Source organism: Pseudomonas sp. FEMGT703P, from assembly GCF_002786345.1.
Taxonomy (GTDB): domain Bacteria; phylum Pseudomonadota; class Gammaproteobacteria; order Pseudomonadales; family Pseudomonadaceae; genus Aquipseudomonas; species Aquipseudomonas peli.
In genome coordinates this window covers 282876-340546 of record NZ_PGCM01000012.1, presented here as the reverse complement: position 1 = coordinate 340546, position 57671 = coordinate 282876, and the positions used below count along the sequence as shown (strand labels likewise).

The 57671-nt window shown below is 59.0% G+C and carries 51 protein-coding genes, 1 other RNA gene and 2 pseudogenes (2 of these 54 cut by a window edge); 30 read left to right on the top strand and 24 right to left on the bottom strand.

Translation table 11 applies throughout. The features are described from left to right. Positions 1-347, bottom strand: the beginning of a protein-coding gene (locus CUR33_RS19230) for an FCD domain-containing protein (RefSeq protein WP_090255295.1). It extends 424 nt beyond the left edge of the window; 347 of the gene's 771 nt are visible here — the first part of the coding sequence; the start codon lies at positions 345-347; the stop codon falls past the left edge of the window. Positions 348-672: 325 nt separating this feature from the next. Here CUR33_RS19230 and CUR33_RS19225 point away from each other — a divergent pair, with 325 nt between their 5' ends. The 4 genes from CUR33_RS19225 to CUR33_RS19210 all read left to right on the top strand — a co-directional run bounded on the left by CUR33_RS19225 (position 673) and on the right by CUR33_RS19210 (position 6740). Next, the gene (locus CUR33_RS19225) at positions 673-2367 is read left to right on the top strand and encodes an L-lactate permease (protein WP_289240621.1); all 1695 of its coding nucleotides are present in this window, start codon (positions 673-675) and stop codon (positions 2365-2367) included. 78 nt (positions 2368-2445) lie between these two features. Then, entirely contained in the window at positions 2446-3600 is a 1155-nt protein-coding gene (gene lldD / locus CUR33_RS19220) for an FMN-dependent L-lactate dehydrogenase LldD (RefSeq protein WP_289240620.1), read from the top strand. A gap of 14 nt (positions 3601-3614) precedes the next feature. Beyond that, positions 3615-6422, top strand: coding sequence for an FAD-binding and (Fe-S)-binding domain-containing protein (locus tag CUR33_RS19215; protein WP_289240619.1), 2808 nt, complete (start codon positions 3615-3617; stop codon positions 6420-6422). Positions 6423-6494: 72 nt separating this feature from the next. Further along, a complete protein-coding gene (locus CUR33_RS19210; RefSeq protein ID WP_160088799.1) occupies positions 6495-6740 on the top strand; it encodes a hypothetical protein in 246 nt (81 codons plus the stop codon). Between the two features lie 44 nt (positions 6741-6784). Here the strand turns inward: CUR33_RS19210 and CUR33_RS19205 are convergent, their stop codons facing one another. Continuing rightward, positions 6785-9700, bottom strand: coding sequence for a hybrid sensor histidine kinase/response regulator (locus tag CUR33_RS19205; RefSeq protein WP_289240618.1), 2916 nt, complete (start codon positions 9698-9700; stop codon positions 6785-6787). Positions 9701-9847: 147 nt separating this feature from the next. Here CUR33_RS19205 and ssrA point away from each other — a divergent pair. Then, positions 9848-10239, top strand: a transfer-messenger RNA (tmRNA) gene (gene ssrA, locus CUR33_RS19200). A 287-nt stretch (positions 10240-10526) separates the two neighbouring features. Here ssrA and CUR33_RS19195 read toward each other — a convergent pair. From CUR33_RS19195 to CUR33_RS19160, 8 genes are all read right to left on the bottom strand, one after another. After that, positions 10527-11414, bottom strand: coding sequence for an autotransporter outer membrane beta-barrel domain-containing protein (locus tag CUR33_RS19195; protein ID WP_289240617.1), 888 nt, complete (start codon positions 11412-11414; stop codon positions 10527-10529). Positions 11415-12283: 869 nt separating this feature from the next. Further along, positions 12284-13285 (bottom strand): phage integrase, encoded by a 1002-nt coding sequence (locus CUR33_RS19190; RefSeq protein WP_289240616.1) that lies wholly within the window; start codon positions 13283-13285, stop codon positions 12284-12286. Beyond that, positions 13282-14565: a hypothetical protein gene (locus CUR33_RS19185; RefSeq protein WP_289240615.1), complete on the bottom strand. Its 1284-nt coding sequence runs from the start codon at positions 14563-14565 to the stop codon at positions 13282-13284. Before CUR33_RS19185 ends, CUR33_RS19190 begins: the two co-directional genes overlap by 4 nt. 459 nt (positions 14566-15024) lie before the next feature. After that, entirely contained in the window at positions 15025-15417 is a 393-nt protein-coding gene (locus CUR33_RS19180; RefSeq protein ID WP_289240614.1) for a hypothetical protein, read from the bottom strand. Continuing rightward, positions 15410-15685 (bottom strand): hypothetical protein, encoded by a 276-nt coding sequence (locus CUR33_RS19175; RefSeq protein ID WP_289240613.1) that lies wholly within the window; start codon positions 15683-15685, stop codon positions 15410-15412. Before CUR33_RS19175 ends, CUR33_RS19180 begins: the two co-directional genes overlap by 8 nt. Continuing rightward, entirely contained in the window at positions 15678-15890 is a 213-nt protein-coding gene (locus CUR33_RS19170) for a hypothetical protein (RefSeq protein ID WP_289240612.1), read from the bottom strand. Before CUR33_RS19170 ends, CUR33_RS19175 begins: the two co-directional genes overlap by 8 nt. Then, complete coding sequence (locus CUR33_RS19165; RefSeq protein WP_289240611.1) at positions 15887-16051, bottom strand: Arc family DNA-binding protein; 165 nt, start codon at positions 16049-16051, stop codon at positions 15887-15889. The genes CUR33_RS19170 and CUR33_RS19165 overlap by 4 nt, the downstream gene beginning before the upstream one ends. A gap of 5 nt (positions 16052-16056) precedes the next feature. Further along, the gene (locus CUR33_RS19160; protein WP_289240610.1) at positions 16057-16266 is read right to left on the bottom strand and encodes a DNA-binding protein; all 210 of its coding nucleotides are present in this window, start codon (positions 16264-16266) and stop codon (positions 16057-16059) included. A 230-nt stretch (positions 16267-16496) separates the two neighbouring features. Here CUR33_RS19160 and CUR33_RS20620 point away from each other — a divergent pair, with 230 nt between their 5' ends. Both CUR33_RS20620 and CUR33_RS19150 read left to right on the top strand, forming a co-directional pair. Then, positions 16497-16652, top strand: coding sequence for a hypothetical protein (locus CUR33_RS20620; protein WP_354000955.1), 156 nt, complete (start codon positions 16497-16499; stop codon positions 16650-16652). A gap of 119 nt (positions 16653-16771) precedes the next feature. Further along, the gene (locus CUR33_RS19150) at positions 16772-18763 is read left to right on the top strand and encodes an ATP-binding protein (protein ID WP_289240608.1); all 1992 of its coding nucleotides are present in this window, start codon (positions 16772-16774) and stop codon (positions 18761-18763) included. A 299-nt stretch (positions 18764-19062) separates the two neighbouring features. Here CUR33_RS19150 and CUR33_RS19145 read toward each other — a convergent pair whose 3' ends face one another. The 3 genes from CUR33_RS19145 to CUR33_RS19135 are packed head-to-tail and all read right to left on the bottom strand — an operon-like array spanning position 19063 to position 20701. Next, entirely contained in the window at positions 19063-19602 is a 540-nt protein-coding gene (locus CUR33_RS19145; protein ID WP_289240607.1) for a 2OG-Fe(II) oxygenase, read from the bottom strand. Between the two features lie 4 nt (positions 19603-19606). Further along, positions 19607-20209: a 2OG-Fe(II) oxygenase gene (locus CUR33_RS19140; RefSeq protein ID WP_289240606.1), complete on the bottom strand. Its 603-nt coding sequence runs from the start codon at positions 20207-20209 to the stop codon at positions 19607-19609. After that, positions 20210-20701: a hypothetical protein gene (locus CUR33_RS19135; RefSeq protein WP_289240605.1), complete on the bottom strand. Its 492-nt coding sequence runs from the start codon at positions 20699-20701 to the stop codon at positions 20210-20212. 759 nt (positions 20702-21460) lie between these two features. On the opposite strand from CUR33_RS19135, the gene CUR33_RS19130 reads away from it, so the two are divergent. Both CUR33_RS19130 and CUR33_RS19125 read left to right on the top strand, forming a co-directional pair. Further along, complete coding sequence (locus CUR33_RS19130; protein ID WP_289240604.1) at positions 21461-23125, top strand: VRR-NUC domain-containing protein; 1665 nt, start codon at positions 21461-21463, stop codon at positions 23123-23125. Further along, a complete protein-coding gene (locus tag CUR33_RS19125; RefSeq protein WP_289240603.1) occupies positions 23122-25416 on the top strand; it encodes an ATP-dependent DNA helicase in 2295 nt (764 codons plus the stop codon). The genes CUR33_RS19130 and CUR33_RS19125 overlap by 4 nt, the downstream gene beginning before the upstream one ends. A gap of 13 nt (positions 25417-25429) precedes the next feature. Here the strand turns inward: CUR33_RS19125 and mnmH are convergent, their stop codons facing one another. Both mnmH and selD read right to left on the bottom strand, forming a co-directional pair. Then, on the bottom strand, positions 25430-26530 hold the full coding sequence (gene mnmH, locus CUR33_RS19120) for a tRNA 2-selenouridine(34) synthase MnmH (RefSeq protein WP_289240602.1): 1101 nt from the start codon (positions 26528-26530) through the stop codon (positions 25430-25432). Beyond that, complete coding sequence (selD, locus tag CUR33_RS19115; protein WP_289240601.1) at positions 26530-27564, bottom strand: selenide, water dikinase SelD; 1035 nt, start codon at positions 27562-27564, stop codon at positions 26530-26532. Before selD ends, mnmH begins: the two co-directional genes overlap by 1 nt. A gap of 251 nt (positions 27565-27815) precedes the next feature. On the opposite strand from selD, the gene CUR33_RS19110 reads away from it, so the two are divergent. The 5 genes from CUR33_RS19110 (at position 27816) to CUR33_RS19090 (ending at position 31800) form a co-directional block, all read left to right on the top strand. Further along, positions 27816-28667 (top strand): putative selenate ABC transporter substrate-binding protein, encoded by an 852-nt coding sequence (locus CUR33_RS19110; RefSeq protein ID WP_289240600.1) that lies wholly within the window; start codon positions 27816-27818, stop codon positions 28665-28667. Then, positions 28664-29461 carry a phosphonate ABC transporter ATP-binding protein gene (locus tag CUR33_RS19105; protein WP_289240599.1) on the top strand — a complete coding sequence of 266 codons (798 nt, stop codon included), beginning with the start codon at positions 28664-28666 and terminating at the stop codon, positions 29459-29461. The genes CUR33_RS19110 and CUR33_RS19105 overlap by 4 nt, the downstream gene beginning before the upstream one ends. After that, entirely contained in the window at positions 29455-30282 is an 828-nt protein-coding gene (locus CUR33_RS19100; RefSeq protein WP_289240598.1) for a PhnE/PtxC family ABC transporter permease, read from the top strand. Before CUR33_RS19105 ends, CUR33_RS19100 begins: the two co-directional genes overlap by 7 nt. After that, positions 30279-31046: a phosphonate ABC transporter, permease protein PhnE gene (phnE, locus tag CUR33_RS19095; RefSeq protein ID WP_289240597.1), complete on the top strand. Its 768-nt coding sequence runs from the start codon at positions 30279-30281 to the stop codon at positions 31044-31046. The genes CUR33_RS19100 and phnE overlap by 4 nt, the downstream gene beginning before the upstream one ends. Before the next feature lie 136 nt (positions 31047-31182). Beyond that, positions 31183-31800, top strand: a complete 618-nt coding sequence (locus CUR33_RS19090; RefSeq protein ID WP_289240596.1) for an eCIS core domain-containing protein — start codon at positions 31183-31185, stop codon at positions 31798-31800. Positions 31801-32156: 356 nt separating this feature from the next. On the opposite strand, the gene putA is transcribed toward CUR33_RS19090, so the two are convergent. Further along, positions 32157-36098 (bottom strand): trifunctional transcriptional regulator/proline dehydrogenase/L-glutamate gamma-semialdehyde dehydrogenase, encoded by a 3942-nt coding sequence (gene putA, locus CUR33_RS19085; protein WP_289240595.1) that lies wholly within the window; start codon positions 36096-36098, stop codon positions 32157-32159. A gap of 547 nt (positions 36099-36645) precedes the next feature. Between putA and CUR33_RS19080 the strand changes: the two genes are divergently transcribed. Further along, positions 36646-36933, top strand: coding sequence for a hypothetical protein (locus CUR33_RS19080; RefSeq protein WP_167147634.1), 288 nt, complete (start codon positions 36646-36648; stop codon positions 36931-36933). A 162-nt stretch (positions 36934-37095) separates the two neighbouring features. Here the strand turns inward: CUR33_RS19080 and CUR33_RS19075 are convergent, their stop codons facing one another. From CUR33_RS19075 to CUR33_RS19055, 5 genes are all read right to left on the bottom strand, one after another. Then, on the bottom strand, positions 37096-38355 hold the full coding sequence (locus tag CUR33_RS19075; RefSeq protein ID WP_160088970.1) for a cyanophycinase: 1260 nt from the start codon (positions 38353-38355) through the stop codon (positions 37096-37098). A gap of 108 nt (positions 38356-38463) precedes the next feature. Beyond that, positions 38464-39207, bottom strand: a complete 744-nt coding sequence (locus CUR33_RS19070) for a transporter substrate-binding domain-containing protein (RefSeq protein WP_289240594.1) — start codon at positions 39205-39207, stop codon at positions 38464-38466. Positions 39208-39396: 189 nt separating this feature from the next. After that, positions 39397-40680, bottom strand: a complete 1284-nt coding sequence (locus tag CUR33_RS19065) for an OprD family porin (RefSeq protein ID WP_282876707.1) — start codon at positions 40678-40680, stop codon at positions 39397-39399. A gap of 79 nt (positions 40681-40759) precedes the next feature. Further along, positions 40760-41083 (bottom strand): hypothetical protein, encoded by a 324-nt coding sequence (locus CUR33_RS19060; RefSeq protein WP_289240593.1) that lies wholly within the window; start codon positions 41081-41083, stop codon positions 40760-40762. 67 nt (positions 41084-41150) lie between these two features. After that, positions 41151-42920, bottom strand: coding sequence for a cyanophycinase (locus tag CUR33_RS19055; protein ID WP_289240592.1), 1770 nt, complete (start codon positions 42918-42920; stop codon positions 41151-41153). A 496-nt stretch (positions 42921-43416) separates the two neighbouring features. Here CUR33_RS19055 and CUR33_RS19050 point away from each other — a divergent pair, with 496 nt between their 5' ends. From CUR33_RS19050 to CUR33_RS19000, 11 genes are all read left to right on the top strand, one after another. After that, entirely contained in the window at positions 43417-44193 is a 777-nt protein-coding gene (locus CUR33_RS19050) for an ABC transporter substrate-binding protein (RefSeq protein ID WP_289240591.1), read from the top strand. 92 nt (positions 44194-44285) lie between these two features. Beyond that, positions 44286-44975 carry an ABC transporter permease gene (locus tag CUR33_RS19045; protein ID WP_289240590.1) on the top strand — a complete coding sequence of 230 codons (690 nt, stop codon included), beginning with the start codon at positions 44286-44288 and terminating at the stop codon, positions 44973-44975. A gap of 15 nt (positions 44976-44990) precedes the next feature. Next, on the top strand, positions 44991-45686 hold the full coding sequence (locus tag CUR33_RS19040) for an ABC transporter permease (RefSeq protein ID WP_289240589.1): 696 nt from the start codon (positions 44991-44993) through the stop codon (positions 45684-45686). A gap of 8 nt (positions 45687-45694) precedes the next feature. Next, positions 45695-46807, top strand: coding sequence for a succinylglutamate desuccinylase/aspartoacylase family protein (locus tag CUR33_RS19035; protein WP_289240588.1), 1113 nt, complete (start codon positions 45695-45697; stop codon positions 46805-46807). Positions 46808-46827: 20 nt separating this feature from the next. Beyond that, positions 46828-47595: an ABC transporter ATP-binding protein gene (locus CUR33_RS19030; protein WP_160088988.1), complete on the top strand. Its 768-nt coding sequence runs from the start codon at positions 46828-46830 to the stop codon at positions 47593-47595. Between the two features lie 132 nt (positions 47596-47727). Then, on the top strand, positions 47728-48675 hold the full coding sequence (locus CUR33_RS19025) for a MurR/RpiR family transcriptional regulator (RefSeq protein WP_282876714.1): 948 nt from the start codon (positions 47728-47730) through the stop codon (positions 48673-48675). A 222-nt stretch (positions 48676-48897) separates the two neighbouring features. After that, the gene (locus CUR33_RS19020; protein ID WP_160088992.1) at positions 48898-49692 is read left to right on the top strand and encodes an outer membrane protein OmpK; all 795 of its coding nucleotides are present in this window, start codon (positions 48898-48900) and stop codon (positions 49690-49692) included. 151 nt (positions 49693-49843) lie between these two features. Continuing rightward, positions 49844-50338: an LEA type 2 family protein gene (locus CUR33_RS19015; RefSeq protein ID WP_289240587.1), complete on the top strand. Its 495-nt coding sequence runs from the start codon at positions 49844-49846 to the stop codon at positions 50336-50338. A gap of 50 nt (positions 50339-50388) precedes the next feature. Then, on the top strand, positions 50389-50730 hold the full coding sequence (locus tag CUR33_RS19010) for a zinc ribbon domain-containing protein YjdM (RefSeq protein ID WP_289240586.1): 342 nt from the start codon (positions 50389-50391) through the stop codon (positions 50728-50730). A 107-nt stretch (positions 50731-50837) separates the two neighbouring features. After that, a complete protein-coding gene (locus tag CUR33_RS19005) occupies positions 50838-51560 on the top strand; it encodes a substrate-binding periplasmic protein (RefSeq protein WP_289240585.1) in 723 nt (240 codons plus the stop codon). A 27-nt stretch (positions 51561-51587) separates the two neighbouring features. Then, entirely contained in the window at positions 51588-51782 is a 195-nt protein-coding gene (locus tag CUR33_RS19000) for a hypothetical protein (RefSeq protein ID WP_289240584.1), read from the top strand. 4 nt (positions 51783-51786) lie between these two features. Here CUR33_RS19000 and CUR33_RS18995 read toward each other — a convergent pair whose 3' ends face one another. Next, complete coding sequence (locus CUR33_RS18995) at positions 51787-52497, bottom strand: hypothetical protein (RefSeq protein WP_289240648.1); 711 nt, start codon at positions 52495-52497, stop codon at positions 51787-51789. A 316-nt stretch (positions 52498-52813) separates the two neighbouring features. Here CUR33_RS18995 and CUR33_RS18990 point away from each other — a divergent pair, with 316 nt between their 5' ends. The 4 genes and pseudogenes from CUR33_RS18990 to CUR33_RS18975 all read left to right on the top strand — a co-directional run bounded on the left by CUR33_RS18990 (position 52814) and on the right by CUR33_RS18975 (position 56337). After that, positions 52814-53539 (top strand): endonuclease, encoded by a 726-nt coding sequence (locus tag CUR33_RS18990; RefSeq protein WP_289240583.1) that lies wholly within the window; start codon positions 52814-52816, stop codon positions 53537-53539. 79 nt (positions 53540-53618) lie between these two features. Beyond that, complete coding sequence (locus CUR33_RS18985) at positions 53619-54200, top strand: DUF1415 domain-containing protein (protein ID WP_289240582.1); 582 nt, start codon at positions 53619-53621, stop codon at positions 54198-54200. A gap of 321 nt (positions 54201-54521) precedes the next feature. Beyond that, positions 54522-55721: pseudogene (locus tag CUR33_RS18980) on the top strand (type IV pilus assembly protein FimV); the annotation flags it as partial. A gap of 259 nt (positions 55722-55980) precedes the next feature. Next, the gene (locus CUR33_RS18975) at positions 55981-56337 is read left to right on the top strand and encodes a hypothetical protein (RefSeq protein WP_090255373.1); all 357 of its coding nucleotides are present in this window, start codon (positions 55981-55983) and stop codon (positions 56335-56337) included. 56 nt (positions 56338-56393) lie between these two features. On the opposite strand, the gene CUR33_RS20865 is transcribed toward CUR33_RS18975, so the two are convergent. Together CUR33_RS20865 and CUR33_RS20860 are read right to left on the bottom strand one after the other, a co-directional pair. After that, positions 56394-57164, bottom strand: a complete 771-nt coding sequence (locus CUR33_RS20865) for a methyl-accepting chemotaxis protein (protein ID WP_420875475.1) — start codon at positions 57162-57164, stop codon at positions 56394-56396. Positions 57165-57254: 90 nt separating this feature from the next. After that, positions 57255-57671: pseudogene (locus tag CUR33_RS20860) on the bottom strand (HAMP domain-containing protein) (its annotated part continues 690 nt past the right edge of the window); the annotation flags it as partial.

Here is a 57671-nt window from a genome sequence, read left to right as displayed (position 1 = left end):
GCAGCGTAAAACGCGCAGGAACCTTCCAGGGTGTGGCGAAACTCCAGCAGGTCGCGCTGCGCTTCGGGGTTGCTTTCCAGTAGGTGCAACAGTGGATCACTGAAAGTCGAGCCGAGGGTTTCCGCCACATAGTTGCCGCCGCCATGCCGGCTAACCAATAAGCCCTTGGCCGCCAGCTTCTGGATCGCTTCACGCAACGACGGCCGCGACACACCGAACTGCTCGGCCAATACGCGCTCTGCCGGCAAGCGTTCGCCAGCCTTGAGCGTGCCTTCGAGGATCAGGGTTTCCAGCTGGCTAACGATATCGTCCGACAAACGGCGTTGCCGTACCGATCCCACTTCCATAGCCCGCACTCCACTGGTTTGACCACCTGCCATGGGCCTTTGCGGCCCGCTGCCGGCAAGCCTATCGCCGCCATCACAGCCAAGCAAGACGCACCCTTACGACCAAAGTCGTAAGGCAGCTAATTGACAGGCTGGAGGCCGCACTTTTACCCTGACCGCGCAGTCTTGTAAATTGGTATTACCAATTAACCAAACTAAAACAATTCCAAGAATCCAACGAGGTCTCCCCATGCCGGCTCTATTGCTTATACCCGCCGCAACGCTGCATCACGATGCGCACCCGCATTCACCCATGCGCAACGCGCAGCGTTAAGGGGAGACCACCATGTCGACAGGTCTTCTTGCTCTACTGGCGTTCTCGCCCATCCTGCTCGCTGCTGTGCTGCTGATCGGCCTGCGCTGGCCGGCCAAACATGCCATGCCCCTGGTCTACCTGCTGACCGCCGGTGTCGCACTGTACGCCTGGGACATGAGCTTTAACCGCGTGCTGGCCTCTACGGTGCAGGGGCTGCTGATCACCCTCGGTTTGCTGTGGATCATCTTCGGCGCGATTTTGCTGCTTAACACCCTCAAGCACTCCGGCGGTATCACGGCGATTCGCGCCGGCTTTGCCACCATCAGCCCGGATCGGCGCATTCAGGCGATCATCATCGCCTGGCTGTTCGGCTGCTTTATCGAGGGCGCGTCTGGCTTCGGCACGCCTGCGGCCATCGCCGCACCACTGCTGGTGGCCATCGGTTTCCCGGCCATGGCTGCGGTCATGCTCGGCATGCTGGTGCAAAGCACGCCGGTATCCTTCGGCGCAGTGGGTACACCGATCATCGTCGGCATCAACACCGGTCTGGATAGCGCCACCATCGGCGCGCAGCTGGTTGAACAAGGTTCATCCTGGGCGCAGTTTCTGCAGCTGATCACCAGTGAAGTGGCGATCATCCATGCCACGGTCGGCACCGTGATGCCGCTGGTGATGGTGCTGATGCTGACCCGTTTCTTCGGCGCAGAGAAAAGCTGGAAGGTTGGCTTTGAAGTGCTGCCATTCGCGATTTTCGCCGGCCTGGCCTTTACCGTGCCTTATGTGCTGACCGGGGTGTTCCTCGGGCCTGAGTTCCCGTCGCTGGCCGGTGGTCTGATTGGTTTGGCGATTGTCACCAGCGCTGCGCGCATGGGTTTTCTGCTGCCAAAAACCACCTGGGATTTCGCCCCGGCGGACAAATGGCCAGCTGAGTGGTTGGGCACCGTGGAGATGAAGCTCGATGATCTGACTGCCAAACCGATGAGCGCCCTGCGCGCCTGGTTGCCCTATGTGCTGGTCGGTGTGCTGCTGGTGATCAGCCGGGTATTCCCTGAAGTGAGCGCGGCGCTGAAGAGCGTGGCACTGAAATTCCCTGACCTGCTGGGCGAAACCGGTATCGGCGCCAGCTTCGATCCGTTGTACCTGCCCGGCGGGATTCTGGTAGCTGTGGTGATCGCCACCTTCTTCTTCCACGGCATGAAACTGCGCGAGCTGGGCGCGGCGGTGAAGGAGTCGTCCAGCGTGCTGCTGAGCGCCGGCTTTGTGCTGCTGTTTACCGTGCCGATGGTGCGCATCCTGATCAACTCCGGGGTCAACGCCGCGGAGCTGTCGAGCATGCCGATCCTGATGGCGCGCTGGGTGGCTGACAGCGTGGGCGGTATCTATCCGCTGCTGGCGCCGAGCGTGGGTGCCCTGGGCGCCTTTATTGCCGGCTCCAACACCGTCAGCAACATGATGTTCAGCCAGTTCCAGTTCGGCGTGGCCAGCAGCCTGGGCATCTCCAGCGCGCTGGTGGTCGCGGTGCAGGCGATCGGCGCTGCAGCCGGCAATATGGTGGCGATCCACAACGTCGTCGCCGCGTCGGCCACCGTGGGCCTGCTGGGCCGTGAAGGCAGCATCCTGCGCAAAACCGTTTGGCCTACCCTGTACTACGTGCTGTTTACCGGCCTGATCGCGCTGTTTGCGGTGTATGTATTGGGCGTTAGCGACCCACTGATGGCGAGCTGATACACGCCTGAATGCGCGCCGCTTGAGCGGCGCGCATTAGCGTTTCGCTGCAACCCTTTTTCCTGCTTGGGTGATTCCATGATCATTTCTGCCTCCACCGACTACCGCGCCGCCGCGCAACGCCGGCTGCCGCCGTTTCTGTTTCACTACATCGACGGCGGTGCCTATGCCGAGCACACGCTTAAGCGCAACGTCGCCGATCTAGCGGACATTGCCCTGCGCCAGCGCGTGCTGCGCAATATGTCGGAACTGAGCCTGGAAACCCGCCTGTTCAACGAAACCCTGAGCATGCCGGTGGCACTGGCCCCGGTCGGCCTGACCGGCATGTACGCCCGGCGCGGTGAGGTGCAGGCTGCCAAGGCCGCCGCCGCCAAGGGCATTCCCTTTACCCTGTCCACCGTGTCGGTGTGCCCAATTGAAGAAGTCGCGCCGGCCATCGACCGGCCGATGTGGTTTCAGCTGTATGTGCTGAAAGACCGTGGCTTTATGAAAAACGCCCTGGAGCGCGCCAAGGCCGCCGGCGTCACCACCCTGGTTTTTACCGTCGACATGCCGGTGCCCGGCGCGCGCTACCGCGACGCCCACTCTGGCATGAGCGGCACGAACGCCCCCGTGCGCCGCATGCTGCAAGCCATGACCCACCCACGCTGGGCCTGGGATGTCGGCCTGCTGGGTAAGCCGCATGACCTGGGCAATATCTCTGCCTACCGGGGCAACCCCACGGGTCTGGCCGACTACATCGGCTGGCTGGGCAACAACTTCGACCCGTCGATCAGCTGGAAAGACCTGGAATGGATTCGTGAATTCTGGGACGGCCCGATGGTGATCAAGGGCATCCTCGACCCGCAGGACGCCAAGGACGCAGTGAGCTTCGGTGCCGATGGCATCGTAGTCTCCAACCACGGTGGCCGTCAGCTTGATGGCGTGATGTCCAGCGCGCGCGCCCTGCCGGCGATTGCCGATGCAGTAAAAGGCGATCTGGCGATTCTGGCCGACTCCGGCATTCGCACCGGTCTGGACGTGGTGCGCATGATCGCCCTCGGCGCGGACACGGTGATGCTCGGCCGCGCCTTTATCTACGCCCTGGCCGCTGCCGGTGGCGCGGGGGTGAGCAACCTGCTGGACCTGATCGAGAAGGAAATGCGCGTGGCCATGGTGCTGACCGGGGCCAAGTCGATCAGCGAGATCACTGCCGACTCACTGGTGCGCGAACTGCACCACGCCGCGTCCTGACCTCCGGAGCCTGCATGAGCCTGCCTGCCGCCTTTCTCACCGCCGTCGAGCACCTGATCCCAGCCGAACGGCGCTTCGACGACCCGCTGTCGACCCTGGCTTTTGGCACCGATGCCAGCTTCTACCGACTGATTCCCAAACTGGTGGTGCGCGTCGAGGCAGAGCTGGAAGTGGTTGACCTGCTCAAGCTGGCCGGCATGCACCGCGTACCCGTAACCTTCCGCGCCGCCGGCACCAGCCTGTCCGGCCAGGCCATCAGCGACTCGGTGCTGATCGTGCTGGGCGACAACTGGAACGGTCGGGAAGTCCGTGGTCAGGGCAGCCAGATCCGCCTGCAACCGGGCGTAATTGGCGCTCAAGCGAATGCCGTTCTGGCGCCCTTCCAGCGCAAGATTGGCCCTGACCCGGCGTCGATCAACGCCTGCAAAATCGGTGGCATCGTCGCCAACAACGCCAGCGGTATGTGCTGCGGCACGGCGCACAACACCTACCACACCCTGGCTGGCATCCGCCTGGTGCTGGCCGATGGCACGGTGCTGGACACCGAAGATCCGCTCAGCGTCACACGTTTTTTCGCCACCCACGCCGACCTGCTGGCACAGCTGAACGAGCTGGGCAAACAGACCCGCGCGAATAGCGCGCTGGCGGCCAAGATCCGCCACAAGTACCGGTTGAAGAACACCACCGGTCTGTCCTTGAATGCACTGGTGGACTTCGACCAGCCGCTGGATATCCTCAGCCACCTACTGGTCGGCTCAGAAGGCACGCTGGGCTTTATCAGCGCAGTGACCTACAACACCGTGCCCGACCACCCGCACAAAGCCAGCGCCTTGTTGGTGTTCCCCGATGTGGAGAGCTGCTGCCGTGCGGTGACGGTGCTCAAGCAGCAGCCGGTATCCGCCGTTGAACTGCTGGATCGCCGCAGCCTGCGCTCGGTGCAGAACAAGCCCGGCATGCCGGAATGGGTCAAGGGCTTGTCCGACAGCGCCTGCGCGTTGTTGATTGAATCGCGCGCCGCCAGCCAGAGCCTGCTGCATGAACAGCTGCAACTGATCATGGCGTCCATCGCTGACTTCCCGCTGGAAAAGCAGGTGGATTTCAGCGAAGACCCGGCCGTATACAACCTGCTGTGGAAGATCCGCAAAGACACCTTCCCTGCCGTCGGTGCCGTGCGCCAAACCGGCACCACGGTGATCATCGAGGACGTCACCTTCCCCATCGAACAACTCGCCGAAGGCGTCAACCGCCTGCTCGCCCTGTTCGATAAGCACGGCTACGACGAGGCGATCATTTTCGGCCACGCCCTGGAAGGTAACCTGCACTTCGTGTTTACCCAGGCCTTCGAAACGCCCGAGCAGATCGCACGCTACTCGGCCTTTATGGACGACGTGGCGCAGCTGGTGGCCGTGGAGTTCGGCGGATCATTGAAAGCCGAGCACGGCACCGGGCGCAATATGGCGCCCTTTGTCGAGCTGGAGTGGGGCTCTGACGCTTACCAGCTTATGTGGCAGATCAAGCGCCTGTTCGACCCCCGGGGCATTCTCAACCCGGATGTGATCCTCTCCGAGGATCGCGACATCCATCTGAAAAACCTCAAACCGCTGCCGGCCGCCGACGAAATCGTCGACAAGTGCATCGAGTGCGGTTTCTGCGAGCCGGTGTGTCCATCGAAAGGGCTGACCCTGAGCCCACGCCAGCGCATCGTGATCTGGCGCGATATTCAGGCGAAAAAGCGCGCCGGCATCGACACCCGCGAGTTGGAAGCCGCCTACCAGTACCAGGGCATCGACACCTGTGCTGCCACCGGCCTGTGCGCCCAGCGCTGCCCGGTGGGTATTAATACCGGCGATCTGGTGCGTCAACTGCGCGCCCGCGACGCTAACAGCCCACGCAGTGCCGACTGGCTAGCAAATAACTTCCACCGCGCCATGCAAGGCGCGCGAGTGATGCTGCATGTGGCCAACGGCGCGCGCATGCTTATGGGCGCACCGCTGCTTAGCCGCACCTCGGCGGCGCTAAGCAAGGCCAGCCAGGGTCGCGTGCCGCAGTGGACGCTAGCGATGCCGCAACCGGTGCAGCGCCTGCAACTGCCCAAGACGAATGATGATGCGCGGCCACGGGTGGTCTACCTGGCCGCCTGCGTATCCCGTGCCATGGGCCCGGCGGCCAGCGATAGCGAGCAAACGCCATTGCTCGACAAGACCCGCGCACTGCTGGAGAAAGGCGGCTTTCAGGTGGTGTTCCCGGATGAGCTGGACAACCTCTGCTGCGGCCAGCCGTTTGCTTCCAAGGGCTATGCCGAACAAGCCGATCGCAAGAAGCAGGAGCTGATCGACGCACTGCTCAAGGCCAGCCGCGGCGGCCTCGACCCGATCTACTGCGACACCAGCCCCTGCACCCTGAGGCTGATTCAGGACGGCCTAGACGCCAGATTGAAACTGCATGACCCGGTGAAATTTATCCGCGAGCAGTTGCTCGACCGCCTGCACATCACCCCACAGGACAAACCGGTGGCCGTGCATGTCACCTGCAGTACCCAGTACCTGGGCGAGGCACAAGGCTTGATCGATATCGTCCGGCGCTGCACGTCAGAAGTGGTCATCCCAGAAGGCATTCACTGTTGCGGCTTTGCCGGCGATAAGGGCTTCACTACGCCCGAACTGAACGATCACGCCCTGCGCAGCCTGAAGTCAGCCGTCCAGTACTGCGCGGAAGGCATCAGTACCAGTCGCACCTGCGAAATTGGCTTGAGCCAGCACGGCGGCATTGATTACCACGGGCTGGTATACCTGCTGGATAGGGTGAGCAGCGCCAGGGTTTGAGTGACCAGCGGCCCAGTCAATGAGTGAGGGTTTTCTATACTGAATACCCTACCCACTCGCTGGAGCCACGCCATGCGCCGTCTTGCCACTTTCCTTGCTACCGCACTCTTCAGCACCTCGCTCTGGGCCATGCACTGCCCAGCGGATATGGCCAAGATTGATGGCCTGCTGAAAACTGATCCGCCGAGCGATGCCGCAGTACTCGCGCAAGTACAAAAGCTACGCGCCGAAGGCGAAACCCTGCACAAGGCCGGCAATCACGGTGAGTCGGTCAAGGCGCTGGGTGAGGCTTTGCAATTGCTCGAAGCCAGCGAATAGTCCGGGTAGCTCAACGCCTTCGGCAGAACTGCCGAAGGCACTTTTTAGAGCGCCTGCCCCAGAAGACTGAGCGCCACGCGGCGTACCTGAGCCAAGTCAATCGGTTTAGCCAAACAGGCTTGCGCACCGCGCCGACGAGCCTCGGCGAACACCGCCTCATCTGCCGCCGCGCTGATCACCAACACAGGCACCGCCTGCAACCGCGGATTAAGGCGCATGGCATCCAGCACCTGCATGCCGTTGCCATCGGGCAGATCCAGGTCCAGCAACAACAGGGTCGGCGTGCATTGCTCCAGCTCCGCCAGTGCCCGCTGCACCGAGCCAGCGCCACGTACCTCGGCAAATTCACGCAGGGCTTCCTGAACCACCTTGAGGCAGGCAGGGTGATCTTCCACGCACAGCACTTCGGCCAGCTGCCTGGGCTGCTCTGACACAGACTCCTCATCAGCAGCCGGTTGTGCCGCCGGAGCCGCAGCGCCGGGCAGGTCAATCCAGAAGCGACTGCCCACACCGGCACTGCTACTAAAGCCCATTTCACCGGCCATCAAAGCGGCCAGTTCGCGGCACAGCACCAAGCCAATCCCGGTGCCAGGAATACTGGAGTTCTCACGCCCCAGACGCTGGAATGGCTGAAACAGATTGGCTTGCTGCTCGGCAGTCAGCCCTGTGCCGTTGTCCTCAACCCATACCCGCACGCAACTGGAGCGCACCTCATAACCCATGCGGATCAGACCCTGCGGGCTGTTGTACTTGATCGCGTTGGACAGCAGGTTAAGCACCACCTGGCGCACCCGGCGCATATCCGCCTGCACATACAGGCCGGCGTCGGCGTCAGCCAGCACCTGCAGCTGCAACTGACGTTGCTGCACTTCAGGCTGCACCAGCTCAGCGCAACCGTGCAGCAGCGCGCCCACCTCCACAGACTCCAGTTTGAGTTGCTGACGGCGGCTTTCGATGCTCGACAGGTCGAGAATGTCGTCCACCAGCGAGGTCAGGTGCCGACTGGCATTGACGATCTCACGGGCGTAATCGCTCTCCAGCTTGGCTTCGGGCTTGTCCTGCGCCTCCATCTCGATCAACTGACCAAAGCCATAAATCGCATTAAGCGGCGTACGCAACTCATGGCTCATGCTCGACAGAAAGCGACTCTTGGCCTGGCTGGCGGCCTGAGCGTCCAGACTCGCGCGGCGCAGGTCTTCCTGCACCTGTTTAAGGCGGGTGATATCCACATGGGTGCCGGCCACGCGCAGGGCTCGACCCTCGCTGTCACGCTCCAGCACCTTGCCGCGGCTCAGCAGCCAGACGTAATGACCGTGGGCATCGGCGTAGCGGTATTCGGCCTCAAAACGGTCCTCGCCACTGCTGGCGAACAGTTGACGCAGGTGGCGAATACGCTCCAGATCATTGGGGTGCACACGCTGATTGAACTCACTGAAGGTGATGCTCGGCTGCGTGAGACCGAAGCGCTTGAGGAAGCGCTCACTCAGCGTGATGCTCATGCTGTGCGCTTCAACTTCCCAGAGGCTTTCCGTGGTGCTTTCCAGTACCAACTGAAGAATCCGCTGCGCTTCTAATCGCTGCACTTCACTGGCCTGCAGTTGCTCACCCGTCTGCTGCACCGCTGTGGCCATACTCACCAGTTCATCAATCTGACTGGACGGCGCACTGGGCTGGTAATGGCCCTGCCCCAGCTCGCGCATCATCCCGACGACCCCATCCATCGGCTGCACCAGCTGATCACTGAGCCGCCGTGAACGCACCCACATCAGCGCGAAGAACAGCAGATAGAACAGCCCTAAACCGACAATCAGCAGATAACCGATGTGCAGGTAACGCTCCGCCAGGCGATTGGTCTCACTGAAAATATTGGCCTCATCGACCACCAACAGCAGCTGCCAACCCGTTTGCGGAATCTCGCTCCAGGCAATCAGCTGTTTGCGACCACCAAGCTCAACTTCCTGCACATTGCCCTGTCCGGCTGCCATGGCCTTCAGCAACGGCTGCATCTCGGTGCGTTTAGACAAGTTGAAGTCTTCAGGCTTGAGCACTTCACGCCGCACCGCCTCGGCATAGGAGTACTCGGTCAGCTCGCGCAGGCCAAAGTCCTCCTCGCCAGCTCTGGGTAGGGCCATGATATTGTGATCACGGCTGACCAGCATGGCGTAACCGTTCCAAGGCACATCCAGCTCGCCAATCTCACCGAGCATCTGCCCAACCGTGATATCCAGGCCCACAACCCCTTCCAGAAAATCACCGCGGTACACCGGCGCCACGGCCGACATCATCCAGCCCATGCCTGCCGGGTCGAGGTAAACGTCGGTCCAGGCCACCTTGCGCTCAGGGTTGTGCTTGGCGTCAGCCAGGTAATAGAAGTTGTAATCGGGTATCACCATGTCATGGGGATACTGCTCGGGCGTCATAAAGAAGGGGTAAATGCGGTTATAGCTGTCCCAGGTATTGAAATAGGCCGCTGCCACCCGCGGGTTGGCAGCCTGGATTGAACGCATCAACGGGTCGAGCTGCGACAGGCGTAACGCCTTGGCGTGGTCCTGCTTGGCCAGCGGCGTGCTGTTGGCATAAAACGAGGCCGCGCGGCCATCATCGCTGCGGCTGTAGAACACCCCGCTGTCCGTCAGCGCATGCCGCTGACGCTCCAGCGCATCAGGCTCAAACGTGCGGTTATCCAGAGCATTGAGTGCCGCATCACGGAAAATCTGTACCTGCGCTTCAACTGAACGCAAACGGCCATCGATCACCTGACCTTCACGCACCACCGCAGCCGACAGGTCATCCAGTGCGCTCTGCTGCAAATGCTCAATTTGCGCATCGCGAATTGCGGCATTACTCAACAGGTACACCGTGATCAACACCGACTCGACCAGAATCAGCGGTATCAGGGCACTCTGCACAAAAGCGCGCCAGATCCACTGACGCAAAGGGTAACGCGACGCGCGCGGCATACGAGGGTCTCATCCTGAAGGCAAGGCGAATGTGCAGGATGCAATCATAGCCGGCAAGCACCCTAAACGTCCGCCAGGCAATTGCTGGGTCGACGCTGTGGAACCTTTGGCGTAAACTCGCGTCCCAGTACCAGCAACACAAGTTTCGGGGCCGATTAGGATTCGACGCCGGTAGCGAAGCTCTAGGTGCATGCCGACTTGGTAACAGAAGTCGTAAATCCACTGTTGCAACTTTCTATAGTTGCCAATGACGAAAACTACGAGGGCTACGCTCTCGCTGCGTAAGCGGCGCGACTAGTCCTTCTGGTAGCTTCGGCTCCAGCGATCACTAGGGGATGCCTGTAAACCTGAAGTGATTGTCATGCAGAACAGGATCGCCGCGTAGTACGTTGTGGACAAAGCGGCTAAAACTTACACAACTCGTCCAAAGCACCCTGCCCGTCGGGCGGCTGCGGATTAACTCAATAGACACGGCTAAGCATGTAGTACCGAAAGTGGAGAACTGGCGGACGGGGGTTCAAATCCCCCCGGCTCCACCAATTAGAAACACCTTAAACCCCTGATTTTCCTAGAGAAAGTCAGGGGTTTTTGCTTTCGACACCTGTCGACTGTCCCGAAAGTGTCACACCTCAATAAAGAGCTGCTGAATGCGTTCGATGTCCATCGAATAGAAGCCCCTCAATCGGTTGTTAGTCGACTTGTGCAAAGAGCATCTGGGGTACATCGACGAGTCGGCGTAGACGCGTCAACAACCCCGGGCTGAGTAGCTCTGCAGCAACGCAGTTGCGCCTGAAAAGATGGTCCAACTGCGTAGCTTTTACGTGGCTTAGAACTGCAGCTGATACGAGGTGGCCACCCAGAAGTTTGGCATTTCACTCTGGGTCGTACCGTTGAGCATCACCGACAGCTTGCCCGGGCCGGCTTCGCCTTCAACCCCCGCGCCCGCTTTCAGCCAGTCATTGGTCACATCCTCACCCGGCAGGTTGAAGGTGAAGAAGCCATCAACAGCACCGTTAACACCTGCACTGTTCTTATCGAAGCGGTGAGCCGCTTCCAGGTTGGTCACGAAGTTGTAGCCAGAAATGAACGGCAGCGGTGTCTGTGTATTGATACCCAGGCGTGCCTCGGTACGGTCGTCGGTACGGCCATCGAAACGCGCCGGTAAGCCGCCGCCCTCTTCGGTATAGCTTTCCATATGGCTGCTGCTATAGCTCAGATCGACATAGGGGCTGACACCGGTATTGGCTACGCTGAGGGCATTCTGCCAGTCCAGGCGCGCACGCATGCCCCAGGTTTCGGTATCCGGGCTGGCATTGGAGGACTCCAGGGTGCTCATATTGAAATAGCCACGGCGAATATCGGCCTCACCCCAATGGCCATAAGCGCCGAGAGTCGCATACAGACCTTCGACCTGAGTCAACGGAATGATGCCTTCAAGCATCAGGTAACGGCCGTCGCTTTTGACCTCACCGTCGTTGATAAGATCTTGCTTGGCATAAGTCTGGCCAAGGGAGAGGTTGATCTGCGCAAAGCCCAGGTTATGCCCGAAACCGATCTCGGCAAGACCGCTGTTGCCTGATCGATTACCGTGATCGTCGCGCCCCCAGTCACCCGCCGCCCAGAAGGTACTTTTTCCAGGATCGACCAATCGCGCCAACGGCCGGCTATGGGCACCGTTGATCATCATGCTCAGGTTGGAATTCAACGCGTTCACGCCAGACGACGTGGACTCCAGGCTGGCAGCCATGGTTTGCAGGGTGACCAATTGGCTGATAATTGCGTAGTAAAAATTAGAACTCAGGCCAGGACAAGAAGTCGGACAATTAATTGTGTTACTACCATCGAAATAGTCAATGGACACATTAGATCCACTAACTCCGTAGGCAAACAGAATACCGAGCGAACCACTCGATTGATAGAAACCCGCCGACGTTCCTACAAGCCCTGCTAAGCCATTTGACAAGCTCGTATTGCCCCACCAGGGCTGTGACTCTAACAGAGACGAATAGTCGGTATAATTCACGAATTGAGAGCTGATGGAATAGGTGCTTCCGCCATAATTTACGACCACTGTCGGCCGCTCATCAGGCGCAGCCTGTGCCGGGTCAGAATACACATTGGCAAGACAGGCACTGACGACAAGACCGCCCGAAAGCAGTGCTTTGAGATGGCGCATGGAAGAACTCCCCAGTTCATAGTATGAGGGCCAATCTGTAGCCCTACGAATCGGCGGGAGAATAATGCTTGTAATGTCAAAACGCCATAATTAGAGATGATTTTCGCCATACATAAACGACAAAAATGAACGCCAAAAAGGACAGCTCATAGTCCATTTTGTCGAACAGGCATTAATTCCGAATATCCTTTTACTAGTTCAATTGTTTGAGTAGAAACTCTCGCAGTCGCTGACTATCGATTGCACGGCAAATGCCCTCGAGCTGAATCGCCCCTGACTTCCTAGGCACATTCGAATGACTGCACTTGGCCGATGGCCGCCGTTGAAGAGCGACAGCGTTGGGTCGTTCGCTGACAGCCAGAGCTACAAAGCATGAAGCCCAAGCTAGAAATGAAGGGCATGGCAATCTAGTGAGAGTGAAGGATGTGCCCTGCCAACGGACTCAACCTCACCGCCTCTGCCAGATGCTCAGGGGCCAAGTGCGAGTAGCGCATTGTCATAGCCAAACTGGAGTGGCCAAGGATTTTCTGCAGGGTCAGGATGTTGCCGCCCTTCTGTATGAAGTGACTGGCGAAGGTGTGGCGTAGCGCGTGGCTGGCCTGCCCTTTCGGTAGCTGGATTCCTGATCGAACCAGGGCACGACGAAACGAGCTGATTGAGCCAGTGAACAGGCCATGACGCTTCCAGTGTTCCTTTATGAATGTCTCCAGGGCCGGATCAATTGGCACCGTGCGGACACGGCTGGATTTGGTCTTGCTGTAAGTCACCGAACCATTACGCAACCGAGCAGGGATTAACCCTTCTGCCTCAGACCAACGCGCACCAGTGGCAAGGCAAAGCAGAGTGATAGGTTCAACATGCGGGTTATCCGAGTGCTTGCGGATAGCGTCCAGCAGAATGGTTACCTGATCATCTGTAAGCCATGACAATTCACGCTCATCAATGCGGAATGGCTTCACCAGCTCCAATGGGTTGGCGTAGTCGATCTGGCCAAGGCCGCGAAGCTCATTGAACACCGCACGCAGGTAGCCCAACTCATTGTTGAGGGTCTTAGGACTGGTGCCGTTTTCAGAGCGTATACGCCGATCATGGGCGTAAACCGAAGCATCGAGCTTGGCAGCTAACGGGTTACGGAGCCGAACGCATATTGCATCGAGCCTGGCCTTTCGACGTAGACCATCCTTGAGCATGTGGCCGTGCAGGTCATACCAGAGCGTCACCAGCTCCGAAAGTTTGCGCCGATCTGATGCCTTGGGGTTCCAGCCTGCATCCTTGGCTTTGTTGGCCAGAATGAACGTCTCGTAACGCTGGGCTTCACCCTTGGTATCAAAGAGCTTACGGAAGCGTTGACCACGGATCGGCTGAACATCTGCCAACCAACGGCCATCATCGCGCCGTTTGACACTCATACAGCACGACCCCAACGGACGTTGCGCTCTTCCAGCAGCTTTTTGATGTGCTTGTAGATGTCGTGCTCGGTCATGTCCTTGGCGGCGTAATGATCACGAATGACCGGCCAGCATTCCCAAGTTTGCAGCCGATCAAACGCCTTTTTTGCGCCCACTCGCTCCCTTGCCAGCAGGCTTACGAAGTTTCCCAGGAAGAGTTCGACGTTCTTGCCCGAGAAGCCACGGGAGGTCTTGTAGTAGCGCTTGTATTCAGTGTTCTCAAGCAGCGAATCAACTGGTAGGTCCACACGTACGTCCTCGCGAATAAGTGTCCAAATGGGGGCGAAGTAGCCCGGTCGGCTCAACAACTTGAATTGCCCCAGCCCATAGCGCCACAGGCCGTCCAGATGCCCGGAGAAAGCCGCAAACGAGCGGGTGTCGATGGCTTCACCGGTTTTCACATCCAGGGAACCGCTGGCAAATTGCTGGATGATCGAATGGTGATAACGCAGCTCTACGCGCCATACCGGCTGGGCTGGGTCATAGTTCTCGGGGTCGTTGTCGTCGAAGCTGTCGCGACGCTTCCAGACGCTTTCCCAGTAGTCGAGCTTGTCCGTGGCCTTGGCCTGCTCGGTCTTGTTGTAGATACACAGCTGGATGCCACTGGCTGAACCAAACATCGAGGTTTCACCGCGGCCATAGGTGCTGGACTTGGTAGCCCAGTTGATTTCACTGATGCCCGATATGTCGCGTTGAGTCCGGGCTTTGCAGTGCATGCGGGCCACCAGATCGGCGGGAGGCGTCCAGCCCTGCAGGTCTAATGCAAGGTGGACGGCACACTGGTTGATTTCCACATGGGTCATCACCTGGGACGCATAGAAATCCAAGCGATCCTGCAGACGCTCAGGTGACAGGCTGTCGATTGCATGGGGTGACACTTCGATTTTCAGATGGGGGCCGATGTTCTCCAGCTTGGCGTTGAAGTTCTTCACCAGCAGGATGATGCCCAGGTCTGCATTCTGCAGCTTGTACTGATACCCGGAGTCGCGCCCTACCCGTCCCGAGTGCCAACGCTGGCCCGCAAAATCGACCATGACGCCCGGCACTTCAAATAGCGCCATGACCTCCGGGCGGATCAGCCCTTTGTACAGCTGGCGCACGGTATCGACGCCGCAACGGAGCAGGCGAACACCTGACAAGTCGGTGAACGTGACGTTGCCAGGGTCAACAAACAGACGCCCGTGTTTGTCATCCTCTGCAGTCAGAAGATTCAAACGCTGATGATCTTTTACCATTGTCATTTTCTTCACCTAATGCCAGTTATTGCGGAAGTTCTAAAGTCGTTATCTGACGTGTTACAGGGACGTCAGCGAGCGCGCGGCGCACCTGCGCGCTCGTGCCTCGCGTGCACCCGTGCCAGCGCGCTCGCATCCTTTCTCTTGATCCATCCATAGGCTTACCGGCTTTCCTTCCGGCGCTACGGGTGCTACTCGGCCGCTCCAGGGCGATAGGAGGATCAGCAGCAGAATTAGCGCGAGCAGAGGCGGACGAAAGTCGGGGGCGCGCAGTGGGCGTTGCGGCAGGCGGGAACGCTCAGTGCCGAGCGCATAGGTTTGTTGCGGGTGGCGCTGGCGATACAAGACGAAGCACACCAAGGGCGCTGCCCTTGTCATCCCGCTCTTGCCGCCGAGGGCTCGGGAGCATGGGGTGATGAAGCTACCCCATACTCCCGCAGATAGGCTGTTCATAGGCATACCGCGTCAAGGGTACGCTGCGCCCGTGCTTCCGTTCGACGGAACGGTGGAGCTGTTCCGACGAGCCGGGAGCGCGGCCCCTGACACGGCCAACGAAGAGGGTCGGGTCATACGGTCCAGTACGTTGCCGGAACTCTGCCGGTCGCGGTGCCGTATCGCCCGAATGGTTCGGATATCCGTGAAGAACACTTCGTTAGGGTGCGCCTCAGTGTTGCTAACTTCGATAACCAGGAAGTAGCCATGCTTGCAGATGCCTTCCATAGGCAGCACGACACCAACGATGTGCATGCACTGCCAGAACGAGTCCGGCTCCTGTCGCCAACCTTGCTCGATCAGCACGGTTTTGCCGAGGTAGGTCAGAGCGGTGGCGAGATCTACTGGCGAGTTCTGATCAACCATGGCTGCGGCCCTCAATCTGATCGGCAACTCGAATGGACAGAATGTCGTTAAAGGGCACCTCAGACGGTGTGCGACCATCGGGGGGCAGGCTCATGGTCATGAAATACGGAAAGTCCCACACACCGTCCTTGGTCAGTACAAGGCCAACGATATGCATGGAGCACCAGTAAGGCGGCTCGTCTTCATCCATGATGAGTTCCAGCTGTACGGCTTGGCCCACATAGGCCATGGCGGTGGCGGTATCGAACTGAACCGGTGGCTTACGCATGGCTGTAGTCCCCCGCTTTGAACTCCTTTTTGCCCTTGAGCAGATCCGCACGCAGGCGGGCAAGATTGACCATGCGGAAGTCAGCCAGCCGCATGCTGGGGACGGTGCCGTTGTCCACCCAGTCGATTGCCTCTTCGATGGATATGCCGCTCATTTCGGCGAAGGTCTTCACGCTGCACAGATCCAGGCTGTCATCACTGATCATGGGGTTACCTCCGGCTTTGGCTGTTCCTTGGCGAAGCTGGCTTCCAGGCGGATGACCAGTTCAGCGTTCATCGAGCGGCGCGCAGCCTGGGCGGCTTGTTCGATTTGAATGCGCAGCGCTGGCGGCACGCGCAGCTTGAATTGCGGGTCAGTTCGGCTCATGCGCCTTACTCCTCTTCAAGCAGCTGCTGCACCAGCCGCGCGACATTAACCATGGTGCGTTTGCCAACCTTCTTTGAAGGCAGGTAGCCGCGTTCCACCCAGGAACGAACGACAATTGGCTCATCGCCCATGCCGATCCACTCGGCGAACTTCGGCCAGGGCATCAAGGGCGGCGCACCGTGCAGCTTTTGAGGGTCGAGACCTTCCGTATCCATAAGCTTTAATCCACTATGTTCAGCATTAATCCCACTCGAAATGGGAAATATTTAACCACTGAGGAATTATTTACCACCGTGATTCAGTGGTCAAATATTTCCCAAACATAGTTTTCTATATGACGACAGCAGCAGATAGAGCTCGCCTATTACTGAAGAAGCTAGGTCCCAAAAAGACCAGCGAGCACGGTGGGGACTACGAGAGATGGCGAAGCGTGAGCAAAGGGATCGTGAGAGTCAGCACTGAAGAGATAGATGTGCTGGTGAAGATCTACCCGCAATACGCCCTATGGCTGGCAAGCGGCCAGATTGCTCCAGAGGTCGGGCAAACCAGTCCGGACTACGACGAAGCCAACCGAAACTTGAGCCAACCCAACGCGGGATAGCGATCACATACAAAGTAGCGAATAGCTGGTTTAGAAAGCGTAATCGCTGCTAGTTAAAAATCGCCCCTGCCAAGAAAAACCAATTAAAAATATAAGCCTAAGAATATAGGGACATAAATATGGCTAAGGTAGAAGTTAATGCAAAAGGAATTAAAAATAGGCTAAGAACGGTAAAACCATATAGAGCAATAGCCGAGTACATATGGAACGGATTAGACGCCGGCGCAAACAATATAGAAATTGATTATGATTGTAATTCACTAGGAACAATCCATAGCCTAACAATCAAAGATAACGGCGCCGGCATACCTTTCGATGAAGTAGAGAGGAAATTCACCCCAGTATTATCCTCTGAAAAGTATGAGCAAGAGGTTCAACATAGCCTTGTACACGGTAGGAATGGTCTGGGTCGATTAACATTTCACCACTTCGCACAAAAGGCCAAGTGGGAAACTTGCTATGTCGAAGAAGATAAATTCTTAAGTTACGAAATAGCCGTTGATGCTGATGAAATTGACAACTACCTTCCTACAGATAAAAAAGAGTCACCAAAAAGAACAACTGGCACGACTATAAGCTTTGAGAACATCTTCGGACTCTCCGATTACTACATAGAGAACGAAGTTTCTAGCTTCTTAAGAAAAGAATTTGCTTGGATTCTAGAGCTGAAAAAAGACAGCGGGATACTCATCAAGATAAAAGGAGCTCCGCTTGAATATGAAAGCATCATCAAAGATAGAGAAACCATCTGCATAGAAATAAAATCACAGTCGTTCGAAGTAAATTTTATCAGATGGGAAACAAAACTTAACAAGCACTTTTCTAGATATTATTGTAAAGACATCGATGGGAATTTTAAATACTCTCGACCTACAACCCTAAACAACCAAGGTGATAATTTTTATCACAGCCTTTACATAACAAGCAGCTTCTTCAATGAGTTCACCAGCAGCACTAAGAAGGCACAAACAGACTTATTATCAAACAGCGATCAATCTGAAGAATTCAAAGAACTGATAAAAAAGACTAACGAATTTTTAAGAGCAAAAAGAAAGCCTTTCATAGTCAACCACGCAAAAAAGTTAGCCGATGAATACGAGAGTGATGGAATATTCCCTGAGTTCAACTCAAAGAATCGATGGGAGCAGATGCGGCACGAAGACCTTAAAGAGACAATAATACAACTGTACCAAGTTGAACCTAAAATATTCTCAAGCTTAAACAAAATCCAAAAGAAAACATTTATAAGTTTTATTGCACTGGCGGTTGACTCCGGCGAAGTAGATGATCTTTTTGACATACTCGATGGTGTAATAGGTCTCAGCTCTGCAGAGCGGACAAAATTCGCCAGGCAGTTAAAAACAACCCAGATGTCATCTATCGTCAACACGATAGAAATGATAAGTGACAGATATAAGTCCGTAGCAGAATTCAAGAAGCTAGTATTCGATCCGACGATGTACGCAGGCGAAGTACCTCACCTTCAAAAAATGATGGAAAGGAACTACTGGCTTATTGGAGAAGAGTACTTGATGCTCACCGCAGCCGAGCCTAAATTTGAAGAAGCGCTTAGGAGGTATACGCACCTTCTAAACGGAAACAAAGACGAAATAAAAATAGAACACGAAAGCAGAAATAGAGAAATGGACATATTCCTTGTTCGACAAGGAAAAAAGCAAAAGAAAATAGAGAATATTATTCTTGAATTAAAGCACCCGGTTAATATTCGCCTTGGAAAAAGACAGTTCGACCAAATTTATGACTACTATCAGGTTATAAAATCAGTAGACCAATTCAATGCTTCGAATATGGAGTGGAAGTTTTACTTAATTGGCAATGACTTCGACTCGACTGGATATATTGAAAGCCAAATAAACAGCCTAAAATCACATGGAGAGCCTGGATTAATATTCTTCGGTGAATACAAAATATATGCATTCAAGTGGAGTGAGATATTCACCGAGTTTGAGCTTAATCATGACTTCTTGAATAAGAATTTAAAGCTTGAACTAGATAGACTGGCAGAAAACGAACACGATACAGCTGATGAGATAGTTAATAATCAACGCACATCTGATGCAGCAATTGAATACTCTATTTCGACGCAGTAATTGCCCCTGCAAAAACTGCTTATTTGCTATCAATGCATCCTGAGTGAAAAAATTAGAAAAATGGACGGATTTATTTATTGGTCACAGCACCTGCAGAAAAATAAATCCGCATTCTTTCTCCATTTACCAAATAAGAAACTTTAAGACTTATAATAACGCTAATTCTAGCGACAACCTAGAGATCCCTAGACGCTGATGTGCGCGAGCACATGAAGCCATGTGCGATTAAAGCAATGAAGTTATTTCAGAATACTCACAACTGCTTAATAATCCTCACAAAACATTGCCAAACATGCACATCAGCTATATCTAGCACTATATGTTAGCCTTATTTCATTACATGCTCGCACTGGGACACCAGCTTTGTGAAGAACATTACTGGGGAAAATTATAGCTCTACCAGGCCTTACTGATATAGCTGCTTCTGACTCGCCTTTCGAATTATACAAAATAACTTCCCCTCCCCACTCAGGAGCCCAACTAGAGTTAACAAAATACAAAGCCGTTATATGATCTTCTACTGTAGTATCGACATGCGCAAATGTTTGCGCACCATATCTAATATAATTCCCAACAACCCTATACAATAATTTATCCTCACCTGAAACAGAATTAACTACACCCAGAAGAACTCGCCCTAAATTACTCCCTCCAAAATCAGTCTTATCCAACTCAAACATTATCTCTCGATGTTTGTAAGTCTCATCGGAAGATGCGCCCAATACCGTAAAGTCAGCCAACATGGTTGCCTTATGAATATTAACCACATCCTCTCCTTCAAGAACCCCATCGACAACAAAGAACTCAACTCCGTCTATTTCTCTTCTCTCAACATTCATATATTTACCATGTATTGAATCTTACATTTAAAGTAATTCTAACCTCCCGACAGGTTCTGCTAGGTACTCCTGGCCGATGAATATTTTTACTACCAAACGCTATGATTCTCCCAGGCTTAACCCCAATACAGTACTTTGCATCGACCGCCCCATCATAGAAGTATGTCTCACCGCCCCAATCTTTTTCCCATACCTCATTAGCAAATAACAAAATAGATACACTTTCTCCTTCTTCCACATAATCCTCATGAGGATAAACTGTATCACCATATTGGAAAACATTAGCAAACACTCTTGATAACTTAACTCGCCTGACACCTAACTTATGCTCCGCAATCTCCCTAAATAACGGATATAACTTGTTACCCATAAAGTCATTGCAATCAAGTTCTGCCTGTAAATAGTCACAAGGCACGGAAACATTTCCATTTAATTTACTTGGATCAGCGATCCTCCATGCTCTATATGGCGCTGAAGCTAAACTAACATAAAGCAAGTGAAGATCTTCCCGTGACAATAAATCATCAAAACTTGACACGCTTGCTGTTAACGCATCGGGGAAGACGTAAGCTCTCTCCGAATTTAATACACGATTGGAAATAGTCATTTAAAACCCAGAGTCCTTCATCTTCACTAATAATCTAACTGGATCAACCACACCTTGACCAACATGCGCAACAGCATCTTGCAATGCAGAAAGTCGCTGAGCCGATCCAGAGTTACTAGAAAAATCTTCAAGATTTACTACTCTAGTTGCAACTATGTACCCTTCTAGAACGACATATACAGCCACATGAGTAAGATCCTTACCTAATGCAAGCGAATTGCTTAACCAAGAAACGGGCTTTCCTTGAAATTCAGTTGCATGCTCCAAAGAACCACTAACGGATAACGGAAGAGTAACGTGCCCCAATCCTTGCTCCGAATATTTCACTGAGGCAGGAGCGCCTACTTGTGGCTCTTCAGCCCGAAACAAAGCATTTGGGACAAATGTAAAACTCGAAAGCTCGTACATACCATTACTGGAGGGGAGAATAGTTCCCTGTGGATCAAAGAAAGGGATAACTGGTGAGTTAGCTTCTTGAGTAAGGCTCTTCATATTAATACGCTCCTATGTGAAAGTTAGCTGAATCCACTACTCTATAGCAATTAAGATAATTTCTTGTAAAACAGTCCATACCTACGAAAACACATTGAATATCTTATTAACGCCATACACCTCCATAAACACACAATGCAATCTTGGTATTATTGCAGCTTGGTAATTACTGACAAACAACAAACCTCAAGTCACCCGACAAAGAAATTTATTATTTTGAAAGTCCTAGCTTGCAAGTATCCACGAATGAAAAGCTCGGCTTATAGAGGCGCAGAACAGCATGAAATACCATGCGCACCTACTACTATGAAACCTTGATGGCTAGACGCTAGTAGCAGGTCTTAAGGCTGTCTAGCTAACATGTCGAAAAAGTGTCGAAATCACAGCGAAGAAAAGCGGATCAAAGCGGGTGTGTGTTAGCTAGAGCCCAGGAATAGCAAGGCTTTGCGGGATAACGCATGCAGAAACAGAGGGTTCGATTACCTCGGCGAAAATGAGAGTCCCAAAAGTGTCACAGTCACAGCAAGGCAAAGCGGAAAAATGCGGGATAGCACGAAACGTAACCATCTGATTTACTTGGCATAGCGGATTTTAGAGGTTTATTGCGAGGCGTCAGGAATGGGTTCAAATCCCCCCGGCCCACCAAATAAACATCTAAAGACGTCCACGGACGTCTTTTTTTGTGCCCGAAATTCTGTAAGTTCGATGCTTTAAGCGCCTTACCCTCGCGCCTGTTGTTTGTTTGACGCAGGTATCGCAATGCCAATCGCAACCGGCACGCCCATGCAGTCGCAACTCGATCCGCGCTTCTACTACCTAGCGAATTTCCGTCAGGCCCTCACCTGGCTGCAGAAGCGCTATGCCGATCTGCTGAGCGAGGCAGAGCATGAGTTTGTTCGGCAGTTCTTCGCCCTGGATACGCCCTCCCAGGCCCTGCTGGTGCGGATGATCATGCGCAAGGGCAGCCACTTTCGGCTGAGCAAGTTGAGTTACGAGGAAATCGGTTGCGCGCGCCAGGCGGCAACTCCGCTGCTTGAGGCGGGCTGGGTGCGGCATGACGCAGAACTCTCCCTGGAGGAGCTGTTCAAGCTGCTGCGCAAGGATGAAGTGCTCCAGCATCTGGCTGGCCACCGCTCACGGAAGTCGCAGAACAAATCCGAGCTGTTGACGCAACTGACCGAGACTTGTGCCGAGCCACGCGCCTTTGCCGCCTGGTGCCCGGGCAGTGAGGAGCAGATTGTCTCCCTGACTATTGATGCCCTGTGCGAGCGTCTGCGCCTGATGTTCTTCGGCAACCTGCGCCAGGACTGGTCAGAGTTCGTTCTCGCCGAGCTCGGTATCTTTCGCTATGAGCGCGTTGAGTTGACGCCCGACTCGCGAGCCTTTCGCCACCGTGCGGATGTGGACTGCTACCTGCATCTACAACGCAGCCGTGAACAGTTCGAGGCCGGCGAGCCACTTGCAAACGTACTGCAACAGATCAGCGCCCTGGTCTGCGACACCCCCTTCCTGGCCGCGCGACGTAACAAGCTGCTATTCCGCATGGGCCAGCAGCTGGAGCGCGAGGCTGACCTGGAAGGTGCATTGGCGTTCTATACCGACTGCCGTTATGTCGGTGCCCGCCTGCGGCAGATCCGCGTGCTGGAGCGCCTGGGCCGCGCCGAACAAGCCTACAAGCTGACGCTGCAGGCCATCCAGGCACCGGAAAATGATGCTGAAGCCCAGGCGGTGGAGCGCGCGTTGACCCGGCTGGCCCGTCAGCTTGGGCAAGCGCTGCCCGGCAAAGCCAAGCCAATACCACCCGCACGGATTGATCTGAGCCTGCCGAGACCTGAGGCGCAGAGTGTCGAGTTTGCCGTCAAAGCTCATCTGCACGAGCCCGACGCGCCGGTTCATTACGTCGAAAACAGCCTGATCTGCAGCCTGTTCGGCCTGCTCTGCTGGCAGGCCATCTTCGCGCCGGTGCCAGGGGCATTCTTCCACCCGTTCCACACGGCCCCGGTTGATCTGTTCAGTGCCGACTTCCATACTCAGCGCGAAGAGCTGTTTGCCAGCTGCATGGCTCACCTCGACTCGGATACCTATAAGCAGGTGATCCGCGAAAACTACGCAGCCAAATTCGGCATTCAGTCGCCATTCGTATTCTGGGCCGCACTGGATCAGACCTTGCTGGAGCAGGCGCTCGACTGCCTGCCCGCCGCGCATCTGCGCGCCTGGTTCAAGCGCCTGCTGCTGGACATCAAAGCCAATCGCGCGGGCATGCCCGACCTGATCCAGTTCTGGCCGGCCGAGCAGCGCTACCGAATGATTGAAGTGAAAGGCCCAGGCGACCGCCTGCAAGACAACCAACGGCGCTGGCTGGCCTTCTGCGCTGAGCACGGCATGCCGGTGGATGTGTGTTACGTGCAGTGGGCCGACGCATGAACTATCAGGTCGCGGTGCGCGCGTTGTGCGAATTTACCGCCAAGGTCGGCGACCTCGACTTGCGCTTTACCCCCTCGCCCACCGCCCAGGAAGGCATGACCGGCCACGCCATCGTGGTCGCCAGGCGCGGTCCGACTTACTACGCTGAATTGCCACTGAGTGGCGAATATCAGGGTTTGCAGGTACGCGGCCGAGCGGACGGTTACGACCCGGATGAAAACCTGCTGGAGGAGATCAAGACCCACAGGGGCGATATCAGCCGCATTCCGGAAAACCATCGCCTGCTGCACTGGGCACAGGCCAAGGTCTACGGCTGGCTGCTCTGCTGTGAACGCGACATGCCAGAGATCAATCTGGCAGTGGTCTACTTCAATGTCATCACCCAGCATGAAACCGCCTTCCACCTCACCGCCACAGCGGATGAACTGCGTAAGTTCTTCGAGCTGCAGTGCAGCCTATATATCCGCTGGGCCGAGTACGAACGCGAGCACCGCCGCCAGCGCGATGAGGCGCTGGGACGCCTGCGTTTTCCGCATGCAGAGTTTCGCAGCGGTCAACGCCAGCTGGCCAACCAGGTCTACCGCGCCACGCGTGACGGTCACTGCTTGATGGCCCAGGCCACCACCGGCATTGGTAAAACCCTCGGCACCCTGTTTCCGCAGCTCAAGGCATTCCCCGAACAGCAGCTGGATCGGTTGTTTTTTCTCACCGCCAAAACCCCAGGCCGCCGCCTGGCGCTGGATGCGCTGGCCACCTTGCGCAGCCAGGAAGAGGCGATGCCGCTGCGGGTACTGGAGCATGTGGCGCGCGACAAGGCCTGCGAAAACCCCGACAAAGCCTGCCATGGCGACTCCTGCCCGCTAGCCAAAGGTTTTTACGACCGCTTACCCGCCGCCCGCCAAGCCGCGCTCGAAGGCCAGTGGCTAAGCCATGAAAGCGTGCGGGCAACCGCCCTAGCGCATCAGATCTGTCCTTATTACCTGAGCCAGGAGCTGTGCCGCTGGGCGGATGTAGTGGTCTGCGATTACAACTATTACTTCGACATGGGCGGCCTGCTGTATGGCCTCACCCTGCTCAATGAGTGGCGTATCACCCTGCTGGTGGATGAGGCTCACAATCTGATCGAGCGCGCGCGCGGCATGTACACCGCTGAGCTCAATCAACAACGCTTTGAAGCGGTACGGCGTATCGCGCCGAGCGTGATGAAGGCGCCGCTGGAGCGTATCAGCCGGCACTGGCGGCAGCTTGAGCGCGACCAGGAAGTGGCGTATCAGGTCTACCCCACCGCGCCGGACCTGTTCGTCATGGCGCTGCAAAAGGCCGTCAGCACCCTCACCGACCACCTGAGCGAGCAGCCGGCTGGTAATGCCAGCGAGCTGCTGCACTTCTACCTCGATGCCATGCTGTTCTGCCGGCTGGCCGAGGCCTTTGGCGCGCACTCGCTGTTCGATATCAGCCGCGACGAGGGCAGTGGCCAATCGGTGTCCACCCTGTGCATCCGTAATATCGTGCCTGCGCCGTTTCTCGCCCCGCGCTTCGACGAGGCCCACAGCTGCACACTGTTTTCCGCCACCCTGAGTCCGGCGAACTATTACGCCGACCTGCTCGGCCTGCCGGAAGAAACACCCTGGATCGATGTGGAATCGCCCTTTAGCGCCGAGCAGCTGCACGTTCAGGCCGTCAGCAACCTGTCCACACGCTACGCCCATCGCGACTACTCGCTAGCGCCCATTGCGGCCCTGATTGCCCGCCAGTACGCGGAAAAACCGGGAAACTACCTGGCCTTTTTCAGCAGTTACACCTATCTGCAGGCAGTGCTGCAGGAGCTGCAGATGGCGCACCCGCAGATCCCGGTATGGCAGCAATCGCGGCAAATGGATGAAGTCGAGCGCCAGGCCTTTCTTGATCGGTTCTCCAGCACGGGCCGCGGCATCGGTTTTGCCGTGTTAGGCGGCGCCTTTGGCGAAGGCATCGACCTGCCCGGCGATAGACTGATTGGAGCGTTTATCGCCACCCTTGGCCTGCCACAGATCAACCCGGTCAATGAAGAGATCAAACAGCGCATGGAGGTGATGTTCGGCAGCAACAACGGCTATGGCTACACCTACCTCTACCCGGGTTTGCAGAAGGTCGTGCAGGCCGCCGGCCGGGTTATTCGCACTGTCAAAGACCAGGGCGTGGTCTATCTGATCGATGACCGCTTCAACCAGCCGGCCATCCGCAAACTCCTGCCCACCTGGTGGAAGGTCGAACGCTGCCGTTTGCCGTTAAACAAGGACCCGGTTCTCTAGCCGCGCATGCCGTTCATTGTCGGCCTGCTTTGCGCTCAGCCAGGTAAGCAATGACCGCCGCCTGGTCACCGGCAAACTCGATGCGCGCCGCCTTGCTTTCGCGCTGGTAGGCGTACATCGGGTCGTAGTATTCGCGCAGCAGCCCGGCAATCCAGTCGCGGTGCAGCGCAACCGTCCCGCTACGCTGCTGGTCCAGCGCCGCCTGCATGATGGCCACTAGGCGCTGGTAGCGCTCACCACCCAGGCGTTTCTGGATATTGCTCAGGCTTTGCAGCAGGCGCTCGGCGTAAAGCCGAAAGCCCTCATCCTCACCGTGCAGGGCAGTAAATTCGGCGCACAGGTTGACCACATAATCGCGCAGGATGCGCTCCACGCGGTCCTCGAAGGCATCTTCCAGCCACACCAGCGGGTACTGCTGCATGCCCTGGTACAGCGCCAGCGGCACGGTGCAACTGCCGACCATGCGTCCTTCGTCTTCCAGTACAAACTGCTCGGTGCCACGGGCGCGCTGCTTGAGCAGATCGATGGCCAAACGGTTTTCAAAGTCGATCGGTGCCGGCTGGCCGCTGGCGCGTTTGCCGAAGCTGGAGCCACGGTGGTTGGCGTGGCCCTCCAGGTCCAGGCTGTTGCTCAGCTGCACCAGCACGTCGGTTTTGCCGGTGCCAGTAAGGCCGCCGAGGATCACGAAATCACACTCGGCCACGGCTTGCTGGGTGGTTTCCAGCAAAAAAGTACGCATCGCCTTGTAGCCGCCGATTACCCATGGGTAGTCGATACCGGCTTCCGCCAGCCATTGCTGGGTGATCTGCGAGCGCAGGCCACCGCGAAAGCAGTACAGATAGCCGTGCGGATTGGCCTTGGCAAAGGCGGCCCAGGCCGCGACCCGTTCGGCTTTGACCTGGCCGCTGACAAGCTGATGGCCGAGCGCGATGGCGGCGTCCTGGCCATGCTGCTTGTAGCAGGTGCCGACCCGCTGGCGCTCGTTGTCATCCATCAGCGGCAGGTTGAGCGCACCGGGGAAAGCGCCCTTGCTGAACTCGACCGGGGCGCGAGCGTCCATCATCGGCAGATCATTGAGGAAAATGTCGCGGTAGTTGCTGCTGTTGTCGCGCATCACAGCACCTCTACCGCGTAACGCTGTCGCTCAACCAGACGGCCGATGGGCGCCAGGTTCAGGCCCAGCTCGGCGGCCACGGCAAGGAACTCGGCTTCGCCCTCTGGCGTTACGGCGACCAGCAGACCGCCACTGGTTTGCGGGTCACACAGCAGATCACGCTGTTCGTCGGTGATGGGCGCGATCTTCTCGCCGTAGCTGTCGAAGTTGCGCAATGTGCCACCCGGCACGCAGCCCTCGGCCAGGTAGTAGTCGACCCCCGGCAGGCGCGGCACGGCAGCGTAGTCGAGCTGAGCGGTGAGATTGGCACCGTCAGCCATCTCCACCAAATGACCGAGCAGGCCAAAGCCGGTGACGTCGGTCATCGCGGCAACCCCGGCCAGCTTGCCGAAGCGCGCGCCGGGCTTGTTCAGGGTGCACATCCAGTCGCGCGCCAGGCCTACGTCCTCGGCGCGCAGCTTGGCCTTCTTCTCGGCGGTGGTGAGGATGCCGATGCCCAGCGGCTTGCTCAGGTACAGCTGGCAGCCAGCCGTGGCGGTGTCGTTGCGCTTCATGTGCTTCTTCTCGACCACGCCGGTCACCGCCAGGCCGAAGATCGGCTCCGGTGCATCAATCGAGTGACCGCCAGCCAACGGAATGCCGGCCGCGTCGCACACCGCGCGGCCGCCGCGAATCACTTCGCGGGCCACTTCCGGCGGCAGCAGGTTGACCGGCCAGCCGAGGATGGCGATGGCCATCAGCGGGTCGCCGCCCATGGCGTAGATGTCGCTGATCGCATTGGTGGCGGCGATGCGACCGAAGTCATAGGGGTCGTCGACGATCGGCATAAAGAAGTCGGTGGTCGACACCACCCCGCGCTCGTCGTCCAGGGCATACACCGCCGCATCGTCACGCGAGGCATTGCCGACCCACAGCTTGGGGTCGAGGTTCTGCGCGCCGCTGCCGGCGAGGATCACCTCCAGCACTTTCGGCGAAATCTTGCAGCCGCAGCCGGCCCCGTGGCTGTACTGGGTCAAACGGATCGGCTCGCTCATCGGTAAGGCTCTCGGCAAATCGGAAACAGGCGCGGATTCTAGCAGGCAGTTGAAAAATGCAGGCAAGACAAGCCGCTAGGCCAGTAACCAGCGCTGCTGACATGGCATGGTGACATGCGGCTGGCAAAGCTGGTCTTTAGCGCAACGGCCCCTATAATCGCGCCACGTCGACTACCCTGACTACGCGCAGGCCCGCACATCTGCTGTGCCTGCCATTTCGAATTTTTCCGCTATTGAACCGGAGAATCTTCATGCTCAAACGTACCCTGGCGCTCGCCGCCGGCTTTGCCTTTTCCCTGTCTGCCAGCCTGACCCAAGCCGCCGAAGTGCTCCGCGTCAGCGCCATTCCGGACGAAGCGCCGACCGAACTGCTGCGCAAATTCAAACCGCTGGGCGCCTACCTGGAACAGCAACTGGGCATGAAGGTCGAGTTCACCCCGGTCGCCGACTACCCGGCCGTGGTCGAGGCCCTGGCCACCGACCGCCTGGACCTGGCCTGGCTCGGCGGCTTCACCTTTGTGCAGGTGCGCCTGAAAACCGGCAACGCCATTCCGCTGGTACAGCGCGAGCAGGATGCGCAGTTCACCAGCAAGTTCATCACCGCCAACCCGGACGTGACCTCCCTGGCCGACCTCAAGGGCAAGACCTTTGCCTTCGGTTCGGTGTCGTCCACCTCCGGCAGCCTGATGCCGCGTTACTTTATGCTGCAGGACGGCATCAAGCCGGAAAGCCACTTCAGCCGCGTTGGCTACTCCGGCGCACATGACGCCACCGCAGCCTGGGTGCAGGCCGGCAAGGTCGATGGTGGCGTGCTCAACGCCAGCGTGTGGGACAAGCTGGTTGCCAGCGGCAAGGTCGATAGCAACAAGGTCAAGGTCTTCGCCACTACTCCGACTTACTACGACTACAACTGGACCGTGCGTGGCACCCTCGACCCGGTGCTGGCCGAGAAGATCAAAGCTGCCTTCCTCGCCCTCGACCCGGCCAACCCGGAGCACAAGGCGATCCTCGACCTGCAGGCCGCCAGCCGCTTTATCGAAACCTCGCCTGAGAACTACAAGGGCATCGAGGACGCTGCGCGCGCCGCTGACCTGCTGAAATGACCCTGCGCCTCTCCGGCGCCAGCCTCAGCCACGGCAACGGAGTCCACGCCCTGCGCGGCGTGGACTTGCATATCGCCGCAGGCGAGCAGGTCGCCATCATCGGTCCCTCAGGGGCCGGCAAGTCGAGCCTGCTCAACCTGCTGGCCACTGCCCTGCAACCGAGTGGCGGCGAAATTCAGCTGCTCGGTGAGCAGCCCTGGCAACTGTCCAGCAACCAACGTCAGCGCCTGCGTGCACGTATTGGCTTGGTGCATCAGGCGCCGCCACTGCCGGCGCGCCAGCGGGTGGTTACCGCCGTGCTAGCCGGCAAGCTCGGCCAGTGGGGTTTGGGCAAGAGCCTTCTGAATCTGCTGCATCCGCTGGATATCCCTGGCGCACGCCGTGAGCTGGCCAAGCTGGACCTGGCCGACAAGCTGTTCGCCCAGTGTCAGCAGCTTTCCGGTGGTCAGCTGCAGCGCGTTGGCATCGCCCGCGTGTTGTATCAGGCGCCGGAACTGCTGCTGGCCGATGAGCCGGTGTCAGCCATGGATCCGGTGCTGGCCGAACACACCCTCAACGTGTTGTGTCGGCATGCCGAGCAGCATGGCGTGACCCTGGTCGCCAGCCTGCATGCGGTGGAACTGGCCCTGGCGCACTTCCCGCGGATTATCGGCCTGCGTGACGGGCAGATTCTCTTCGACCGCCCTGCTGGCGAAGTCGACCAGGCGCAGCTCGACGCGCTTTATGCTAATGAGCAACTGCTCTCGCCGCCCGCTCCCAGCGTGACCTTGAGCCTGCAGATCCCGCGATGCTAAACCGCGACACCCGCGACCCGGCCGCCCTGCCCCGCCTGCTACTCACCCTGCTGGCGCTGGCACTGCTGTGGCCGGGTATACAGCTCAGCGAGCTGGACCTGGGCGTGCTGCTGCAAGCCGACAGCCAGAGCGAAATGGGCCGTTTCGTCGGTGCCTTCTGGCCGCCGACCCATGACGCGGACTTTTTGCAGTTACTGCTCGACGCCACCCTGCAAACCCTGGCCATCGCCACCGCAGGCATGGCCCTGGCGCTGCTATTGGCGATTCCAGCCAGTCTGCTCGCCAGCCGCGCACTGTCGCTGTCGGCGGCCTCCCGTGGTGGTCGGCCGAAGCCGTTGGCGCAGTTGCTGCGCTGGCCGGTGCGCGGCCTGCTGATCTTCCTGCGCAGCGTGCCGGAAATTGTCTGGGCGCTGCTGTTCGTTCGCGCGGTTGGCCTCGGCCCCACCGCCGGGGTGCTGGCCATTGCCATCACTTACAGCGGCATGCTCGGCAAGGTCTATGCGGAAATCTTCGAGTCGGTCGACCAGCGCCCGGCCCACGCCCTGCTGCAGTCTGGCAGCAGTCGGCTAGCGGCGTTCGTCTACGGCATCCTGCCGAATGCCGCGGCAGAGCTGACCTCCTACACGGTGTACCGCTGGGAATGTGCGATTCGCGCTTCGGTGGTGATGGGCTTCGTCGGCGCCGGCGGCCTGGGCCAGCAGATCGATCTGTCGATGCGCATGTTCGCCGGCGGTGAAGTGGCCAGCATGCTGCTGACCTTTCTGTTGCTGGTACTGCTGGCCGATCAACTCAGCCGTGTGCTACGCAGGAGGCTGGCATGAGCCGGCTGATCAACCTGTTACTGCTGCTAGGCATCGGCGCAGCGGTAATCGCTTCGTTCGTTTACCTGGGTATAGACCTGGGCGCGCTGATCAGCGGCGACAGCCTGAGCCAGATGGCTGGCTACGTGCAGCGCTTTCTCAGCCCGGACCTGAGCGCCGAGCACCTGTCGGCCATCAGCCATGGCGCAATGGAAACCCTGGCCATGTCGGCCCTCGGTACGTTGCTCGCCGCTGTATTTGGCCTGTTGCTGGCCTTGCCCGCCGCAGGGCGCTTCGGCTGGCCGCTGCAAAGCGCTGCGCGTTTGCTGCTGAATGCCCTGCGCGCGATTCCCGAACTGGTCTGGGCCGCGCTGATGGTGCTGGCTGCAGGCCTTGGCCCGAATGCCGGCACCCTGGCCCTGGCCCTGCACACCGCTGGCGTGCTCGGCCGCCTGTTTGCCGAGGCGTTGGAGAACACCCCCACCGCACCGGCCGAGGCGATTCGCCTGCAGGGCGGCAGCCAGGTCGCGGCGTTCTGCTATGGCACTCTGCCCAATCTGTGGCCACAGCTGTTGGCCTACTGCCTGTACCGCTGGGAAAACAATATCCGCATGGCCAGTGTGCTGGGTTTCGTCGGAGCCGGCGGCCTGGGGCAGATGCTCTACGTCAGCCTAAGCCTGTTTCAGGAAGCCCAGGCCAGTACGGTGATCCTGGCCATGCTGGTGCTGGTGTTCGGCGTCGACGCGCTGAGCGGCTGGACGCGGCAGCGCTGGGTACGGGCGTAGGGCGGGTGAAACCGGCGGTGCGCGCCACGCGGGCTTCACCCGCCCTACTCGGCACCAAAGCTAGTCACCGCTGTCCAACCCGGCGCGGCACCGCTCAGGCGGTACGGGCCGGTCATCATTGTTTCGGGAGCTGTCCTTGCCTTCTGTTTTCTCACGTCGCACCTTTCGCCTGACGGCCCTGCTTGGCGGACTCGGCCTGGCCGCCTCAGTGCTGGCCTGCCCGAATGGGCAGCAGCAGGTCTGTACAGTGGTGTGCTTCTGTGCGCCGTTCAGCCAGGCGGATATCGGGGTACTGTACGAGGACGTCAGCCAGATGGCCGCCTCGGGCCTGGAGCAATGGCTGCTGCAATCACGCGAGACGGTGGCTGCCAGCGGCACCCATCCGATTCCTCTGCATATCCGCGCCCAGTTGGAGCCCTACTACGGCATCGATGTACTCGATGCGGCGCGCTACAAGGTGGGTGACAACGAAACCCTTAGCGCCGCCAATACCCTGCTGCAGAACCCCGATGTACAGGCGGTGACGCTGATCGACATCATCGTCTTCCGCAATGCCGCGGACGCGCAGGACAATGTCGCGCTCTGGGCCCACGAACTGCTGCATGTGCAGCAATACCAGCAGTGGGGCGTGCGCGAATTCGCCCGGCGCTACACCCGCGACCACAACGCCATCGAAGCGCCTGCTTACAAGCTGCAGATTGAGGTCGAACGCGCCCTGCGCAATCAGCTGATTAGCAACACCAAACAGCGCTAGAGCAGCGCTCTCAAAACGATTCAGCATCGGGCAGCCACGCGCACAATAAAGCCGCACACTGGCCATTGCCAAGCAATCAGCCAATGGCTGCCTAAGGGATACGCGCAGGTGGCCGATGTGGAACGGAGCGGGTAGCTCCGTTCCTGCGCCGCCGGGTAGGCGAGCGCAGCGCATCGAAATGCCAGAGGGGAAGAAACACATCGTACCGGGTGGGTAACCCTCCGTTGCCGGATGTACGACGGGCGCTGCAGTGCAGCATCAGACACCTGGGCAAGGTGTCTGGAGGTGGCGGTAAGCCGGTGTTGCCAACCACCCCGGCCGGGGAACCGGTCAGGGTGGGATGCTCGTAGAACCGTTTAACCGATGGTCATCAAACTGGCGTTGCCGCCCGCTGCTGCGGTGTTGATGCTCAACGCGTGCTCAATCAGCAGGCGCTCCAGCGGGATATCCGTCTCGCCTTTGTGCAGACCATGCACACCGATAATCGCGCCAGGACGCTGAGCCGCCAGTTGGCAGACTTCGCGCAGCTGATCAGAGTCACCGTGATGAATGATCGCGTCGAACACCGTTTCGCTCTCGCTCCACTGGCTGAGCACGGTGATGCGTTGCTGCACGGCCTTGGGCAGTGCGGCAAACAGCTCGCGGGTCAGCTCGCTTTCCTGCCACAGCACCTGGCAACCCACGGCCAGAGCCGCTGCCAACTGCACCAGCAGGTCACTGCGCTCATCCGCCAGACACAGCACATGCTCACGCGGCAGCAAGCTGTAGCTGTTGCGTTCACCGGTTGGGCCATTGAGCATCTGCACGGTGCCGCTCTGCGCCAGCTCGACATACTGCGCGCTTAGTGCGCTCAGGCTTGGCTCATGCTTGGTCGCCCAGTCTTGCAGCGCCTGAATCACTTTGGCCTGCTCCGCCGGACGCTGGATTTCGCCATTTTCCTGCTGAAGCTGCTTGGCCACTGCGTCCTGCGGACGAGTCGCCAGCAGGCGGTACATATACAGCGGACCACCGGCTTTCGGGCCAGTACCGGACAGGCCTTCGCCGCCGAACGGCTGCACGCCGACTACAGCGCCAACCATATTGCGGTTTACATACAGGTTGCCGACCTTGGCGGTGTTGACCACCTGAGCGATGGTTTCGTCGATGCGCGTGTGCACGCCGAGGGTCAGACCATAGCCGCTGTCGTTGATCTGCTGCAGCAACTTACCCAGGTCAGCACGCTGGTAGCGCACCACGTGCAGTACCGGGCCGAAGATCTCGCGCTGCATCTCGTCGAAGCTGTCCAGCTCAATCAGCGTCGGTAGTACAAAGGTGCCGCGTTTGATGTCGTCACCCACGGCGCGGGCGCTCTGGAATACCTTGCGACCCTTCTCGCGCATCTTCTCGATGTGCTGGTCGATATTATCCTTGGCTTCCGCGTCGATCACCGGGCCGATATCGGTGCTCAGGCGCTCCGGGTTGCCCAGGCTGTATTCAGCCATGGCGCCCTTGAGCATGTTGATCACACGATCCGCCACGTCTTCCTGCACACACAGCACGCGCAGAGCCGAGCAACGCTGGCCGGCGCTGTCGAAGGCCGAGGCCACCACATCGACCACCACCTGCTCGGTCAACGCCGATGAGTCGACGATCATGCTGTTGAGGCCGCCGGTTTCGGCGATCAGCGGAATGGTGCGGCCCTGGGCATCCAGCCGACCGGCGAGGTTGCGCTGAATGATCCCGGCCACTTCGGTGGAACCGGTAAACATCACGCCACGCACTCGCTCGTTGCCGATCAGGCCAGCGCCGACGGTTTCGCCACGGCCCGGCAGCAGTTGCACGGCGCCGCTCGGTACACCGGCATCCAGCAGAATGCGCACGGCTTGCGCGGCGATCAGCGGAGTTTGTTCGGCCGGTTTGGCCAGCACGGTGTTACCGGCAGCCAAAGCGGCGGCGACCTGACCGCTGAAAATCGCCAGCGGGAAGTTCCACGGGCTGATGCACACCACCGGGCCCAGCGGGCGGTGGCTGTCGTTGCTGAAGTGATTGCGTGCCTGCGCCGCGTAGTAGCGCAGGAAGTCCACCGCCTCGCGCACTTCGGCGATGGCGTTGGCGAAGGTCTTGCCGGATTCACGCACCAGCAAGCCCATCAGCTGCTGCATTTCCGCTTCCATCTGGTCGGCGGCGCGGTCCAGTACGGCGGCGCGCTCGGCCGGCAGGGTCGACTGCCAGATCTGCCCGCTGGACACGGCGCAGAGCACGGCGTTGCGAACATCCTGCTCACTGGCTTCATGCACATGGCCAACGATGTCGCGGTGGTCCGCCGGGTTGCGTACCGGCTGCGCTTCGCTCAGCTCAGGCGCTTCGCAACCAAGCAGCGGCATGGCCTTGTAGGCGTTGTTGGTGCTGCTCAGCAGCGCCGAGGACAGCGAACCGAGGCGGTGTTCGTTGGCCAGGTCGATGCCTTCGGAGTTCAAGCGGGCGTCGCCATACAGCGCACGCGGCAGAGCAATGCGCGGGTGTGGCAGGCCAAGGCCGCCTTCCTGCGTGGCCATCTGCTCAACCTGCTGTACCGGGTCGAGCACCAGTTCCTTGATCGAGATGCTGTGGTCGGCGATACGGTTGACGAACGAGGTGTTCGCGCCGTTTTCCAGCAGACGACGCACCAGATAAGCCAACAGGGTTTCATGGCTGCCCACTGGGGCGTAGATACGGCACGGACGGTTCAGCTTGCCATCGGCAACCTTGCCCACCACCTGCTCGTACAGCGGCTCACCCATGCCGTGCAGGCACTGGAACTCGTACTGGCCAGGGTAGTAGTTCTGCCCGGCCAGTTGATAAATGGCCGACAGCGAGTGGGCGTTGTGGGTGGCGAACTGCGGGTAGATGGCTTCCGGCACGGCCAGCAGCTTGCGTGCGCAGGCGATGTAGGAAATATCGGTGTACGGCTTGCGGGTGTACACCGGATAGCCTTCCAGACCTTCGACCTGGGCGCGCTTGATCTCGCTGTCCCAATACGCGCCTTTCACCAGACGGATCATCAGGCGATGGCGGCTGCGCTTGGCCAGGTCGATGACGTAGTCGATCACGTACGGGCAGCGCTTCTGGTAAGCCTGGATGACAAAGCCGATGCCGTTCCAGCCGGTCAGGGCCGGGTCGAAGCACAGGCGCTCGAGCAGATCGAGAGAGATTTCCAGGCGGTCGGCTTCTTCGGCATCGATGTTCAGGCCGATGTCGTACTGCTTGGCCAGCTTGGTCAAGCCCAGCAGGATCGGGTACAGCTCGTCCATCACCCGGTCGTACTGGGCGCGGCTGTAACGTGGGTGCAGGGCGGAGAGTTTGATCGAGATGCCCGGGCCTTCATAGATGCCACGGCCGTGCGAGGCCTTGCCGATGGCATGGATGGCCTGCTCGTAGGACGCCAGGTAGCGCTTGGCGTCTTCATCGGTCAGCGCGGCTTCACCGAGCATGTCGTAGGAATAACGGAAGCCTTTGCTTTCCATGTTGGTGGCGTTGGCCAAGGCTTCGGCGATGGTTTCGCCGGTCACAAACTGCTCGCCCATCAGGCGCATGGACATGTCCACGCCCTTGCGGATCAGCGGCTCGCCGCCTTTGCCGATAATGCGGTTGAGCGAAGTCACCAGGCCGGCTTCGTTGTGCGTAGCCACCAGTTTGCCGGTGATCAACAAGCCCCAGGAGGCCGCGTTGACGAACATCGACGGGCTGTTGCCCAGGTGCTGGCTCCAATTACCGTTGCTGATCTTGTCGCGGATCAGCGCATCACGGGTGGCCTTGTCCGGAATACGCAGCAGCGCTTCGGCCAGGCACATCAACGCTACACCTTCCTGCGAGGACAGCGAGAATTCCTGCAGCAAGCCCTGCACCAGGCCCTGACGGCCGCCGGCGTTCTTCTGGTTGCGCAGCTTCTCGGCAATGCCCATGGCCAACTTGTTGCTCGCCTCGGCCATGTCCTTGGGCAGACGCGCCTGCTCCAGCAGCATTGGTACCGCTTCGGTTTCCGGACGGCGATAAGCGCCGGTAATGGCCGCGCGCAGCACCGATTGCGGGAGGATGCTTTCGGCGAAATCGAGGAACACCTGCAAACCTTGCTCAGTCAGGTTTTCCACCACTTCGTCGCCCGCCACAGCGGCAAGGCCAGAATGCTCGGCCGGGGTCAGACCACCCTCGATCTGCTCCAAGTAATTGAAGATCGCCTGCTTGATCAGCCAATGCGGCGTGCGGTCAATCGACTGCGCAGCCTGCTTGAGGCGATCACGGGTTGCATCATCGAGTTTTACGCCAAGGGTGGTAGTGGCCATTGGTTTGTCCTGTATGGGCTGAAGCACGGCAAAAAATCGCCGAAAGCAATTTGCGCTACCTCCGCAACCAACCAGGGTGGCTGCCATAGAAGGCGAGGCGCAAAAAATCTGGCGAGAGATTAAACCTCACAAGGCTCAGGGTGCAACTAGGTGCAACCAAACAAAATCGCAACTCTTTACCGCTCAACACAGGGCATAGGCTCACTCACTTCAGGCTAAAACCCAGCGCCCGTAGGGCTTTTGCAAAAATTGCCAACACCTTGAGGAAAACGCTCGTTTTAAAAAAGCATCGAGCATCCGACGACAGGTACAACCCAAACACCAACAAGGTTGCACTACGACATTTATCCCTGCTCACTAGAGCAAAGCACAACGGGTCAAAATCCGTGCAATCGCCGACGGAGTGCACCTGCACTCAGCGCAACCGCACACCTGCGAGTGCAGCCGACAGCACAGAAGCAGGACGAGTGAATCAACGCGATGGCGCGGATAGCCGGGCGACACAATGTCGCGTTAAGCTCAGAAGGGGACTCATAAGGAGATGACCATGACTGCCAAGGAAGCGCAATTGACTGAGCTACTCAGCCTGTCCACACGCACCCTCACCCACCTGACAGCCGCCATCACCGCGATGTCATTTGAACTGCTCAATACCCAGGACAACGCCGTGAACGCCACGGCACACAAGATGATCGAGCGCATGCTGGCGATCAACAGCGAGCTGGATCAGCAATGGCAACTGCTCGGCCAACTGGCCGGCACCCAGCCAGAGCCCAGCAACGCACTGGAACAGGTGGTGTTACAGAGCCTGGAAACAACCGAAGACGAGCACTGACTCACGCGCTATGCAACCAGCGGCCCCCCCTTCTTAAACAAGACCACCCCCCAGTACAGCTGGACACCTTGCCCATAAGACTGAAATAGCAAAGCCACCTCCGTACAGAAAGTGGCTTCGCTCTGCTGCCGTCGCCGATAAATGCGGATAGCTTCAGCTCGCTTAGTTAGGACGGAAATCCATCAGCAAACGCAGGTAGGACAGCATGTTCTTGCCGCCAACGGTGCCTTGATAACCGTGGCTGTCGAACTGCGTGCTTTTGAACAGATCGACGCGAAAGCGCGGGTTGGTTTCATACGTACGCCCCAGGGTGCTGGTCACGCGGCTGTCAAACAGATCGGCGCTGACTTTGACGAACTCGCGCGGTTTGCGCCGGCCATTCGCGCCACTGTTGTTGGGGCTGCTGAAGATATCGGTGGTCACGGTCATCGCCGAGCTGTAGCGCTCGCGGCCGCGCAGGCTGGTCTTGCCACTGGCGATGACAAACTGGCCTGTTACCGGGCGATAGCGATCACCCGCCGTCAGGTAGCTGCCCAGCACGTCATACAAGGCGTAACTGCTGCCCGTGCCACGCTCCTTGTTGCGCAGATCGAAGATAAACACGCCGTTTTCACCAATGACTTCCATTTCAACCTGGCCCAGGGTGGCGTTGTTCTGCACCAGCAACGCGGTGTTTTCATCGACGCCGAAGGCAAACGGCACCTGGGTGTGATCCGCCAGGCGCACGATACGGCCCTGGCGGCCACGTTCGCTGAAGTGGGTATCGAGCAAGCCGTAGTTGAAGAAGCCGAAACCGCCCTGCATGTCGTAGGCCAGGTCATCGCCGCTCGGGGTGGTGTAAACGCCATAGCGCAGGCCATCGTAGCTTTCACCACCGGTGACCATCGGCCCCTGCACCATGATCGCAGTGCCGGCGCTGGTACCCGCCAATACCGCACCAGCGTTGTGCCGCGCACGAATCGCCGCCAAGGCCGGGCTGTCGGCACGGGTGGCGGTTTGCAGGGTCTGGGTCAGGCGCGACTGGTCGCCACCGCCGAAAAAGAAGCCGGTCATGCTGTTGATCTGCGCGACCACCTGCGGATTGCTGTTATTGCTGATCTGATCCAGGTCGATGGGGATCCACTGCGCATCAGCCGCGCCATAAGTCTCCAGCAGCTGGGCATAGAACTCGCCATTGGCTTTGGAGTTGGCGGCGTCGGCCGTACCGGCATCCGGGTCGTCACTTTCCGGGATCGACGCAGCGGTAATAACGCCGATCCGCGCCTGGCCATTGCCGCCAGCCAGTTGAATCAGGCGCTGATAGATCGCTGTATTGTCATCTTTAAGGCCGCCGCCAACCAATATCAGCGGGCCGGCGCTGTAGCCGGTAACGGGTAAAAGAGCGAGCAGCAACGCGCTGCTCCGTATAAATGATCTGATCATGGTTCGAGTTCTCCGATGTGCGCTCGGCGCACGCTTGTTGTGGGTGTTGTAAAACGGGAACTGCTGCAGATAACGCCGCGTGGCTCTCTGGGTGGCTAACTCCTTCGGCTAATACACCGTGAATTGTTTGAAGTACTGCTTCTCGATGCGCTTGTAGACGCCGTTGCTGAGAATCACGCTGAGGGCTCGGTCCAGCCGCTCACGCAATACGTGATCGCCTTTGCGCACAGCGATGCCCTGGCCTTTGCCAAAGTGTTTGGGGGCGACCACCTTGTTGCCCACCTGCTCGAAGCCCTGGCCCTGGGCCGTGTCGAGAAAGCCGAAATAGCCGGACACTGCGTCATCCAGCACCAGGTCGACGCGTCCTGCGCCGAGCGCCTGGTACATGCCCTCGGCGGAATCAAAGCGCAGCACCTCGGTGTGCTGCTGGTATTTGTCAGTGAGGAAGCGGTCATAGGTGGTGTCGCGCTGCACACCCAGGCGTTTGCCGGCTATACGCCTTGGGGTGATGATCACCTGATTGACCAGCCCCTTGCGGGCGAAGAAGAACGCCGGGGTTTGCGCATATTTGGCGGTGAAATCGACCCGCTCGGCGCGCTGCGCAGTGATCGACATGGACGCCAGAATCAGGTCCGCACGCTGCTCATTGAGTGCCGGAATCAAATCGTCCCAGGCAAACCTGACCAGCTGACAATCCGCCGCCATGACCTGGCACAGGGCGTGGGCGATATCGACATTGAAGCCGCGTAATTGTCCGTTCGCATCGACTTCCTCAAAGGGCGGAAACTGCCCTTCCATGGCGATACGCAGGGGCTGCGCCTGAACGCTGTTTAGCAGCATCAAGCCCAACATAAATAAGGTTGCTCGTAGCATTTCGGTACCCCTTGCAAGCGCTGTCAGAGCGACAGCCTGGGGTCAGAGGCCAGGCTCCAAGCCAAGAAAAGAGGCGCCGCACAGGGCGCCTTAAGGCCAAAGGAGCAATGGGAGCTGACCTTGAATAACCAACCGGCCGCTTCACCAGCATGAGCGGCCGGCACTGCCTTACAGGATGCTCAGCGGGTACTCGACGATCAGGCGTACTTCGTCGAGGTCGCTGTCAAAAGCGGTGGAGCGATGGGTGGCCTGACGCACGCGCAGGGACAGGTCCTTGGCGGCACCGGACTGCACCACGTACTTGGCTTCCAGGTCGCGCTCCCAATGCTTCTCGTCATCGCCCGCCCAACCGGCGAAGGCACCATTCGGATCAGCCTTGGTGCCGTCGATGTCATCACCCTTGATGTAACGCGCCATAAAGCTCAGGCCCGGCACACCGAAGGTCGCCATGTTCAGGTCGTAACGCACCTGTACGGAACGCTCGTTGGGGGCGTTGAAGTCGGAGTACTGCACGGAGTTGGCCAACCAGATCGAGTCGCCACCGATGTAGTCGAAGAACTCGTCGCCATTGACCTTCTGGTACGCCAGGCTGAGCTTGTGCGCGCCGAAGCTGTAGGCGGCTTTCAGCGAGTAGGTCAGGGTATCCAGCTCACCTGCCAGGGCATCACCCTGGTCATCGGTCTTGTAGGCCACCAGGTCGAAGTTCAGCGCCTGATCGTCAGCCAGCGGGATGGTGTAGTAGACGTTGGCGAAATACTGACGCCAAACGTCTTCAGCTTCGCTGCCGTAGAGCGCCACACTGAGGTTGTCAGTGAAGTTGTAGGTACCACCGACGAAATCGACGCTGCGCGCTTCGACTTCCGCGTATTCGCTGGTCAGCTCGCCATCGGAGTTGCTCGAGTTGCGGCGATTGATTGCAGTGAAATGACCCGCTTCGAGGGAGAGTGCATCGAACTCACTGCTCGACAGCTGGAAACCGGTGGCGGTCTCCGGCAGCAGGCGCGAGTCGCCAGTGGCGAAAACCGGTGCGGTGGGACGCTGCTCGCCGAACTTCAACACGGTGGAGGAAACCCGCAGCTTGACCGCGCCGCCCAGCTCGCCGGTGTTGTCTTCGATACGGCCTTCGCCGTCCACCGGCAGGATGCCGTTGCCCACGCTGCCACGCCCGCCATCGAGTTTGATGCCGCCATAACCATGGGCATCGACACCGAAGCCGACGGTGCCCTGGGTAAAGCCGGACACGTAATGCGCCTGGATGCCGTGGGCCCACTCATCGCGTGTATTACGGGTGGAGTTGCGGTAATCCCGCTGCATCCAGAAGTTACGATTGAGCAGGTTCAGCGTGCTATCGGCAATAAAGCCCTTGGATTCTTGCTGCTCACCGGCGACTGCCAGTTGCGAGCTGGCCGCGGCAACTGCCAGGGCGATCAGGCTCAGTTTTACAACGTTCATGGCTTACTCCATTGGTTTTTTTATTGAACATCTCGAACATCCGTCGCCGGGCAGCGACGCATTCCTTCCAGCACTGCCGCTAGGCAAACTGCTCCAGCGACAAATCGGGCGGACACACGCCCTTGCTGATCACCGCCTCCAGGCACAGGGTCGTCTCCGACTCGGCCCAGCAAACGAAATAGCCTTTGGCTTTCAATCGTTTGAGCTTGAATGGCCACTCCAGCTCGGCGCTGTTCTGGAGCGCCTGCAAGCTCGCCGGCAGCTGGATAATCGAGTAGAAGCCGGCCGTGGTTTGCACCCGCTCCAGCACCCGCAACGCTGGCTGTGCGGTGACTAAGGCGTGATTGCTCTGCGGCTGCAGCAGCTTTTCCAGGGCGAACGATTCCAACCTGCTGATTTGCATACAGGGACTCGCACTCTTCATCGGTGGTTGGGGCGCCGCGACTAAGCGCGGCGCTTGGCGGTTTAGCTCAGAGCTTGAGCAAGCCACTGACCTTGGCCAGGGCCTGCGCCACTTCGGCTCGGGTCACCGGGGCATCCGGGTTAAAGCGGCCTTTCTCGGCCTGCAGCCAGCCCTCGCCCACCGTCAGGCTGGCAGCGTCGGCATAGGCTTTATCGACGCCAGCGAGGTCGGTCAGCGCAGCGGTTTTCGCCAGGCTAATGCCCTGATAGCGCTCCACCAGTGCCTTGCAGGCCAGCGCCCACTCCTTGCGGGTGACCGGCTGGTTACCCGCGAACGCCTCAGTGCTGGTCATCCAACCGTTGGAGAGCACGGTGTTGAGCTGATCGCGCATCGGATCATCCGCACCGATATCTGTGAGCGTGGGCAGCGCATCCAGCTTGGGCTCAGCAGCCAGGGTCATCTGCAGGGCGTTGGCCAGTTCCAGGCGACTGATCGGCCGTTGCGGCTCGAAGGCGTTCTGACCATTGAGGGTCATCAGGCCGTGGAAGCTCACGGCGCGAATCGCATCGCCCGCCGCGCCGTTGCCGGCATCTTTAGGTGCGCTGGTAGCCGGGTCGCCGAGGTTGGCATTGACCGGGCGAATATCCAGGCGCACACCGCCCACGCTGTAGTTGGTCAGCGAATCGTAGAACTGGCTGTGGGCGCTGAAGTCAGCGGTTTTGCTGAACTCGAAACGGTAGCCGTAGTGGTAGCCGTTGAGCGGGTTGTAGCGGGTCATCAGGCCGACCTGACGCATCGCGGTGTTGTCCGCCAGGCCATAGAGCACTGCCCGCCCAATGGCCGAAACGGCCGACAGGTCGGTGATCAGTTGGTTGCCCACCAGGTATTCGTTGCCGGCCTCGATGGCGGCTTTGCCTTCGGCAGGCTGCACCTTGCCGCTGGCCAGGTCATAACGGTCGCCGCTGCCGAGCATGGCCAGGCGTACGTTGCTCAACTGGGTGCCGTACACACCGAATGTCTTCTCGGCCTGACTGGCGTCCATCACCGTCAGGTAGCCCTCGCCCAGCACCTGCACCTGGCCCTCGGGGTTTACCCACATCGCAGTGTTGGTGTCCAGGCCAAAGCCCTTGCTCGCCGGTTGCCCGGCCAGGTAGGCGGCCATGCGCGCGGCGCGGCCGGTGCTGGTTTCCTCGATCTGGTCGAGGTGCTGATCAATGATCCCGCCTTTGAACAGCCCAGCACCTTTGAGCACCGCGGCACCACGCTGGTCGGCCTTGCTGGCCACGCCGAAGTCCAGGGTATCCATGACCACGCCATAAGCGGTGGGCATCTGCGCGCCGAGGATGCTGGCACCCGCGCTGGTACCGGCGACCACGCCGCCCTTGTCATACACCTTGCGCACTTCCTGCATCAGCAGCGACGGGCTGCCATCGGCATTGAACAGCGCGCGGGCGATACGCGCCTGATCGCCACCGACAAACCACACCGCGCTGGCCTCGCCCAGTGGCTTGACCACGGCAGCATCGTTCATGGTTGTTTGGTAGTTGCTCTTGTCGATGCCGACGATGCTGATGCGTTCGGCCGGGATGCCGAGGGCCACCAGCTCGCTCATAAAGCGCTTGCTCGAACCCTGGCTACCGCTGGCGGTTGGCATGATCACGATGCGCGCCTCTTTCTGGCCACCGGCCAGTTCGATGAACTTGGCGTACACCGGCGAGTTGCTCGCGCGCAGCATGCCGCCGACGGCCAATAAATGACCTTCCGCCAAGGCTGCAGAGCTTGCACAGGAAAGGATCAGGGCGGCCGCCGCCACGCGTTGGTTCAGCTGCTTTTTCATTCTTATTGCTCTTGTTATGAGAACTCGTGCGAGCCGGTGTTCCGGTCCCGTCAGCGCCTCCCTGCAGCAGGTAAAACACCGCGCCAGTCCTGGCTTTTCAGCTGTGAATTTAAATTTTCACAATCTCGCTTTGTGAAATTTTATATACCAGCAAGAAATCATCTTCAAGCACCTTGCAGCGACCTTCGCACACCTTTCGTCGCCTGAAAAAATCTGCTTTCGGCTTATAACAAGCGCAATAGAGCGGTTTAGCCACGAAATTCAGGAACATCAAAATGATAGAAATATTTCTAACCTGTAGATTTATGAAAATAAACATGTCATCAATATGCCGACACCGTCCCAGGATCGGGCACACCTTACCCGGTCCAACAGCATGCAAGCCCACAAGGCCATTGCTGAAAATCTCGCCAATTGGCGAGGCAATACCCACTGAGCACAGGGCCATTGGACCTGTGCTCAGACACCCAACTCGCCCCTTCAAGGAGTCAATAAGATGAACAAGATCGTACTTCTCGGCGCTCTGGCGCTCAGCGCCGTCAGCACATTCAGCGTCGCCAGCCAGGACAGCCTGCGCATCGGTATCGAGGCGGCCTATCCACCCTTCGCCTTCAAAACCCCTGACGGCAAGATCAGCGGTTTCGACTACGACATCGGCAACGCCCTGTGCGCGGAAATGAAGGTGGAATGTGAGTGGGTCGAACAGGAATTCGACGGCCTGATCCCCTCGCTGAAAGTACGCAAGGTCGACGCCGTGTTGTCGTCCATGTCGATCACCGAAGACCGCCTGAAGTCGGTGGATTTCAGCAAAAAGTACTACCACACCCCCGGCAAGCTGGCGATGAAGGCCGGTAGCGAAATCAAGGACCCGCTGGTAGACCTCAAAGGCAAGAAAGTCGGTGTGCAGCGCGCCTCCACCTACGATCGCTTTGCCTCGGACCAGTTCGAAGCAGCCGGCATTGAAGTGGTGCGCTACGCCTCGCAGAACGAAGCCTTCCTTGACCTGGCCTCCGGTCGCCTGGACGCCACCCTGGCGGACATCATCAACATCGATGAAGGCTTTATCAAAACCCCAGCAGGCAAGGGTTTCGCCCTGGTCGGCCCGGACTTCAACGACCCGAAATACTTCGGCAACGGTGCTGGCATCGCGGTACGCAAAGGCGACAGCGAAAACGCCGCACGCATCAGCGCCGCCATTGACGCGATCCGCGCCAACGGCACGTACCAAGACGTGCAGGCCAAGTACTTCGAGTTCGATATCTACGGCAAATAAGTACTGCTAATGCCTCATGGGTGCCTCCACTGCGAGGCACCTTTTTCTCGTTGTAGCGCAGGCCACTCGGCCTCTGCGTGAGGAACCCCATCATGCTCCACGGCTACGGCTCGACCATCCTCGAGGGCGCTTGGCTGACCCTCAGTCTGGCCCTGACTTCCATGACCCTGGCAATTGCCCTAGGCCTGGTTGGCGCAGCGTTTCGCCTGTCACCGCTGAAATGGCTGGCACTGCTCGGCGAAGGCTACGCCACGGTTATTCGCGGCATCCCTGATCTGGTGCTGATTCTGCTGATCTTCTACGGCGGCCAGGACCTGGTAAACCGCGTGGCTCCGCTTCTCGGCCACGATCAGTACATCGACATCAACCCGTTTATCGCCGGGGTCTGCACCATGGGCTTTATCTTCGGTGCCTACCTCTCGGAAACCTTTCGCGGCGCCTTTATGGCCATCGCCAAAGGTCAGGCCGAAGCCGGTGCGGCCTATGGCATGAGTGGCATGCAGGTGTTCTGGCGGATTCTGGTGCCGCAGATGATTCGCTTCGCCATTCCCGGCTTTACCAACAACTGGCTGGTGCTGACCAAAGCTACCGCGCTGATTTCCGTGGTGGGCCTGCAGGACATGATGTTCAAAGCCAAGAACGCCGCCGATGCCACCCGCGAACCCTTCACCTTTTTCCTCGCGGTTGCCGCGCTGTACCTGTTGCTCACCACCGTGTCCCTAGTGGCCCTGCGCTTACTGGAAAAACGCTATTCCGTGGGCGCCCGCCTGGCTGAACTCTAAGCGAGACTTTCTACCGTGCTCGATTTCCAACTGATTGCCGACAGCCTGCCGCTCTACGGCAGCGGCTTACTGGTGACCTTCAAACTGCTGTTTATCGCCCTCGCGCTGGGTCTGGCGCTGGCCATCCCATTAGCGCTGCTGCGCGTTTCACGCGCGCCCTGGCTTAACGGCCCGGCCTGGCTCTACACCTATGTCATCCGCGGTACGCCGATGCTGGTGCAGCTGTTCCTCATTTATTACGGCCTGGCGCAGTTCGAGGCGGTACGGGAGAGCGTGCTGTGGCCGTATTTCTCCAGCGCCACTTTCTGCGCCTGTCTGGCGTTTGCCATCAATACCAGCGCCTACTCGGCGGAGATCCTGGCGGGCAGCCTTAAGGCCACACCCCATGGCGAGATCGAAGCAGCCAGAGCCGTGGGGATGTCGCGCTTCACCCTGTACCGCCGCATTCTGCTGCCATCGGCTTTGCGCCGGGCGCTGCCGCAGTACAGCAATGAAGTGATCATGATGCTGCACACCACATCGCTGGCCTCGATCGTCACCCTGATCGATATCACCGGCGCGGCGCGCACCGTCAGTTCGCGCTACTACATGCCATTCGAGGCCTTTATCACCGCTGGGCTGTTCTACCTGGTGCTGACTTTCATCCTGGTGCGCCTGTTCAAGCTGGCCGAAGGCCGCTGGCTGGCCCACCTGGCCCCGCGCAAGCATTAAGGAAAACCATGGAACATATTCAGCACCTGCTGCCCTGGAGCACCGCGGGCACCGAACGCCGGCTCTCGGTGTTTCGTTTTGGCAGCGGCCCGCGTAAGGCCTATATCCAGGCCGCCCTGCATGCCGATGAGCTGCCCGGCATGCGCGTGGCGGTGGAACTCAAACAGCGGCTACTCGAACTTGAACAACAGGGCCGCCTCAACGGCGTAATCGAACTGGTGCCGGTAGCCAACCCGATTGGCCTGGGGCAGATGTTTCAGGCCACCCATCAAGGCCGCTTCGACCTGGCCAGCGGGCAGAACTTCAACCGCGACTTTCCCGCCCTGGCCGAGCTGATCGCGCCGCAGCTGGAAGGCCAACTGGGCAACGACGGGCAAGCCAACGTGAGGCTGATTCGCCGCCTGATGCGCGACGCCATTTGTGCACTGCCGCCGGCCAAGTCGGAGCTGGATGGCTTACGCCGACTACTGCTGCAACAGGCCTGCGACGCGGACGTAGTGCTCGATCTGCACTGTGATTTCGAGTCGATCATGTTGCTCTACGCCTTGCCGCAGCACTGGCCAAACCTGCAGCCCCTGGCCGCGCGCCTTCGTGCCGGCGCAGTGTTGCTGGCTGAAGACAGCGGCGGCAACTCCTTCGATGAAGCCTGCGCCGTACCCTGGCTGCGCCTGGCCGAACGCTATCCGCACGCCAATATTCCGCTGGCCTGTGTGGCCACCACCATTGAACTGCGTGGTATGGCGGATACCGACCGGCTTCAGGCGCAACACAGTGCCGATGACATTCTCGGCTTTCTCGCCGACCAAGGCCTGATCAGCGGCGACTGGACCGCCGCACCTTTCACCTGTTGCGAAGCCACGCCCTTTGCCGGCGCGCAGTACGCCTATGCGCCGCACCCCGGCGTGGTGAGTTTTCTGCAACCGCTGGGCGCGCGGGTAAAGGTCGGCGACCCGTTGTTCGAAGTGATCGACCCGCTCAGCGATCAGCACTCCGTGGTGCATGCCACCACCTCAGGAATCCTCTACGCCCGCGAACGCCTGCGCTTTGCCCAGCCCGGCCTGTGGCTGGCCAAGGTCGCAGGCATGCAGTCGATTCGCCACGGCCGCCTGCTTACCGACTAACAACAAGAGAATCCGCTGCCATGTACACCTTGCAAATCGACAACCTGCACAAACGCTATGGCACCCATGAGGTGCTCAAGGGTGTGTCCCTGACCGCCAAAGCCGGCGATGTCACCAGCATCATCGGTTCCAGCGGCTCGGGCAAAAGCACCTTTCTGCGCTGCATCAACCTGCTGGAACAACCGCACAGCGGGCGCATCCTGCTCAATAACGAAGAACTGAAGCTGCAACCTAACCGCGTCACTGGAGCGCTTAAAGCCAGCGATAGCAAGCAGCTGCAGCGCATGCGCTCACGCCTGGCCATGGTCTTCCAGCACTTCAACCTGTGGTCGCACATGAGTGCCTTGGATAACGTTATGGAAGCACCTGTGCACGTGCTGGGCATGAACAAGAAAGAAGCTCGCGAGAAAGCCGAACATTACCTGGCGAAAGTCGGCGTCGCCCACCGCAAAGATGCCTACCCGGCGCACATGAGCGGCGGCGAGCAGCAGCGCGTGGCCATCGCCCGCGCCCTGGCGATGGAGCCTGAAGTGATGCTGTTTGATGAGCCAACCTCGGCACTGGACCCGGAGCTGGTCGGCGAGGTGCTCAAGGTCATGCGCGACCTGGCCGAGGAAGGCCGCACCATGGTGGTGGTCACCCACGAAATGGGTTTTGCCCGCGAGGTGTCCAACCAGTTGCTGTTCCTTCATCAGGGCCGCGTCGAAGAAAGCGGCTGCCCGCGCGAGGTGCTGGCCCAGCCCAAGTCCGAGCGTTTGCAGCAGTTTCTCGCGGGTAGCCTTAAATAGACGGCGCCGACAGGCCGACCGTGCGCAATGCCACAGCCGCGGTCGGCTTCGGATACACTTCAGCCGCAACGACTCAGGCACGCCCCGACCCGGCGCGCACGCCCAACCCTTCAACGTGCTGAAAGCCCATCCATGCCGACTTCTGCCAAGAACGTAACCGTCTACGCCGCCCCGGTGATGCGCAAACTGGCGGAAATCGCCCCGCACCTGCAGCCCTCGCTGCGCAAGGTGGCCGACTTTATCCTGCGCCACCCGTTGAAAGCCGCAACCCTGACCATCGAGGAAATGGCGGTGGAAACCGCCACCTCGGCGGCCGCCGTCAACCGCCTGGCCAAAGCCATTGATCTGGGCGGCTATACCGGGCTGAAAGCCGAGCTGGTGAGCACCCTGCAGCAGATGGTGTCGCCAGTGGACAAGCTGCGCAACGAACTGGCGCATCGCCCGGACGGCGCTTTCGGCTTGCACGAACAGGTGCAGATCGCCAGCAGCAACCTGGCCACCGCTGGGGCCAATAACAGCGCGGACACCTTCGAAGCCTTTGTCAGCTGCCTGATCCAGGCACGCAAGATCTACATCCTCGGCTTCGGCAATAGCGCCTATATGGCCGGCCTGGCAGCCGCCAACCTGGTGCCGTTCTGCGCCGATGCCACAGCCGTGAGCATGGAAGGCGGCAACGAAAACGCCGCGTATCGCCTGGCGGCCATCACCGAACAGGACGTGCTGCTGTCGATCTCCCTGCCGCGCTATTCCCTCGACACCCTGCAGCTGTCGCGCTTTGCCAGCGAACGCGGCGCGACCGTGCTCGCGATCACCGACTCGCCCGCCTCGCCGCTGACCACCATCGCCAAACACGCGCTGTTCGCCCCTGCCGATCACCCGGTGCTGATCAGCTCCAACACCTCGGTGCTGGCGCTTATCGAAGGCCTGGTCGCCGGCGTCATGGCGCGCAACAAGGAAGCCGTGCAACTGGCCGCGGAGCTGACTGAAAGCGTGATGTCCTATCTGCATGTGCCGAGCAGCGATAAGCCTGTACGCAAGCCCATCAAACGACGCACCAGCACCACGCCGCGACAGAGTTAGCGCGCACCAAGTTAAGGCTAAAACTGTCCGGCAGGTCAGTTATCAGTGCATGCAACGTATTTACATCCCCCCAAAAACCACTAGAGTGCGCGCCCGACGCGCGCCATCTGGCGGCGCCGTGAACGATTTCAGGACTTGGCCTTGTTCTTGCTCAAGCTCCGACAGCCTGACCACTCAGACAGGTTTAAAACGATAATTCAGCACTTTGGGGAGCACCACTTGATGAACCGCACACTTTCCTCTCTGGTCATGGCAGGCGGGCTTCTGGCGGGCGGCCAGGCCGTCGCGGGTGACCTGCTGCATTGGCAGAACAACAGCCTGACCTACCTGTATGGCCAGGATTACAAGATTGACCCGGAAATCCAGCAGACCGTGACCTTTGAACACGCCAGTGGCTGGGCTATCGGCGACCTGTTCTTCTTCGTCGACACCATCAAGTACAACACCGACGCCACCAATGGCGCAGGCGATGGCCACACCTTCTACGGCGAGTTCTCACCGCGCCTGTCGTTCGGCAAGCTGTTTAACAGCAAGCTGGAATTTGGCCCGATCAAGGATGTACTGCTGGCCACTACCTATGAATTCGGTGAAGACGATGTCGAGTCCTACCTGATCGGCCCAGGCTTTGACCTGGCGATCCCCGGCTTTGACTACTTCTCCCTGAACTTCTACAACCGCACGACCGATGGCAAGCGCGACGGCGATAACGTCTGGCAGATCACTCCGGTGTGGAGCTACACCATCCCGGTGGGTAAATCCGACATCGTGATCGACGGCTTTATGGATTGGGTGGTCGACAACGACAAGAGCTACCACGCCAACCTGCACTTCAACCCACAGATCAAGTACGACCTGGGTAAGGCCATGAACTGGGGCGAGAAGCAGCTGTATGTCGGTATCGAATACGACTACTGGAAAGACAAGTACGGTATCGAAGACAGCGGTTTTGTCAGCGACAACTTTGTCGGCGCGACCGATCAGAACACCGCCAGCCTGTTGGTAAAAGCGCACTTCTGATACTCAGTAGCAAACCCGCCAGCACCTGTGATTACAGGCTGGCGGGCATCTCCTGCAACAACCCTTCTCGCGCTAATTTGCCCTGCTGCGGCGTAATCGCCGCGCTCTCGGGGTCTTCTACTCTGTGATTACTCAGCAGTGGATACCCAGCATGCCTAACGCCCCTCACCACACATTCTTCCGCGCCCTGCTTGTCAGCCTGCTGCTCACCCTGGCTGCATGCAGCACGCTGGCCACGCGCGACCCATTGCGCATCGAACTGGTCGGTATCGAGCCGCTGCCCGGCGAAGGCCTGGAAGCACGCTTCGCAATCAAACTGCGGGTACAGAACCCCAATGACCGGCCCATCGATTTCGACGGCGTGGACCTTGAGCTGCAGGTCAACCAGCAGCCGCTGCTCAGTGGCGTCAGTGACCAACGCGGACAAGTACCCCGTTACGGTGAAAGCATCCTGCGTATTCCGGTCAGCCTTTCCGCCTACGCCGCACTGCGCCAGGCCTGGGGCATGGCCGGCTATCAGGACGGCCAGGGGCTGCCCTATGAATTGCGTGGCAAGTTGGCCAACGGCCTGTTTGGCACCTGGCGTTTTAATGACCGCGGCACGCTTAACTGGCCACAACTGCCAGCGCCCGGCGCGACACCATAAAACCCTATACAATATGCGGCCTTTTCCTATCGACCTATCAAGGACCCGCCGTGAGCACGTTGCCGCCCTGCCCTAAATGCAATTCCGAATACACCTACGAAGACGGCGCCCAGCTGGTATGCCCGGAGTGCGCCCACGAATGGTCGGCCACTGGCGCGAGCGACGCGGCAGATGACGTCAAGGTGATCAAGGATTCAGTGGGTAATGTGCTGCAGGACGGCGACACGATCACCGTGATCAAAGACCTGAAAGTCAAAGGTTCATCCCTGGTGGTCAAGGTCGGTACCAAGGTCAAAGGCATCCGCCTGTGCGACGGTGACCACGACATCGACTGCAAGATCGACGGCATCGGCGCGATGAAGCTGAAATCCGAGTTCGTGCGCAAAGTCTGAGTCAACTTGCAGCAAAAAAAGCCCCGGTCAGCTGCCGGGGCTTTTTTCATTAGCTAGCATCAATGCAGAGCTATTCGCTCGTTCGAGGCGCCCGCCTGGAGGACCTCATGCGTATTGTTGCGTTGTGCTTGACGCTATTACTGCCCTGGGCTGTGCAAGCCGAACCCTGGAAGGTGGTGGGCGATGAACAGTTTGCACCCTATAGTTTTGTCACCATTGAGGATGATCAGCCGCGCGGACTGGATGTGGAGTTGGTTGAGGCGGTGATGCAAGAGGCCAAAATCTCCTACAGCTTGCGCCTGTACCCCTGGGAGCGGGTCAAGCGCATGATCGATCGCAGTGAAGTGGCCATGGCCTTTCAGTTCGCTGGGACCCCCGAACGGATGCAGCAATACGAGCTGGCCGGGCCGATCCGTACCGGTTCAACGGTGTTTATGACCTCGCGTAAAACCGCCCTTAACGACTGGGACAAACTGGACGATCTGTCACTCTTCACCATTGGCCAGGTACGGGGGTATGCCTACCAATCGGATTTCGACAAAGCCGAACTGTCACGTGATACCAGTGCGCAGAACCCACGGCAGCTGGTATCTATGCTGCTCGCCGGGCGCATTGATGTGATCGTCGGTGATCGTGTGCAGCTGATGTATTTCGTTCGCGAGCAGCGCGCAGAACAGAGCGTGCGCATTCTGCCCAAACCCCTGGTGGAAATGCCGCGTTATGTGGCCTTCGCCAAAGGCGATAGCGCCCGTGCCAAACAGTTCTCGGCAGCGCTGGAGCGTTTAAGACAGGCTGGCACTCTGGAAACCATTTACTCGCGCTGGCATTAAGCCGCGCGCCACTTGCCAGGAGCCGCCATGCGCGCCACCCGTGTGTTTTTACTGCTCGCAGCCACCCTGGTTCTGACCGCCTGCGGTCTCGGTGAAACCGCCGCAACTGCCAGCCTGCAAGCCGAGCAGGCCACCCAACTGCAACAACAGACCGAACAGCTGAAAGAGCAGATCGAAGCCGCCAACGCGCAAAGTAATAAACGCTTGGAAGAAGGCTACTGAGGGTTTATTGCACGGGTAGGAAGTTCATAAACAGCAGGCCCTGGGCATAACTCACGCCCATGCGCCGATAGCGCTCATCCAGCACATCGGTGAGCAGATCCAGACGCGCGACGATCTTGCCGAACTCCACGGCATAGCTGAGGTTATGCCCCTCGGCAGAAATCTCGTTGGACAGCAGCCAGGGCTTGCCGCCGGCATCGGTGCGCTGGGCGAGCATCCAGCTGGCCTTCTCGACATTGCGCGCAGCGTTGTGGACAAACTGCGGGTCCAGCGTATCGCTCAGGTAGTACTCCGTGCGTCCGCCGTGGGCGGTAATCAGCATGCTTGCCAGCGAATAGATAAACGCCCCCACCCGATCACCCTGGTACTCCGCGCTCAGGGCATAACTCAGCGCCGCAACATCAGTGCGCCCGCCTAGCTGGGGAAGCGGCTGATCAAGCTCAATGGCGCGGTGCACCGCGCGCTTGGCGGACTCCACATCAGGTAAACCGGTTTTACGCCACTCGCGGGGGTTGCGCAGATACAGCTTGTCCATCAAACGGTAGAGGCTGTTGAGATTGTTGCGCATGCCCAGGGTAGCCATACGGTCGGCATGGCTCTGGAAGAATTCGGTGGGTTTGATCGGACTGCGGTTGCTGACGATGGTCTGATGATCTTGCCGGGTTGCGCAACCACTGACCGCCAGTAACAGCACAATCAGCACCGACAGGCGCATCGCCACAGCATTGCCGCCCGACCAGACGGGCCCATTTCTTAGCCATTGCCAACGCTGCACAGTACTCATCAGAGGAGGTCGTCCGCTGCGGTGTGATGGGGTAACGCTAGCAACAAAATCCAGATTGGCCAGTTTTCCTCCTGAATACATGACTTTCAGCACAATCAAGCACCTAGCTGCATAAGCTCAGGTGGACTACCAACAGACCGCCTGAGGTGCAAAAGATTGCTAACCGCTTATCAGCAGCGCGGCAAAAGGCCCGTCGCAGAGCGCTTTAATCGGTATGATCCGCAGCTTTTTGGCTGCCGAGTGCCCCATGCTGCGTCTGCTTGTCCTGTTTTGCCTGCTAGTTGCCCTACCCGCTTATGCCGATGCCCCGAAAACCTTCAGTGCCGCGAAGAAAATCGCTTGGCGGTTATATGCCGAACGGCCCAGCACCTTTTATTGCCATTGCACGTACAGCGGTAACCGCGTCGACCTCGGCAGCTGTGGCTACAGCCCCCGCAAACAGCTGCGCCGTGCCCAGCGCCTGGAATGGGAGCATGTGGTGCCCGCTTGGGTAATCGGCCATCAGCGCCAGTGCTGGCAGGACGGCGGACGCAAGAACTGCGCGCGCAACGACGCCCGTTTCAAAGCCGCCGAAGCCGACCTGCACAACCTGGTGCCAAGCATCGGTGAGCTGAATGGTGACCGCTCCAACTACGCCCTCGGCATGCTCAGCGACAAACCCACGCAGTACGGCGCCTGCCCAATGGTGGTCAACTTCAAGGCGAAAACCGCCATGCCGCCAGCCCATGCGCGTGGCGCGGCAGCGCGTATCTATCTGTATATGGCCGAACGCTATCAGCTGAAACTGTCCAAGCTCGACCGACGCACCTACGAGGCCTGGAACCGCCAATACCCGATCAGCGAGTGGGAGCGCTGGCGCAACCAGCAAGTCGGCTGCGTGATGGGCCACGGCAACCCTTATGTCGGCGCCATCGATCCGGGCCGCTGCACCCCATTACGCCGCGCTGGCAACCCACAGCGCACCAGCGGCTGAACGCTGACAAGCGCCCGGCGAACCCTGCACACCGCTATTGACGCTAAACTTCACCCCACGCCAGCCCGAGTATTGCCCTATGTCCAGCCCCCCCCTCCCGAGCGCAGCCCACGCCATTGCCGAAACCCGCGCCTGGGTTGATCGTGCCGTGATCGGCCTGAACCTCTGCCCGTTCGCCAAGGCCGTGCAGGTCAAAGGGCAAGTACGCTATGTGGTGTGTACCGACAGCGAGCCGGAAGTACTGCTCAGCATGCTGATCGACGAGTTGCATGCGCTCGCTCACTGCGAGCCCAGCGAAACGGACACCACCTTACTGATCCATCCCGCCGCCCTGACTGACTTCCTCGATTTCAACGACTTCCTCGGAGTGGTCGATGATGCACTCGACGAACTCGGCTACAGCGGTACCCTGCAAGTGGCCAGCTTCCACCCGCAGTTCCAGTTTGCCGACACGGCCGCCAACGACCTCAGCAACGCCACCAACCGCTCGCCCTACCCGACGCTGCATATCCTCCGTGAAGCCAGCATCGACCGCGCCGTCGCGGCGTTCCCTGAGCCTGAGGCAATCTTCGAAGCCAATATCCAGACCCTCGAAGACCTCGGCGCCGACGGCTGGGCTGCCCTGCAGGCGCAGTGCCGCAAAGACGCACAAAACAGCTAAGCCCCCTCCACCTGGGTGCCGTCAGACCACCTGACGGCACCGCAGCGACACAGCGTCAACCCGCCCCTTGCTTACCAGCACCCGCCGGCAACTGCTGCGCGCGCGACCGATGACGCATTTACGGCAATTCATGCCAAGAATCTTGAGCGTTTTGCTAGCTGATCAACACAATTAATCAGCATGAATCCATAAGATCCCAGCGCTTTCGACGCGGCCCATGCAGGCCGAACCGCGTGTTGAGCAGGGCGCCTGCAACTAAAACCGCACTCGATTCAAGCCCCTTTCGCGGGTCCATCAACAGATCAACCAAGGGATAACGCTATGGCTCGGGTTCGTAAACTGGTGCTGGCAATTGCAGCGACTTCTGCGCTGTCATCCGGCATGGCGCACGCGCTAGGGCTGGGTGAGGTAACACTGCAGTCAGCACTCAACCAGCCTTTGGTGGCGGAGATCGAACTGCTGGAAAGCCGCGACCTGGCCGCCAACGAACTGATGCCGACCCTGGCCTCTGCGGAAGCCTTCAACAAGGCAGGGATTGATCGGCAGTTCTTCCTGACGGACCTGACATTTACCCCGGTCCTCAAGCCCAATGGCAAAAGCGTTATCCGGGTGACCTCGAATAAACCGATGCGTGAGCCTTACCTGAACTTCCTGGTGCAAGTGCTCTGGCCCAATGGCCAGTTGCAGCGTGAATACACCCTGCTGCTGGACCCACCGCTCTATACCGCGCAGGACGTATTACCTGCTGCAGTACAACAACCGGTAACCGCAGCGTCTGCTGCACCACGCACACAGCCGCAGGCAGCGCGCCCAACAGTTAGCGAAACTCAACCCGCATCCGCCAGCACGGCTGCCGCCACACCACTGGCAGGCAATGAGTACACGACCACCGCCAACGACAACCTCTGGGACATTGCCAACCGTGTGCGGGCTGACGGTAGCGTGCATCAGGCCATGCTGGCGATCCAGGAGCTGAATCCGCAGGCCTTTATCGATAACAACATCAACCGCATGAAAAGCGGTCAGGTGCTGCGCCTACCCGATGCCCAACACATCAACAGCCGCACACAAAGCGCCGCCATTGCTCAGGTTAACCAGCAAACCGCCGCCTGGCGTGAGAGCCGCAATGTTGCTGCCAGCGCTCGCCAGTTGGATGCCAGTAAGCGCAATACTGCGGCCGCTACGCCAGCCACAATTGAACGCCGCGATAACTTGAAACTGGTTGCAGAAGGCAGCGACAAGGCGAGCGCCGGCAGTGACAAAGGCAACGCAGGCAACAAGGCCCTGCTTGATCAACTGGCAATGACCCAGGAAAGCCTCGATTCGACCAATCGTGAAAACGCTGAGCTGAAAAGCCGTATTGCCGACCTGCAAAGCCAACTCGACAAACTGCAGCGCCTGATCCAATTGAAGAACGACCAGATGGCCAAGTTACAGGCCTACCTGGCCGCACAGAACCAGGCACCAGTCGCAACACCAGGCGTCGCCGCTGTTACAACCGGCAATCAGACACCCGCTATTCCTTAAGCCTAAGCCGCCACCAGGTACTACCGAGTAATACCCTTAGGTTGATGCCGCGAGGCTTCCTCTTATCAAGGCTGACCAGCAACGCTATTGCCCTCATGGGTCGCCGTCAGCCCGCACCCCTGGCGGCCTGATCACCAGGCATTAGGCGCCATACTGTTTTACACAGGCTTTACATTGCGCCCTGCAATGCCGCGCAACACCCAGTGTCGAAACTACAAGCCGGGAAAGACCGGTTTGCACAGGAGTTTCGATCATGCTGTCGCGTATCCCCCTTATCACCGGCCTGGTGGCCAGTCTGGCGCTGTTTGCCCAGGCCCCAGCGCAGGCCTCCAACCGTGACGCAGCGATTGCCGGAGCCGTGGTGGGCGCGGTGATTGGCGGCGTACTTGTCAGCCAGAGCCGTCCCGCGCGGGTTTACGCTCCGCCACCGCGCGAGTACTACCCACCGCCACCGGCGTATTACCCTCCGCAACGGGTGTACTACGAGCGCCAGCCGGTCTACTACCAGCCGGCCCCGGTGTATTACATACAGGAGCGGCCGCGCCATAAACGCTGGCATGGCCACAAACACCGTCGGCACGACGGCTATGGCCACGGCTATCGCTGGTAAACAAAAAAGCCCCGCAATTGCGGGGCTTTTTCTCGGTATAAAGTCGCGCGGCCGGCCTACTCCGTACGGAAACGGACCACCAGCTGTTTCAGCTCACTGCTCAGGCCGCTTTGTTCCTGGGCGTAGCTCTCCACCTCGGCGGCCTGCACCGATATTTGCGTCACCGCGTCGTTGATGGCGACGATGTTCTGGTTGATTTCCTCGGTCACCAGGTGCTGTTCCTCGGTCGCGGTGGCGATCTGCATGGTCATGTCGCGGATCATCTGCACCTTGCCTTCAATGCTCTCGAAGGCGGCCATGACCTCATCGGACAGCACGATGGCTTTGCCCGATTCGACCAGGCTTTGGTCCATGCTCACCGTCACTTCCTTGATGCGATTGACCAGCAGGTTGAGGATATTGTTGATCTGCTCGGTGGAATCCTGGGTGCGTTTGGCCAGGTTGCGTACTTCATCCGCCACCACCGCAAACCCTCGCCCCTGCTCGCCCGCGCGGGCGGCTTCGATGGCCGCGTTCAAGGCCAGCAGGTTGGTCTGCTCGGCGATCTGCTGAATGGTCGAGAGGATGTTGTTGATGTTGACCGTTTCCTTCTCCAGCTCCTGAAGCACCTTGTTGGAGTTCTGGATGCTGGCGCCGAGCTTGTTGACCCCGGACGTGCTGCGGGCGATCACCTCTTTGCCATTGCGCGTGGCCACCAGCCCCTGCTCCGACACATCAGCGGTTTGCACGCAGGTCTTGGCCACCTCGTTGGCCGCCGAGGACATCTCGGTCACCGCCGTGACGATCTGCTCCACCGAACTCAACTGGCGTTGCAGCGTGGCGGACATCGCCGTGGTGCGCTTGTTGGTATCGCTGGAAACCCCATCCATGCTGATGGCGTTCTCCTTGATCACCCGAATCATGCCCTGGATCGACGCAATAAACTGATTGAACCACTTGGCCAACTCGCCGGTTTCATCCTTGCTTAGCAGATCCAGGCGGCGGGTCAGGTCACCTTCACCCTGAGCGATGGTGCGTAGCCCATCCTTCACCAGGTTGATCGGGTTGACGATACGGTTGGCGATCACTACCCCTGCCGCGCCGAATACCAGCACTAGCACCACGCAGACAATCAGGGTGATCCAGGTCAGCTCGCGGGCGCTCGCGTAAATCTCGTCCGCCTGCTTGAAGCCAACAAACTTCCAGCCCAGCTCAGGCGAGGTGTAAACGTTGGCCATATAAGCCACCCCGTCGATCTCCACCTCCACCAGGCCGTTCTCGGTTTTACCGATAACCGCAAAGTGCTCGCCGGGCAGCTCGCTGACCTTCTTGAAGTTGTTATCCGGCTGCAGACC

Coding starts and splice junctions, on each gene's coding strand:
- CUR33_RS19015 (WP_289240587.1), top strand. CDS start 49,844: ATGCCTAACGCCCCTCACCACACATTCTTCCGCGCCCTGCTTGTCAGC.
- CUR33_RS19050 (WP_289240591.1), top strand. CDS start 43,417: ATGAACAAGATCGTACTTCTCGGCGCTCTGGCGCTCAGCGCCGTCAGC.
- CUR33_RS19145 (WP_289240607.1), bottom strand. CDS start 19,602: ATGAATGTTGAGAGAAGAGAAATAGACGGAGTTGAGTTCTTTGTTGTC.
- mnmH (WP_289240602.1), bottom strand. CDS start 26,530: ATGCGCGACAACAGCAGCAACTACCGCGACATTTTCCTCAATGATCTG.
- CUR33_RS19000 (WP_289240584.1), top strand. CDS start 51,588: ATGCGCGCCACCCGTGTGTTTTTACTGCTCGCAGCCACCCTGGTTCTG.
- putA (WP_289240595.1), bottom strand. CDS start 36,098: ATGGCCACTACCACCCTTGGCGTAAAACTCGATGATGCAACCCGTGAT.
- CUR33_RS19005 (WP_289240585.1), top strand. CDS start 50,838: ATGCGTATTGTTGCGTTGTGCTTGACGCTATTACTGCCCTGGGCTGTG.
- CUR33_RS18985 (WP_289240582.1), top strand. CDS start 53,619: ATGTCCAGCCCCCCCCTCCCGAGCGCAGCCCACGCCATTGCCGAAACC.
- CUR33_RS19175 (WP_289240613.1), bottom strand. CDS start 15,685: ATGCGTAAGCCACCGGTTCAGTTCGATACCGCCACCGCCATGGCCTAT.
- CUR33_RS19180 (WP_289240614.1), bottom strand. CDS start 15,417: ATGGTTGATCAGAACTCGCCAGTAGATCTCGCCACCGCTCTGACCTAC.
- CUR33_RS19215 (WP_289240619.1), top strand. CDS start 3,615: ATGAGCCTGCCTGCCGCCTTTCTCACCGCCGTCGAGCACCTGATCCCA.
- CUR33_RS19125 (WP_289240603.1), top strand. CDS start 23,122: ATGAACTATCAGGTCGCGGTGCGCGCGTTGTGCGAATTTACCGCCAAG.
- CUR33_RS19105 (WP_289240599.1), top strand. CDS start 28,664: ATGACCCTGCGCCTCTCCGGCGCCAGCCTCAGCCACGGCAACGGAGTC.
- lldD (WP_289240620.1), top strand. CDS start 2,446: ATGATCATTTCTGCCTCCACCGACTACCGCGCCGCCGCGCAACGCCGG.
- CUR33_RS19025 (WP_282876714.1), top strand. CDS start 47,728: ATGCCGACTTCTGCCAAGAACGTAACCGTCTACGCCGCCCCGGTGATG.
- CUR33_RS19055 (WP_289240592.1), bottom strand. CDS start 42,920: ATGAAAAAGCAGCTGAACCAACGCGTGGCGGCGGCCGCCCTGATCCTT.
- CUR33_RS18975 (WP_090255373.1), top strand. CDS start 55,981: ATGCTGTCGCGTATCCCCCTTATCACCGGCCTGGTGGCCAGTCTGGCG.
- CUR33_RS19110 (WP_289240600.1), top strand. CDS start 27,816: ATGCTCAAACGTACCCTGGCGCTCGCCGCCGGCTTTGCCTTTTCCCTG.
- phnE (WP_289240597.1), top strand. CDS start 30,279: ATGAGCCGGCTGATCAACCTGTTACTGCTGCTAGGCATCGGCGCAGCG.
- CUR33_RS18995 (WP_289240648.1), bottom strand. CDS start 52,497: ATGCGCCTGTCGGTGCTGATTGTGCTGTTACTGGCGGTCAGTGGTTGC.
- CUR33_RS20865 (WP_420875475.1), bottom strand. CDS start 57,164: ATGTCCGCCACGCTGCAACGCCAGTTGAGTTCGGTGGAGCAGATCGTC.
- CUR33_RS19160 (WP_289240610.1), bottom strand. CDS start 16,266: ATGGATACGGAAGGTCTCGACCCTCAAAAGCTGCACGGTGCGCCGCCC.
- CUR33_RS19135 (WP_289240605.1), bottom strand. CDS start 20,701: ATGAAGAGCCTTACTCAAGAAGCTAACTCACCAGTTATCCCTTTCTTT.
- CUR33_RS19070 (WP_289240594.1), bottom strand. CDS start 39,207: ATGTTGGGCTTGATGCTGCTAAACAGCGTTCAGGCGCAGCCCCTGCGT.
- CUR33_RS19130 (WP_289240604.1), top strand. CDS start 21,461: ATGCCAATCGCAACCGGCACGCCCATGCAGTCGCAACTCGATCCGCGC.
- CUR33_RS19030 (WP_160088988.1), top strand. CDS start 46,828: ATGTACACCTTGCAAATCGACAACCTGCACAAACGCTATGGCACCCAT.
- CUR33_RS19190 (WP_289240616.1), bottom strand. CDS start 13,285: ATGAGTGTCAAACGGCGCGATGATGGCCGTTGGTTGGCAGATGTTCAG.
- CUR33_RS19170 (WP_289240612.1), bottom strand. CDS start 15,890: ATGATCAGTGATGACAGCCTGGATCTGTGCAGCGTGAAGACCTTCGCC.
- CUR33_RS19100 (WP_289240598.1), top strand. CDS start 29,455: ATGCTAAACCGCGACACCCGCGACCCGGCCGCCCTGCCCCGCCTGCTA.
- CUR33_RS19060 (WP_289240593.1), bottom strand. CDS start 41,083: ATGCAAATCAGCAGGTTGGAATCGTTCGCCCTGGAAAAGCTGCTGCAG.
- CUR33_RS19140 (WP_289240606.1), bottom strand. CDS start 20,209: ATGACTATTTCCAATCGTGTATTAAATTCGGAGAGAGCTTACGTCTTC.
- CUR33_RS19150 (WP_289240608.1), top strand. CDS start 16,772: ATGGCTAAGGTAGAAGTTAATGCAAAAGGAATTAAAAATAGGCTAAGA.
- selD (WP_289240601.1), bottom strand. CDS start 27,564: ATGAGCGAGCCGATCCGTTTGACCCAGTACAGCCACGGGGCCGGCTGC.
- CUR33_RS19210 (WP_160088799.1), top strand. CDS start 6,495: ATGCGCCGTCTTGCCACTTTCCTTGCTACCGCACTCTTCAGCACCTCG.
- CUR33_RS19065 (WP_282876707.1), bottom strand. CDS start 40,680: ATGAACGTTGTAAAACTGAGCCTGATCGCCCTGGCAGTTGCCGCGGCC.
- CUR33_RS19045 (WP_289240590.1), top strand. CDS start 44,286: ATGCTCCACGGCTACGGCTCGACCATCCTCGAGGGCGCTTGGCTGACC.
- CUR33_RS19185 (WP_289240615.1), bottom strand. CDS start 14,565: ATGACAATGGTAAAAGATCATCAGCGTTTGAATCTTCTGACTGCAGAG.
- CUR33_RS18990 (WP_289240583.1), top strand. CDS start 52,814: ATGCTGCGTCTGCTTGTCCTGTTTTGCCTGCTAGTTGCCCTACCCGCT.
- CUR33_RS19165 (WP_289240611.1), bottom strand. CDS start 16,051: ATGAGCCGAACTGACCCGCAATTCAAGCTGCGCGTGCCGCCAGCGCTG.
- CUR33_RS19225 (WP_289240621.1), top strand. CDS start 673: ATGTCGACAGGTCTTCTTGCTCTACTGGCGTTCTCGCCCATCCTGCTC.
- CUR33_RS19035 (WP_289240588.1), top strand. CDS start 45,695: ATGGAACATATTCAGCACCTGCTGCCCTGGAGCACCGCGGGCACCGAA.
- CUR33_RS19080 (WP_167147634.1), top strand. CDS start 36,646: ATGACTGCCAAGGAAGCGCAATTGACTGAGCTACTCAGCCTGTCCACA.
- CUR33_RS19075 (WP_160088970.1), bottom strand. CDS start 38,355: ATGATCAGATCATTTATACGGAGCAGCGCGTTGCTGCTCGCTCTTTTA.
- CUR33_RS19020 (WP_160088992.1), top strand. CDS start 48,898: ATGAACCGCACACTTTCCTCTCTGGTCATGGCAGGCGGGCTTCTGGCG.
- CUR33_RS19205 (WP_289240618.1), bottom strand. CDS start 9,700: ATGCCGCGCGCGTCGCGTTACCCTTTGCGTCAGTGGATCTGGCGCGCT.